We start from the raw sequence: 57,671 nt of genomic DNA, 5'->3' as shown, positions 1-57,671 counted from the left end.
TCGTTCAGCCGCACGAGCCCGCCGCGCTCACCGACCTCGCGGTCTGGCGGTACCGCTCCTACGCTTCCGACCTGCCCTGGGCACGAGACAAGCTCCGCGACCTCCTGGATGAGGAACCCGCCGGCGTTCCCAACCCCGAGTACGTCCTCTCCCTCTACTGGCTCACCTCGGGCCCCTGGTCCGGCGACGCCCACGACACCGCCCTGCGCCTGCTGTCCACGCCCTCCGTCCTGGTCGACCGCGGCGCCCCGGACGGCCCAGCTCCTCTGGGCGGTGCGGTCGAGGAGTCTCTCCTCGCCAACGGCTTCGACCACCCCGACATCGTGTCCTTCGGCGTAAGGGGTGTGTCCACCGCCTACGCGGGCTGGTCCGGCGTCGCCTACGCGTCCCACTCCCGCGAGCGCAGCCTCACGATCGACGAGTTGGTCACCTGCGAACTGACCGTCCAAGCCCTCTGGTGTTTCACCCGCCAGGTGCAGCAGATGATCGAGGACGGTCAGGACCCTTTCATGCCCGAGCAGTACGGCTGGCGCTTCCTGCGTGCCGCCTCCTCCCGGCTCACCGCCGCCCGAGCCCAGGAGACCGCTCAACACGTTCTGATGCGGGAGGCCATCATGAAGACCAGCGGGCTGGCCGAACGGCTGCGCACCGCGCAGGACGCTCTGCGAGAGGGCGTCGGGTGAGAACACAGGGCAGGAGAAGCAACGGATGGACATCGGCAGCGCCGCGCTGGTCGTGATCGACATGCAGAACGGCTTCGTGAACGATCGAAGCCGCCACGCCGTTCCTGCGGTCTCCGATCTCGTCGCCCAGTGGACCGGCGCCGGCCGACCCGTGATCTTCACCCGGTACTTCAACTATCCGGACAGCCCGTACGAGCGCTTCTTCCAGTGGCGCCGCCTCCAAGAACCACCGGAGACCGACATCGTCCCCGAACTCGCGGAGGCAGCAGCCCGCGCGCACGCGGTCGTCGACAAGACCGGCTACACCCTCTTCACCTCCCATGCAGCCGAACTGGTCCGCGGGGATGGCTTGACCGACCTCGTCTTCTGCGGGATCGCTACCGAGAGCTGCGTCCTGAAGTCCGCGGCCGACGCCTTCGAACATGGCTACGCACCCTGGATCGTCACCGATGCCTGCGCCAGCGACGCCGGCCCTGACGTGCACGACGCCGGACTCGTCGTCGCCCGCCGCCTGATCGGAACCGGCCAACTTGTCACCGCGGACCACGTGGCCGGCCAACTCGCCGCGTACGCAGGGGCCCCGGTGCTGGAATAGCCCCATGGGCGACACGCTGTACGACACCGAGCTGATCATCATCGGCGGTGGACCCGCCGGGTGCGCTGCCGCACGTATGGCCGCCAGCGTCGGCATGGTCTCGATTCTGGTCGAGCCGGACCGGCTGTGCCGGAACCTGTACCGGATCCCGGCCTTGAACAATGTCCTCGGCGGCTACACCGGCGGACCCGAGCTGGCCGACGCCATCGTTGCCGAGCTGAAGAGCACGGAGCTGTGCCGCCTCGAACTCGGTCGGTACGTCAGCGAGCTTCGCGCTGACGACGCCCAGGTGACCGTCACGTTGGACACGGGCGCTTCCCTCACCGCCCCGTACGCCATCGTCGCCACGGGCGTCGGCCCTCTCCAGCCCAGCGACGCGCCCTGGATCACCGCCCCCGTCGGCCTGACTCTGCCCGCGCTCTGGCGGGCCGACGCCGACGACGCCCAAGGCCGGACCCTCCTCGTCCTCGGCGGCGACCGCCCGATCGGCACTTTCCTGCGCGCCCACCCGACCACGGACACGCGCCTTCTCGTGGCGTACCCGGCGACGGACGCGTACAAGATCGACGAGATCCGCGACGACTCACGGGTCACGCTCCTCCCCGCCGATCACCTGACGCTGCACGGTGGGGAAGGTGCCCAGCTGTCGGCCGAGGCAGTGGGAAGGGACGGTGTCCGCCGGACGATCACGGCGGACGCGGCGTTCCTCAGCCTGGGAAACGCCCCCGCCGCCCCACCCGGAGACCTGATCCGTGGCACGGACGGATACTGCCCGCCCACCGACCAGCACCCCCGCGTCATCGTGGCCGGCGACCTCCGCTCGGCCCGCTTCCAACGGATCATGACTGCCCTGGGCTCCGGCAGCGAGGCAGCGCTGCAGGCGTACTACGCGGCCCGGGACCTGCCCATCAAGGGGTGAGGCCCCGGCGTTGTGCATCAGGGGATGGCTCTTGGAGGGGGGAACCCTTGTGACCAGCAGGGCAGAAGTGGCGATCGCTGCTGCCATCGTTGCTCGGGACGCGCGCGTTCTACTCGTACAACGACGCGTGACGGAAGGCGCCCTGTCATGGCAGTTCCCGGCGGGAAAGATCGAACCCGGTGAAACACCCGAAGACGCCGCCGTACGTGAGACCCAAGAAGAGACCGGACTACGGGTGGCCCCACAGAAGGCGCTGGGACGCAGAATGCACCCTCTGACGGGCAGGGAGATCCACTACATCGCATGTCGGCCCGTCGGGGGCAAGGCGGCCGTTGCGAGCGCTGGTGAAGTGGCCGACACGGTCTGGGCCACGCTCGGTGAGATTCCTCAGTACGTGCCGTACGGGCTGTTCGAGCCGGTGCAGCGCTACCTCGACGCTGCCCTGCCGAGCCAGCTTCCGTGGAACGCCACGAGTGTGGGGCTGGTGCGGCAGGGCTGGAACGTGCGGTTCAGCGTCGCCGTGGGGAGCCATTCAGCGGCATGACTTCGCTCCGGGGCGCTGGCTCGGGTGCGGCGACCGGGCGCTTCCCGTGAGTGGGCGGGACCTGGAGGTTCCGAGGGGCAGCAGGAAGATCGGCTGACCTCCGTAGCCGCCACACGAGTACTTCACTCATGTACGCCGCCGTGCCCAGTTCCCTTCGGGCCGCTGCCTCGGTGAGCAGAGCGGTGGGGTCGTGCCCGGCTGCCTGGACTTCGTCGAGAGTGGCGACGAGGGCGTGCCAGCCGGGTTCAGCGAGGATCCGGCCGGCCAGTTCGGGCAGGGCTTGCCGTACGAGGGCGGCATGGCGGTGTTGTCGGGAGGGAGCCATGCGCACGCCTCGCTGGTGAAGAGCCGCTATCGGGCGCTCGGCGGCGGTCCGGTAAGCCGTGCGGAGATGTTCAGCAGCCCGGTGCGCGGCTTCGGCCTGCTGGGCATGCTGCTTCCCGGCGTGCCAGTGAGCGGCGGCAGAGACCAGAAAGATGAGCATGTCGATGGCCATCGCGGTGGCGGCGCCGTCCTCGCCTCGGCCGAAGGCCGGGCCGCTCTGCACGAGGTCACGGGCGGCTCGGCGCAGGGCGTGGTCGTGGCCGCGTGAGGCACGTACGTGAGAGCGGGAAGCGCGCTCGAACGCGGCCGCTGCGGCTTGGAGCTCGTGGCGGGTGTGGGCCGCAGACGTTTGGGCGAGGGCGTCGAGCACTTCCCCGGTGGCGGCGATTTGCGCGGCGACGACGCCGTTCTCGCCGTGGTCGACGACGAACAGGGCCTGCCAGGCGGCGCTGGTGGCGCGACGACGGGCGGATGCAGGTCCGGTCACCGGCGGCAGGGCCGGCTGCTGGGCGGGGTGGTCAGGGTTCCCGTTCCAGCGTTCGCAGATACGGGGCAGGGAGAGATCCGGGGCGAGCTTGGAGCCGGAGTAGAAGACTGGCTTGCCCGTGGCGTTGCGGTCGCCGGGGAGGGCGACGGTGTAGCCGAGGGGGTCGCCCGACGGTGCGACACGGCGTCGCACGAGCAGGCCGGCCCCGGCGAGGCGGTCGAAGAACTCCTCCTCGCTTCCGGCGCCGGCCACCGAGCGCCGGACCGCCTCCCGCAGCTCCTCGCGCGGGGTGCGTTGTCGACCTCGGCGTTCGGCCTTATGGCGTTCGGCGCTGGTGGGTCGCTTGGCGGCGGTGCCATCGCCCGGCGTGACCCGGCGCAAGCTGTAGTCCGCCTCGATGAGGCGGGCCTCGGCCTGAGCGCGGCGGGCTTCGTTGTGCAGGCGGGGCCGGCGGCCGTCGTCGCGGACCAGGGTGGCGATGATGTGGATGTGGTCGTCGGCGTGCCGGACGGCCGCCCACCGGCAGGCGGCGTCGTCGCCCTCGGGGTCGATGCCGGTGGCGGCGACCATGCGGCGGGCGATGGTTGCCCAGGCGTCGTCGGGCAGAACCGGGTCTTCAGGGCTGGCGCGTACGGACAGGTGCCACACGTGCTTGTCAGGGCGTCGGCCGGCGGGCAGGGCGTTGACGGGCTGGTCGAGCAGCCGCTGCAGCTGCCCGTAGGTGGCCTGCGGATCGCGGCCCGGGTCGGGCATGAGCGGGTCGAAGGCCGCCACGAGGTGTGGGTCGATGTGCTCCTCGTGGGTGCCGGGGCCGTACAGGTATCGGATGAGGCCGACCGTCGCGCTGCCGCGCTTATGGATTCGAGGGATCATGCCGGGCAGCCACCGTCCCGGTGGGCGAGCAGGGTGTCGGCGGCGTCTTCCATCCGGCGAGCCGCGTTCAGGACGGCCTTAGCGGTGGCGTCGAGGTGGGGTGCGTCGACACCTGAGTTGAGTGCCTTGGCGACCTGATTGAACAGGCCATGAATCCGACCCAGGTGCCGGCGGGCGGCGAACACCTCATCAAGGACTTCCCGCTCGGTGGCGATCTCGGCCGCGGTGCGGGTCAGGTCGCGGGCCGCCTTGTCGACTGCGTAGGCGAGGAAGGCGGCATTGGTCATCTGGCACTGGGCGGCTGCGTCGGTGAAGCGCTGGTACTCGGCGTCGTTCATGCGGCAGCTGGGCTGGTGCAGACGCTTGCGGGGCTTCGGCTGACGGGCGCGCTGGCGTCGCCGCGAAAGGGGCTCGGCCTGCCGTCCCGCTCCTGGTTGCGGGCCGCCCTCGGTCGCAGCCTGCCGGTCCGGCGCCCCCTGGCGCAGGGCCGGTCCCGCCACCCCTGGGGCGGGAATTCCGGGAGCATTGCTCCCGGGACAACTTGCTCCGCCTTCTGCTGGGGTGGTCGGCTGCTGTTGGCATGTGGCAGGTTCGTGATGGGGGTCGCGCACGGGATCTCCGTCTCAGGTCACCGCTGGGGTGAGTCGTTGCGGTCTTGGGTCAGGAATCTGCGTGTGCGGCCCCGATCCGGGACTTGAACTCGCGGACAACACGGCCTACGACGTTGCTGGAGACGCTGTAGCCGGCGTCGCGCACGGCGTCCTCCACACGGTCGCGTCCGACGCTGCCGGTCTCCTCGTACACGCGGCGGGCGGACGCGAGGATGACTTCGTCGGAAGCGCTGGGCTTGCGCACGGACCGCTTTGGCTTCGGCGTCTGGTGCTTGGCCGATGGGGTGAGTGAGGTGCTGCCCGTAGGAGGCGGAGCGGCGTCTTGCGGGCGCGACACCTGGTGCGAGCGGGCGGCCGTTTTCGGACTGGAGTGGTCGGTGGCATTGGGGCCGGCGCCCGGGTCGGGCACCCCGTCGACCGGATCTGACGGGTGCGGGCGGGCGTGGTCTTCTGCCCGCCCGTCGCGGTCTGCCCGATCGTGGTTGGTCGCTTGCCCGTCGGCTTCTGCCCGGGAGGATCCGGGCTGCGCAGTGGGCAGGTCGAGGGGCTGCCCGACGGGCAGGCTCCAGCGCTCGGGCAGATCGACGGTGGCCAGCGACGCTGCTTGACGGCGGGTGGCGAGCTGCCGCAGCAGCTGCTCGTTCCGGAACGGGTCGGCATCGATGCCGGAGCGGGCGAGCGCCTTGGCAAGTCGACGTATGGTGCGGCGGCCTGCCCGTTCGGTCCGCTGTCCGGGAGTCATCTCGGCGAGGCGAGTAGCCAGGGCGACGGCCCGCTGCGTGGCCCGATCGCGGATGATCTCGGCCGCGCCCTGGTCCTGCTCGAAGACCCCCAGCCGGGCGAGCAGCCGCTCGCGGGCCTGCCGAGTGAGTACAGCGCCGAGCCCGCGGGAGGCGGCTTCGGGAGTGCGCTGGCGGAGTTCGATGCCCATGGCAAGGTGCCACAGCACGGCCGCCATCACCGGGCCGGTGAAGGCGCGTACGATGCCGCCGACCGGGCCGGACTCGGCGTAGGCGGGAATGGTCTGCATGGCGGTGATCACCCAGACCAGGACTCCGGGCAGGCCGGCCGTCTGCCTTGGACCATGCAGGTTCTGCCGGGCCATCAGTGCCATCGAGAACAGGGCGAGTTCTGCGGCGGAGAACATCGTGGTGCGCTCGGCGGTGTTGCGCATGTCGAGGTAGTGGGCGGCGAACCGCCAGCTGGTGTCCGCGCTGTAGGCCGTGCACACGAGCGCCGCCACGGTGGCGGTGACGACGGCAGCCGAGGGGCGCCGCTTCCGATCATGGGGGAGGCGTTTGCTGCGTCGGGCCCTCAGGCCCGCGAGCAGTGCACCGGCGGCAACCGCCAGGACGGCTGCGGGCAGGAGCGGGCTGTCGGCGTACGAGACTGAGGCTGCGGCGAGTGCTTCGGGTATGGCGGACGGCATGCGCGGATCTACTCCGAGGGAAGGATGGGGAGACGATCACGGCGTTCACGGAGGGGGCGTACACGCGGGGCCCCCTTCTAGAGGGGGCCCCGCGCGTGATCGCTTGGGGCGTGTACGGCGTGTACGGTCGCGTGATCGTTCTACCTGCGGTTTTGCGGTGACCGTGTGCCCTGTGAGCGGTTCACGAGGGTGCAGGGGCGTGGAGGCCGCGTGCACGGTCCCGTGAACGCTTCGAGGGGGTTGGCGAGGAGGTCAGCCGACGGCGGTGAGGTGGCGGGCGGAGGCGTAGTAGCGGGCCTGCTGGCCGCCTCCGGCCCCTCCGGCGATGCCGTCGGTCTTGGTGGCCAGGCCGCTGTCGACGAGGCGGCCGAGGTGGCGTCGGGCCTTCTCGATGTCGGCGCGGTCGGGGTCGCCTCCGCCGATGAGGACGGTGGCCAGGTCGCGTGCGGTCAGCCCGTTGGGGGCGTTGCGCAGCAGGACGGCGGGGTCCTTGGTGGGGTCGACGATGGTGGTGCCGCGCACATGGTCGTGCGTGACGTCCAGGGGGCCGACCTCACCGGTGGGGGTCTTGAGGTGGTGCAGGGTGACCGCGGGATCTCCTGCCCGTCCGCTCACGAACAGGACACTGCCCGCGCCGGCGGTGATCCAGGTGGAGCCGTAGACCTGGTCCAGGCTGGGGCGTTGCCCACGTGGAGCGTCCGCGGTTGCCTTGCGCTGGTGATGCAACTCCAGGATCTCCACGCCGCTGCGCAGGGCGCGCATGCGGGCGTTGTGGAAGGCGACCGCGAGACTGTCGTCGACCATCGTGCTGACCGCGTCCTTGAGGCTGTCGATCACGATCGTGTCGGCCTGGTGGGCGGCGGCGAGATCGGCGAGGAGGTCGGGCTCCTTGTCGAGGGTCGCGGGCAGCGGGCCCTGCCAGACCACGAGCCGCTCGCGCAGGATCTTCTCGTCGGTCGAGAAAACGCGGCGGGCCATGGCCTTGGCGATCTGCTTGGGGCGGTCCATCGCCAGGTAGAGCACGCGCCGGCTTGGGGCGACGGGCATCTCCAGGACGGTCTCCTGGAGACCGAGGCGGGCGAAGATCACTTGATGGGCCAGCGTGGTCTTGCCGACGCCCGGAGCGCCGACGATCATCAGGCTCTCGCCCGGTGCCCAGACGGTCTTCTCACGCGTACCCCACAAGGGCTCGGCGTCCGCCCCGCTCTCCTTGACGAATGACCACCCGTCGGTGGCGAAGCGGGACAACCGTCCCTGCCCCGAGGCGAGCGCACGCTCACGCTCTGCGCGCACTTCCGCTTCGACCTCGCTGCGGATCGCCTCGGGATCGGCGCCGGGTTCCCGGGCCCGCTGGAGGGTTCGTACCGCCGAGGTCACCAGGCGGCGAAGGTCGGCTTTCGAGCGGACGATCTCCGCGTGGTACTCGGCGCTGCTGGTGCCGTAGGGGGCGTTGGCGAGCTGAGACAGGTAGGTGTGGCCACCCACGCGCTGTAGGTCCCCTTGCTGCTGGAGCAGCTCGGTGAGGACGATCGGGTCGGTGGGTTTGTCCTCGCGGTGCTGAGTGAGGAGCGCGCGCCAGATGGTCTCGTGCGCGGGCCGGTAGAAGGCGTCGTCGCCGAGGATGGGCCTGACCGCGGCGATGACGCCGGGTTCGTGCATGCAGGCGCCGAGGACCGCGCACTCGGCGTCCAGGTTGAACGGATGCTCCGTCCGGGTGGAGCCTTCGTCGAAGCGGGATGGCGTCTGGGATGGCAGGGTCGTACTCTGGTTCACGGAGCTCCTCACCCGGCAGGCCATATGGGGCGGCAACCCCGGCCTCCGGTTTCGATCGTTCAGGGATGGATGGTTGTGCGGTGGAGCCTCTACTTCGGCCCCGGTGTTCGTAGCACCGGGGCCGCTTGCGTGTGCGGATCCGTCCGTCGCTGTACGGCGGAGTACGACCATAGCCGAGATTTTCGGCAACGCAATGCCTTGCATTTCAATCCGCAACGATGTTTAGTTGTGGACGCTGGATCGACTGGACTTGTCGACGTGTGAAGGGAGGCGCGAGTGAGCGGTGAGGAAGGCGCGGAGCGCGCCGGCCCAGGTCGACCGGTGCCGGAAGATCACGTCGCCGCACGCGTCAAGCTGGAACGCGAGGTCCGCGGTTGGAGCACGGTGAAGCTCGCCGAGGAGATGGCCGCCGTCGGTCATCCGATCAACCAGTCCGCGATCTGGCGCATCGAGAGCGGCAAGCCCCGTCGCAGGGTCAACCTCGACGAGGCGCTCGGCTTCTGCAAGGTTTTCGACCTCACCATGCAGGACCTGACCGGCCCGCCGGGGGAGCTGGCCACGCCCCGCATTCGGCAGCTGGCCCATGAGTACGTCCAGATGACGCGGGAGTACCACCAGCTTCGAGCGGCGATCGACCGGAACCAGATGCACCTGGGCGAGATCCAGAGGGAACTCGATGCCTACGGGGACAAGGGACCCGAGCGGAGAGGGCAGGTCGACGAGCTCCTCCGGCTCGAAGAGCGAGCGTTGATGAGAAGCATGCACCCGTCCCGGGCCCACCTGCGAAACCAGGGGCAGCGACCCGTCGGCGAATAGCCGGCCACTGTCTCTTCCACGGCGCTACGAACGCCGAGAACACCACACGTGGCGACCTCCGTCGCCGACGATCAACCATCCATCCCTGAACGACGCCACCGGCCAGGCCGGCGGGAGTTGCCGCTCCCGCGACGCCGCGAGGCCGGCGGGAGGAGTATCCCCATGCCGCAGCCCACGCTGCCCATTTCCCAGATAGCCCAGCTCCTGGACGTCCCCGAAGACGCCCTGCGCATCCTGATGGCCGAGCGGCGACCCGTCGGCGACACGACCTTGGTCGCCCTGACCGTCTCCGAGGCCGCCCGTCGAATCGGCATCGGCCGCACCAAGCTGTACGAGTACGTCTCGTCCGGTGAGATCGCCTCCGTCAAGATCGGGAGCTTGCGCCGCATTCCAGCGGAGGCGGTGAACGACTTCATGGCCCGCCGACTGTCGGCGACCGATTTCGGGGCCGCCGCGTGACTCGCACCTCCACACCGAAGTCTCGCCAGCCCAACGGCGCCTCCTCCATCTACCTCGGCAAGGACGGCCGCTGGCACGGCCGAGTCACCGTCGGCGTCAAGGACGACGGCACTCCGGACCGGCGCCACGTCAGCCGTAAGACCCGCGCCGAGGTCACCAAGGTCGTCCGCGAGCTGGAGCGCCAGCGCGACAAGGGCGCCGTCCGCAAGGCAGGCCAGTCGTGGACCGTGAAGACGTGGCTTGCCCACTGGGTGGAGAACATCGCCGCCTCGCACGTCTCGGAGAACACGATCGATGGCTACCGGGTGGCGGTCTACCACCACCTCATCCCCGGCCTCGGTGCCCACCGCCTGGAGAAGCTCGACCCCGAGTACCTGGAGCGCTTCTACAAGAAGATGCAGGACAACGGCAGCGCCGCCGGCACCGCCCACCAGGCTCACCGCACGATCCGCACGGCGCTGAACGAGGCCGTGCGCCGCAAGCACCTCACGGCGAACCCGGCCTCCATTGCCAAGGCCCCCAAGGTCGAAGAGGAGGAGGTCGAGCCGTACACGGTCGAGGAGGTCCAGCGCCTCCTCGCCGAGGCCGCCAAGCACCGCAACACCGCCCGCTGGGTCATCGCGCTCGCCCTCGGCCTGCGCCAGGGCGAGGTCCTCGGCATGCAGTGGGACGACGTCGACCTCGAACTCGGCGTCATCCGTGTACGCCGTGGCCGGCTGCGGCCCCGCTACAAGCACGGCTGCGGAGACCGCTGCGGACGCAAGCCCGGCTTCTGCCCTCAGAAGATCAACACGCGGCGCGAGACCAAGAACGCGAAGTCCCGCGCCGGCCAGCGGCCTATCGGCGTACCCGAAGAGCTGCTCCAGCTCATGCGCCGGCACAAAGAGGACCAGGCCCGCGAGCGAACCGTGGCCCGTGACCTCTGGTCGGAGAAGGGGTACGTCTTCACCTCGCCGACCGGCGAGCCTCTGAACCCGAACACGGATTACCACAAATGGAAGGAGCTCTTGAAAGCCGCCGGCGTTCGCGACGCCCGCCTTCACGACGCCCGCCACACCGCGGCGACAGTCCTGCTCATCCTCGGCGTCTCCGACGCCGTCGTCGACGCCATCATGGGCTGGGAACCCGGCAAGTCCGCCCGAATGCGTCGCCGCTACCAGCACCTGACGAGCCGCGTTCTCAAGGACACCGCCGCCAAGGTCGGCGGCCTCCTCTGGGGCACGGACCAGACTGAGGAGGGTGCCGCGCCGGAGGCAGGCCAGAGCCCCATCCCCGCCGACCGGATGGTCCACGTCGCCCGCCTCGGCGAGCGACGGGTTCCCTTCCTCCACCGCGAGCACGCCGACGAGGTCGTCGAGCGGTGGAGTGAGGACTGGCCCGACCACACAGCGGAGGTCGAGGAGTGGGACCGCTGGCGCTGGGAACACCAGGGCCCCGGCGGCGCGAGCGCCATCCGCAGTCGCGTACCGGAACGAACCGTGATCTTCTACGCCCGGGCTCTGTTCCTCCCTGGCGGAGAACGCGTGGCAGGCGGGGTCCTGGAGCAGTGGTCGGTGCCGGCCTGGGACTTCGAGACCGACCGCTACACCGACCGCACCTCGGCCTGGCGCACGGCCCGACGACCCGGCACGGGCCAGGAGGTCGAGGCCCAGGTACGGGGCACGGACAGGACGGCTGTGGAGGCCGCCTTCACCGAGGCATGTACGCAAGCTGTGGACCGAGCCCGGAACCCGGGGAAGTACGGCGACAGTGATGAGTGGTAATGGCCGCTGCCCTCGCAGTAAGTGCCGCGACGCGGAGATCGCTTGATCGGCGAGTCGGCCGTGCCTGGTCGGGACCTCGACCTCCTGGATGAGGTCCCGACCAGGCATGAGGAGGTTACGACTGGGAATCTCGTTCCATCACGGCAGTCGCAGTCTCGATGCCGTTGACGACCTCGTACTCGAGGTCGTTGATCCCGACTCTGTCCTTAACTGTGTCGAAGTGAATTCTGGCGGATGCAATCTTGTCCTGCTCCATGGGGCGGAGCAGCTCGAGTTCGTTGGTGCCCTTGGTTTCGAAGACGATGTAGCGGCTGCCATCAGTACGTTCAACGGTCAAGGCCCAGTCGGGGTTGTAGCTCCCCAGTGGGGTCGGGATCTTGAACGAGGACGGAAGCTTTACGAAGGTTTTGACCTCAGATCGTTGCAGGAGCGCGAGCGCGAAGTCCTTCTCCGTGTTCGAGTCGACGACTAGGTACTTGTATACGGACTTCTGCTCGAACGAGATCGCGTTGCCGTCTGCATCGCTGACGATGTTTCCTCCAGGACCGGTGTACCCGGCAAGGTCGGCCTCGCGCAGCAGGCTGAGCGCATACCGACGGTCTGCTTCGGGGCGGGAGGAATCCACCAGCTCGTAGCGCAGTCCCTTGACCTGGAAGTCAGCCTTGGTGACGTTGAGTTGGCGGCCTACCTGGTCGATGTATGCCTGTGGGTTGTCCCGGAACTGCCCGAGGGTGCCGGACTCGGTGAGCACGTGAGCGAGCGTGGCACGGGTCAGCTGAGTACGGTCTGCAAGGACCGACAGAATGTCGGGCAGGTCCTCGCTGTCGGCGTAGGTGACGTCCGCGCGGCGCGCCGCAGCGGCTTCCGCGGTCAGGCCGCCCTGGTCGATGCGTTCCACACGGTGTGTGACCCACTCTCCGCGACGCTTGGGTACTGGAAGCATGCCGCGCAGAGCCTTAACCATCGCTGCACGCAGGCTGGCTTCATCGACCTCGACACGGTACTCCGTGCGGTGCTGGATGCGCTCCCACAACTCCTGGAACTCAGGGCTCTCCAGGCGTTCCTGGACGAGGGGCACCGCGACGCGTTCGCCGGCCTTCTTGACGTCCATAGGTTTGGCCAGGCGCTTGATGAGTCCGAGCACTGCCTTGGCTGCGGCCTCGGATTCGACGGAATCGCTGACAAGCTTAGTGAGGTTCTTGTCGCCGGTCTGCACGGCCTGGCGCAGGTTGTCCTGCACCTTGCCCTTGACGTCGATGTACCCCTCGGAGAACAGGGCCTGGTACAGCGTTTGAGCAGCGGCCGGGCCCACAGGAACGACCGTCCCGTCCTCCGCCTTGAAGGACAGGCGCGCGAAGCTGTCTACGGTGATGAGGCCGAACTGGATGCCCAGATCGTCGGCCATCTCGCGCTGCAGCCGGTCGGCGAACTCCTCGTAGGACTCGTTCGCGATCACGGTGAGGCGGTTGATGTCAAAGCCGTGGACCCGGTTGCCTGACCCGTCCACGCACAGTCGCAGGCCACGGCCGATGGACTGACGCCTCCATCGTTCAGTGCCCATATTCCTCAGGACGCAGATCTGGAAGACGTTGGGGTTGTCCCAGCCTTCCTGCAGCGCGGAGTGGCTGAAGATGAACCGGAGAGGAGTGCCGGGGGTGGTCAGCCCGACCTTGTCCCGCATGATCTGCTCGTAGGCCCAGCCGGCCTGCTGGCGCCCCTTGTCGGTGGTCTCCTTGGTATCCACCAGTACCTCGGCACCTCCCTTGCGGCGGTCCACGGAGAAGTACCCCTGGTGGGCCTCCTTCGCGATCTTGTCAGCAGCGGAGTCGCCCAGCAGCGTGTTGAACTGCGGCTCGGAGGCGATGCGCGTGTACTCCTGCTCGAAGATCTGTGCGTACTCGCCGAGAAGTGCCTCGCCGTCGGGGCCGTACTCGCGGTACTTGGCCACGGAGTCGACAAAGAACAGGCTGAGCACCTTTATGTCGCGACCGTGGACCGCGAACTCCTGTTCCTTGAACAGGTGTTGCCGGATGGTCTGGGCGATCATCTGACGGGCTCGCTCGCCGATGCTGACCTCGTCGCCGATGCTGTCGCTGACTCTCAACGGCCGCGCGACAGTGTCGAAGGAGATACTCTCCTGCCCCGGGGCCGCATTGATCGCGACAACGGTGATGTCCTTGTACAGATCCCGGCCGGTGACATCCGCGAGGTTGTTGCGGGATGTGGTGTCTACGGTGACGGCCTTGCGCTTGATCTCGTTGCCCTGCTCGACGTCGGCCTCGACGCGTGCTGTGATCGCTCCACCTTTGCCCCGCGCTACTCCGAGCAGCTTGACGTACGGGGTCGTCCCGCTGGCAGAGGTGATCAGAGAATCGACCTCGATCTGCTTGACCAGTTGCTTCTCGTAGGCGGCGATGGCGTCCAGGCGGTAGACAAGGTTGGCCTTGTCTCCCTTGGGATGGGTAGCCGAGTAGCGCAGGGTGGCCAAAGCGTTGAGGTCCTCCAACGCGCTACGCCCTGCCCCCTTCTTCTTGCTGTTGCCGGCGTCACCGTACACGCTCTGCGGCTCGTCGACGATGATGATCGGGTTCGTGGCCCGGATCAGGGCAGCGGGTACCTCGAAGTCGAGGTCTTCGGCTGGCTGGTAGATCTTGTTGGTCTTCTTGTTGATCGCCGCAACCGTGACGATCATGATCTCGATGCTCGGCGAGGTCGCGAATGAGCGCACGCGGGACGGGTGGCCGCCGTCGAACTGGAAACAGCTCACCGGCGGGTTGCCGTACAGGGCACCAAAGTGCTCGCGCAGCATCTGGATGGACGTTTCGACGCCCTCCTTGATGGCCACTGACGGCACCACCACCATGAACTTGGTGAACCCGTAAAGCTGGTTGAGCTCGTAGATGGTTCGGAGGTAGACATACGTCTTGCCGGTGCCGGTCTCCATCTCGATGGTGAAGTTCATCGAGTCCAGCGACGGCTCCGGAGCCAGACCGGTGCGGTTCTGCACCTCGTGCAGGTTGGTCAGGATCGACTCCGGATCCAAGCGCAGCATGTTGCCGTAGCCAAGGTCGGAGAACCCTTCGAAGCCAACATGGGCGGCAGGGTGGGCGTGCACGGTGAACTGGGAGGCCATAACCTCCTGGCCTCTGAACAGGCCCGTAACCGCGTCGATGGCTTGACGCTGGTAGTCGAGGTCCGACTCGAAGGAGAACTTCATTCAGATACTCCGCACCGTGGTGAAGCCGGCCTGCTCGACGGCAGCGGCGAAGTTGAGCTTGGCGGCGGAGTCAACGAAGCCCGTGTCACGGACGACGACCGTGGTGTCGGCGTCTCCGGGGTCTTCGTCTCGCCACGCCACCAGGACCTTGGCGACCTCGTTCGCACGCTCGACCGTGATGTCGGTGCCGAAGTAAGCGAACAGCGTGCCGGACAGGTTGTACAGCGTGCTGCCGGCGACCTCGCGCGTCTCCAGCGGCGTAGTCAGATCCACGCCCAGGCGCAGCATCATCTCGACCAGCAGGTCGTCCGTGGTGCGCCCGGAGACGAGATTGTCCACGGCTCCGAGGAGGTCGAGCTGGTCGGGCGTACCATCCCAGGCCCTCACGTTGCTGGATGCCAGGCGGTACGACCGGAAGCCGGTGTCGATGATCGAGGCATCGGGGGCCTGCTTGTCGGTGACCTGCTTGCCCGCACGGCGCAGCCGCTCCCGTGTGATGTCTGCGATCGTGGCGTAGCCATCCTTGTCGACGGCCTCGTCGAGCTGGACCAGGATGTAGCGGCGGTTACCGCCATCTGCAGCGTTGAGGTCCATGACGGCGTGGCCGGTGGTGCCCGATCCCGCAAAGAAGTCGAGGACCAGTGCATCGGGGTTCGATTGCGTGACAAGGTCGATCCACCGAGCGATGACGGTCTCGTCCTTGGGGAAAGTGAAGACCCCCTTGCCCAGAAGGGCATCCAGCCGCTTTGACGCCGCACGTCGGTCTGTATAGAAGACGGGCAGCACTGACTGTGTACTGGTCTCGTCTAGGTAGCGCTTTAGCGTGGGGCGGGTCTTCTCGTCCCTCCCGAACTTGATGCGTCCCTCGGCGAGAAGTTGCGTCATGCGCGTGCGCTCGTACGCCCAGCCGTTGGGGTGCATATTGGCAGGCTGGCCGGTCACTGGGTGGAGAACTTCGTAGCAGAGGTTGGGGCGCGGGTTGGGGCTGCGCAAATCGCTGCTGAAGTACACGCTGCCGGGACGGCCACTGTTCCCGTCGACATGGTTGTAGTGCTCGGAGGCTCGCCGTGGATCGTCTGGGGCGAGGCTGCTCCACCATTCCTTCATTAGCTTCGTAGCGGCGAGTTCATCTTCGCCAGAGTCGGCCCAAGCTTTCCTCCCAGCGGCCAGGATCGAATCGATGCCTGGCTTTGGCTCGCGCCATCGCACGTCGGCTAGGGCACCGATATCCTTGACGTAGATCAGCATGTAGTCGGTGGACGGGGAGAGGAAATGAGCGTCGTTCTTACGTCCGCCCTGCCAGGTCACACTAGCGATGAAGTTCTCCGCCCCGAAGACCCGGTCCATAAGGAGCTTGAGACGTGCGTGTTCCGCGTCGTCGATGGCAACGATGACGACGCCCGTCTCTTTGAGTAGATGGTGGGCCACGAGGAGGCGCGGGTACATCATCGAGAGCCATGCGGTGTGCCTGGAGGCACCGGCCTTACGGTCCTGGGCACGGTCGGAGCCCTCGCCGCTCTGGAGCACGCCGTCGTCATCACGGTGACCGGCCGCCATCTCGTGCTCGGCCCGGGACGTAGTCCGCTTGTCGGCGTAGACGAATTCGTCACTTCCGGTGTTGTAAGGCGGGTCGATGTAAATCACGTCGACCTTGTTGGTGTACCCGCGGCGCAGTAGGCGCAAGACCTCGAGGTTGTCCCCCTCGACCACGATGTTGCGGGTGGTGTCCCAGTCGACGGACTCTTCGTGCTGGGGAAGAAGCGTTCCTGTCGCCGGAAGGGTAGAGAGACGCCGAGCCGCAGCCATACCGGGCCAGCGCAGACCGAACGCCTCGGCGGAACTCGGGGTGGCATCGTCACCCAGCAGGTCACGCAAAGCGTCGATGTCGACGGTGCCATCGACAACGACGTCGGGAAAGAGACGGGCCAGCAGGTCGAGGTTTGACTTGGCTTCGCCGGGGCCGGTCACGTCGTCGAGCGGTTCAAATTCCAGGGTCACAGGTGATGTCTTTTCTTCTATGGGGAGGGGAGTTGGGCGCCGTTGGTCAGGTGATGCCGTGGTCCTGGGCGGCACTGTAAAGGGTGCCTCTGACGCGTTCGATCTGGGCGCGCAACGTCCGTGCCCGCGTATTGAGCTCGATACGCTGTTGCTGGTTCTTCGCCCGTTTGGCGTCCCGTACGACGGTGATCAGTTCCGCCTCCAGGCCGGTCAGCCCTCGACGCAGTGAGATGGCTTCTGTTGCTTTTAGGGCTGTACTGGCGGGTCGTCCGTCTGCTGCAGCGGTGCGTACGAGGTCGCGGTACAGCGCCCACATGTCTGTGCGGTCGAGCCGATCCAGCTGCAGGGCACCGGGTTCGATCTGCCCGGCTGGCACCAGGACGTGTGCGTCGATCACAGAAGTCGACCGAGTAGGGTCCGTACGGCTGACATGGGTGAGTGCCAATGAGAGTGCCGTGGCGCCGTCTGGCATGAGCGCTAACAGCACCACAGGCTTGGCCATGCTGCGGTGTACGAGCTCAGTCACGCGGGTGCGGTCGGCGGCAGTCGTTGGGTCGGTCAGGACGACCTCCAAGACTGGGATATCGACAACGGTGCGCTCGATGCCCCGGTGCTCGGGTACCTGGATGGTCTCAGGGCGCAGGATCCCGATGAGCTGTGCCGAGGCCACGGACTTGGTGACTAGGCGTGCATCAGCAGGAGACTGATCTTCGAACTGTTCGGCGAGCATCTTCTTTGTGATTCGGTGCTGCTGGCGTGCTGCCTCCGGCAAGCCGAGCAGGCCGGCACCGTCGAGGCTGTGAGGCGTGTCGGTCACGGGATGACCGCCAGCCAGGCGACCACATCCACGGCTTCCAGCCCGGGCGCGCTGGCGTCGGTTCCGAGCTGAGAAGGGCCTGCGGAGAACAGGGAGGCCACCATGCTCTCCGCAGTCTTGCCGGACGCCTCGCGGACCACGACGTCCAGCAGACCGCGGTAGTGCTTCATGGATCTGCCCGACCTGGTTGCCGTGCCGAACTCTGCCAAGACGATGCTGTCAGGTTCAGTGCTGCCGAGGCAGTGGTGGCGCAGGACGTCGAGAGCCAGCTTGGGTTCCTCGATGGGGTGGGCGAGCTCGCCGTCGTCGGTCACGTAGGCGAGCACGTACGGGGCCAGCGGGTACGCCTTGGAGAAGGCGAATGCGTTGTCGCGCACGCGCAGAAGGAAGACCGCTCCAGGAGCGAGCCCATCGTCTGCCAGTGTCTTGTCGAAACGGGTGACGCTGAACAGGGCCAAAGGCCAGCCGGTGATCTCCCGGACCTCTTCATGCGGGCGGGCAGCGGCGTCCATACGGAAGTCGGAGAGGGTCAGATCGGTGATGCTCAGCCCGCCGGCGAGGTCTTCCATAGTGGGGGCGGCGTTCTGCATCTGCTGAAGCTGCTTGCGCCGGTAATCCAGGTCGTTCATGTCGCCGGAGGTGACGTCCAGGACGTTCTCCTCGCCTGTTGCGGAGACATCCAAGAGGGTCATGCGGCTGGACACGCGTGTCTCGAGGTTGATGTAGGCATCCAGGGCCATATTGGGCCAGAAGTTGACGAGCTGGACACTGGTGTTAGTGGTGCCCAGGCGGTCCACACGCCCGAAGCGTTGGACGATGCGTACGGGGTTCCAGTGGATGTCGTAGTTGATCACCGTGTCACAGTCCTGAAGGTTCTGGCCTTCGGAGATGGTGTCGGTGGCAATCACGATGTCGATCTGTGGGGAACCCTGGTCGCCGCCTTTGGAGCGTGGGGAGAACGCGGTGAGCACGTCGATCATGTGGGTGCGCTGCATCGGGAGCGTGGTTCGGGTGGTCTGCCCCGTGATCAGCGCGACGTGCACACCCAGCTCGTTGTTGGCCCAGCCGGCCACATGCTTGTAGAGATATTCGGCGGTGTCGCTGAACGCGGTGAATACCAAGGCCTTGCGGTTATCTCCGTTGGTGGGGTTCTCGGCCTTTTCGCGAAGGAACTGCTTGAGTTGGGCGAGTTTGGCGTCGCGGGTGGCGTCGACCGCGTACACCTCAGCCAGCAGCGTCGCCACGGTGTCCCGGTCCTGTTGGAGTTCCTGCCGCCATCTAATCCGGTCGATGTCGGCGAGGAACACCTTGACGCTGCCGCCGACGGTGTCCTCGAACTGGGGGTCATCCAGGTCGATGCTGTCCAGGTCCGCGAAGTTGTCGATGGAGGTCCCCTCGCCTCCAGACGCCTCGTAAGCGTCGACGCTGGCGATAGCACGGTCGATGGTGCCGAGGATTTTGCCGAGAGTCTCGCCTAGAGAGTTGACTGAGGACTCCAGGCGCTTGAGAAGCCCTATCCGCAGCAGATGGACGACGTTGTTCTCGCGGTCGGTCTGCCTCCACACGCGATGGCCGCCCGTACGTACCTTCTGGTCGTAGAGAGCTGCGTACTTGTTCTCGTGCTTCGCGCTGACGTAGGAAGTAGGCTTGTAGGCGGCCAGGTTCAGGCGCAAGATCGATTGGTTGATCTGCTCCAGGGGGATCATGGCGTTGGCCGCGTCTATGGGCGGGGTGAGGTTGATCGGGGTCAGACGCTCGGGGAACTCCCCCACGTCCTTGGTGCCGTAATACTTCTGGATGTGCTTGCGCGAGCGGGCGATCGTCACCAGGTCCAGCAGGCGGATGTAGTCCATGCCGAGGGTGCCGGCCAGGGACTTCGTGCTCCGGGCAGCTGAAGGTGTGCGCTGCCATTCGTTGAATTGCTTCTGTGCCTTTGCCAGGGTGGCCTCAATGCTCTTGATCCCGTCTGTGGCCAGGGCCTGGTCGTCCCCTTCGGTCGCGAACAAGACCTGGTTCTTGAGGTCGGCCAGGCGGGTATTTACTGGCGTGGCGCTGAGCATGAGGACCTTGGTCTTGACGCCGTTCTTGAAGACCTCGTCCATGAGGCGTTGGTACCGCGTTATCCGCCCCTTGACCTGTGGGTTGTTGCGAAAGTTATGGGACTCGTCGATCACGACGAGGTCGTAGTTGCCCCAGTTGATGTTGGCCAGGTCGATGTCCCCGGATTGTCCGCCTGTGCGGCTGAGGTCGGTGTGATTGAGGACGTCGTAGTGGAAGCGATCGGCGGCCAGCGGGTTGCGGTTGTCGTTGCTGCGGTAGATGGTCCAGTTTTCCCGCAGTCGCTTGGGTGCTAGAACGAGGACGCGGTCGTTGCGGAGCTCGTAGTACTTGATGACCGCGAGAGCCTCGAAGGTCTTTCCCAGGCCCACGCTGTCGGCGATGACGCAGCCGTTGTGGCGCTCAAGCTTCTCGATCGCGCCGAGCACTCCGTCACGCTGGAATTTGTAGAGCTTGTTCCACACGACGGAGTCGTAGAAGCCGGTCCTGCCACGCTCGGCGGTCTCCTCGCCGGACTCTTCGATGAAATCTCGGAACAGGGAGGTCAGGACACGCAGGTAGACGGACTCGGGCGCTCTGTCCGTGAAGAGGGCCCTGGCAGCATCAAGGAACTCCTGCTGGACGTTGCAGGTCGTTGCATCGTCGTGCCACATCCGTTCGAAGTTGACGACCGTCTGCGCCACCTTGTCCGCGTCCGTGGACTCCTGGGGGAAGTAGAGGCTCTGGGGCGGCACCAGGCCGAGGCTCTCAGCCTCGAAACCTGCGCCGTCGACGACGTAGGGGAATGGGCCAGAGACGCTTGTCCAGGTGCCGCGAGCGCGCCGCTTGAGTGCCCTGGTTTGGAGGTGCTCCTCGGCCCAGGTCGCGAACGCACGGGCGATGCGATGCTGATCCAGACGTGCACGCTTCAGGTTTTCCTGCTCGAGCCCGTTGAGGGGGAAATCCGTCAGGCTGGCGCCGTGCAGGAGTAGACGCAGGTCGACGTCGGTCAGCTCGTCCTGGAGCGCCTCGTAAACGAAGAGAGAGAACGACTCCGACAGCGAGTCCACGCGCGTGGCGCCGGTCAGGTGCTTGCGCAACCGGTCGATCGCATTGCCTGCGTCGCTGGGCACCATGAAGCTGAACCTCCGCGTGGACGTGGATCCGCTGCCGTGAGTGGGTCTTGAGCCGTCCTGATGCTATGACGCTGTTGTGCCTGGCTGGGCCCTCTTTGTGAGCTTCCGCAGCTGGCCACGCTGCATAACTGAGACCAGAACTGAGACCATCAACGTCGAAGGGCCCCACTGCAGGCAGTGGGGCCCTTCGACATCGTGCCCGGTGAGGCACTGGCGGAGGATACGAGATTCGAACTCGTGAGGGGTTGCCCCCAACACGCTTTCCAAGCGTGCGCCCTAGGCCACTAGGCGAATCCTCCGCCGCAAACAATACAAGACGTTGGGGAGTGCTCGCGAACCCGTTCCTCGGGGAGGGGCCGGGGAGGTGTCGGAGGGGGGTCGAGGGGGCGGGGGAGGTGGACGTGTGGGGGTGGGAATCGGTTAAGGTGGGCGTCAGCCCCTCACGTGGCGCTATCTGACTGAACTCCCCCAGGGCCGGAAGGCAGCAAGGGTAGGTCGGCTCTGGCGGGTGCGTGGGGGGCCCTTGTGTTTCCGGGGTGGTGCGGGGCGCGGGCGGGGCCGGTTGTCGGTCCGCCCCGATAACCTCGTAGGTGTGTCGTCCCTTGCGCTGTACCGCCGCTACCGCCCCGAGTCGTTCGCCGAGGTCATCGGTCAGGAGCATGTCACTGACCCGCTCCAGCAGGCCCTGCGGAACAACCGGGTCAATCACGCGTACCTGTTCAGCGGCCCGCGGGGCTGCGGCAAGACGACGAGTGCGCGCATCCTGGCCCGCTGTCTGAACTGCGAGCAGGGGCCCACGCCCACACCCTGCGGCGAGTGCCAGTCCTGCCAGGACCTGGCGCGCAACGGGCCGGGGTCCATCGATGTGATCGAGATCGACGCCGCTTCGCACGGTGGCGTGGACGACGCCCGTGATCTGCGGGAGAAGGCGTTCTTCGGGCCGGCGTCGAGTCGTTACAAGATCTACATCATCGACGAGGCGCACATGGTGACGTCGGCGGGGTTCAACGCCCTGCTGAAGGTGGTGGAGGAGCCGCCGGAGCACCTGAAGTTCATCTTCGCGACCACGGAGCCCGAGAAGGTCATCGGGACCATCCGGTCGCGCACCCATCACTACCCGTTCCGGCTCGTGCCGCCGGGGACGCTGCGCGACTACCTCGCCGAGGTGTGCGACAGGGAGAAGAGCCACGTCGACGACGGCGTCCTGCCGCTCGTCGTGCGAGCCGGCGCCGGTTCGGTGCGCGACTCGATGTCCGTCATGGACCAGCTGCTCGCCGGTGCGGGCGACGAGGGTGTGACGTACGCCATGGCGACGGCGCTGCTCGGTTACACGGACGGCTCGCTGCTCGACTCGATCGTGGACGCCTTCGCGGCGGGGGACGGGGCGGCGGCCTTCGAGGTCGTGGACCGGGTCATCGAGGGCGGCAACGACCCGCGCCGTTTCGTCGCCGACCTGCTGGAGCGGCTGCGCGACCTGGTGATCCTGGCCGCCGTGCCGGACGCCGGCGAGAAGGGGCTGATCGACGCACCCGCCGATGTCGTGGAGCGGATGCAGGCCCAGGCGTCCGTGTTCGGGGCCGCCGAGCTGAGCCGCGCGGCCGACCTCGTCAACGAGGGGCTTACGGAGATGCGCGGCGCGACCTCGCCACGCCTCCAGGTCGAGCTGATCTGCGCCCGGGTCCTGCTGCCGGCCGCCTTCGACGACGAGCGCTCCCTCCAGGCCCGGCTGGACCGGCTGGAGCGTGGCGCCTCCTTCGCCACCACGGGCCCCGGGCCCGCCATGGGGTACGTCCCCGGCCCCGAGGCCCTCGCCCACGCCCCGGTCCCCCCCGCCCCGCAGCCGGACGCCGGGGCCGGGCCCGCCGCCGCGCGCGCCGCGGTCCGGGGGGACGCGCCTGCGCCGCAGGTTCCCGCCCCGGCCCCGGTCGCTCCGCAGACACCGCCCCCCGCCCCCGTGCAGGCACCGCCGCCCGCGGAGGCTCCCGCCGCCGGGCAGCGGCCCGGGGCCTGGCCCGCCGCCGCGTCCGCCCCCGACCAGGGGCGCAGGCCCGGCGGCTGGCCCACGGCCGCCGCGCCCGGCGGGGCGCCGGCCCCGAGCCCGGCCCCGCGGAGCGTGCCCGCTTCCGTCCCCGTGCCCGCCGCCCCCGAGCCCGCTCCGGGCATGGCGCAGGGCGCCGGCCAGGTGCGCACCATGTGGCCCGACATCCTGGAGGCGGTGAAGAACCGCCGACGTTTCACGTGGATCCTTCTCAGCCAGAACGCCCAGGTCACCGGGTTCGACGGCGCCACCCTGCAGATCGGCTTCCTCAACGCCGGTGCGCGGGACAACTTCGCGAGCAGCGGCAGCGAGGAGGTGCTGAGGCAGGCGCTGGCCGAGCAGTTCAACGCCCAGTGGAAGATCGAGGCGATCGTCGACCCCTCGGGCGGCGCCGGACAGCCCCCGCAGCCGCCGGCGGGCGGCGGCCAGCGCCCGTACACTCCGCCGCCCGTCCCGCAGCGCCCGGCGGCCCCCGAGCCGCAGGCTTACGAGCCGCGGCCCGCCCCGGCCCCCTCCCCGCAGCGGCCGAGCGGCGCCGGGTCCCCGGCCGGAGCCCCGCACGCGGTCCCCGAGCCGCCCAGGCCGGTCGCCCCGGAGGACGACATCCCGGAGGCCGACGACCCGGACCTCGTCGACTCCGCACTCTCCGGCCACGAGCTGATCGTCCGCGAGCTGGGCGCCACGGTGGTCGAGGAGTTCACGAACGAGTAGCCCCGCCGGGGCCGGACGCGGGCCGGTACACCGGTCGCCGCCCTGTCCACGTACCGGCGCCCGTCAAGGGCGCCGCGCCCCGGCGGCTAGGCTGCACCCCGTGAAGGTCCTCGTCATCGGCGGCGGCGCCCGCGAACACGCCCTGTGCCGCTCTCTGTCCCTCGACCCCGACGTCACCGATCTGTACTGCGCTCCCGGCAACGCCGGCATCGCAGAGGTGGCCGAACTGCACCCGGTCGACGCCCTCGACGGCGATGCCGTCGCGCGTCTCGCCACCGAGCTGGGCGCCGGGCTGGTGGTCGTCGGCCCGGAGGCGCCGCTCGTCGCCGGGGTCGCCGACGCGGTGCGTGCCGCCGGCATCCCGTGCTTCGGCCCGTCCGGCGCGGCCGCCCAGCTGGAGGGCTCGAAGGCGTTCGCCAAGGACGTCATGGCCGGCGCGGGCGTACCGACCGCCCGCAGCTACGTGTGCACCACGCCCGCCGAGATCGACACCGCTCTCGACGCGTTCGGTGCGCCGTACGTGGTCAAGGACGACGGTCTGGCCGCCGGCAAGGGCGTCGTCGTCACCGATGACGTCGAGGCGGCCCGCGCGCACGCGCTGGCCTGCGACCGGGTGGTCATCGAGGAGTTCCTCGACGGCCCCGAGGTGAGCCTCTTCGCGATCACCGACGGCACCACCGTGCTGCCGCTCCAGCCCGCCCAGGACTTCAAGCGCGCCCTCGACGGCGATGAGGGGCCGAACACCGGCGGCATGGGCGCGTACTCCCCGCTGCCGTGGGCCGACCCCAAGCTGGTCGACGAGGTCATGCAGTCGGTCCTCCAGCCGACCGTCGACGAACTGCGCCGGCGCGGTACCCCGTTCTCGGGTCTGCTGTACGCGGGCCTCGCGATCACCTCGCGCGGCGTACGGGTCATCGAGTTCAACGCCCGGTTCGGCGACCCGGAGACCCAGGTGGTCCTGGCGCGCCTGCGGACGCCGCTGGCCGGTGTGCTGCTCGGGGCCGCGAACGGCACCCTGGACCAGCTGCCGCCGCTGAAGTGGCGCGACGACGCGGCCGTCACGGTGGTCATCGCCTCGCACAACTACCCGGGCGCCCCGCGCACGGGTGACCCGATCGAGGGGCTCGACGAGGTCGCCGCGCAGGACGCCCCGCACGCGTACGTGCTGCACGCCGGCACCCGGCGCGAGGGCGACACGGTCGTCAGCGCGGGCGGCCGCGTGCTCTCCGTGACGGCGACGGCCGAGGACCTCGCGGGCGCCCGTGAGCGCGCCTACGCGGCGGCTGCCAGGATCCGGCTCGACGGCTCCCAGCTCCGTACGGACATCGCGAAGAAGGCCGCAGAGGAAGCGGCGACCGCGCGGGGCTGAGCCCGGCGTGTGCGGGGGACCGGCCCGTACCCCGCCGACCCCCTGCCCCTCAACACCTTTGCCCAAAGCCATTCCATCGAGTGACGGCTGAGCCATCCGGATGACGCCCGCCGCACCCCCAACTAGGGTGCGGCGCAAGCGTTCCGGCACTTGGCTCACCGGCATTGCGATGTCAGTGGCGGGTGCCACAGTGGGGGAGTGAGCAACACCGCCGTGGGGGCAGAGGGGGTGAGGTCCAGCCGTGTCCGGTACCGGTACGGGTGATGAGCCGGGTGCGTGGGCAGCGCGGGCCCGGGCGCTCGCGTTGCTGCGCATCCGCGGCAGGGCGACGGCAGTCGCGCTGCTGCCCGCCGCGCTGGCCGTGGTGCTGTTCGCCGCCGGCGCGCAGGGCTTCGCCGACGGCGGCGGCTGGGACGCGGCGCGCTGGGCCGTGACCGCCTGCGCGGTCGTGGTCCTGCTGATCGCGGCGGCCGTCGCGGCCGCGGTCGCCCGGGCGAAGCCGGCGGTCAGCCCGACCGTCCCGCTCAGCGAGGCGGCGGCGCCCGACCTCTACCGCCTGGTCCGCGAGCTGGCGGACCGGCTCGGGGTGCCCGCGCCCTCGGCCATAGCGCTCACGCCCGACTGCGACAGCTGGCTCGAGGACCGTACCCACCCGGCGGCCGGCGGCCCCGCCCGCCGGGCCGGGGTGGCCCCCGTACTGGTCATCGGTTCCCCGTTCCTGTGGTGGATGCGGGTCGCCGAGCTGCGCGCGGTGCTCGCCCCGGTCGTCGCGGGCACCAGCGCCTCCGCCCAGCCCGACATAGCCGCCGCCCGGCGCTTCGTCCGGGGACTCGACGGGGCGGTCGCCGACGCTTCCGTCCCCGCCCGGGGGCCGGTGCGCAGGGCCCTGCGGCTGCCGCGCGCCTTCGTCGGCCGGATCGCCCGGATACTGCTGCGCAGCTGTCGCGGCCATGCCGCCGAGATGGAACGGGGGGTCGCCGCCGCCGCGTCGACCCGCGCCCAGGCGGTGGACTACGGGCTGCGGATCGTCGCGCAGGAGCAGGTCGGTCTCGCCTACGCCGGCTGGGACCGGCTGCTCACCCGGGTCGCGCTGCCCGCCTGGCGGATGGGCCGCTGGCCCTCGCAGCTGGACGCCGGCGTCGTCTCCGCCCTCACCGAGCTCTCCCGCCGCGACCGGCTGGCCGAGGGGTACGCCTCCCGGCTCGGGGAGCGGCCCGCCTGCGACCTCCTGGAGGAGCCGGGCGCGGCCGACGAGGCGGCGTCCCTGCTGGCGGCGCGGCTCTTCCACGGCGGCCCCGCCGAGACGGGCCCCGACTGGGCCCCGGTGGACTGGCAGCAGTATCCGGACGAGGTGGTCGACCGGAAGTGGCGCTCGGAGGCGGCCCGGCTGCACCGCGTCCTGGACGCCATGGGAGTCCCGCCCGCCACGGCTCTCGGCGGGGTGCCCACCCTGGCCCGGGTCGTCGAGCACCTGGCGGCGGGGGAGGGCGGCGAGGAGCTGGCGGCCGGTATCAGCGCCGCCGTGGCCCGCGAGGAGGCCGAGGCGCAGGAGCGGGGCCAGGGAGCGGGCGCCGCCGGACAGGGCGGTGCGGGCGCCCCGGGCGGCCCCGGCGCGGCGGGCTCCGCCGAAGCCGTTCCCGTCTCCGGCGACGACCTTCTCGCCCTGTGGGGCCCCGACCCGCTCCCGCTCTTCCCGCTCCAGCCGCCCCGTACGGGCACGGAACTGCTCGCCGACCACGTCGCGGCGATGGTCTGCTGCGCTGCCGTGGACACGGCGGGGGCCGCGCCCGGCCTCGACTGGCTCGACGGGCCCACACTCCTGGTCGACGGGGAGCGCCGGGCGGACCTCGGCAGCCCGGTCCTCAGCCTGATCGAGGACGGCGACGCGGGGCCGCTGCGGTCCTGGCTCGCCTCGGTCGGCGTACGCACCGACAAGCCCGTCCGTCTCGTCTGAAACAGGCCCCCCGCCGACAGAGACGGGCGGCGGACGGGATGGCCGAGAACAACCGCATAACCGGAGCGTCAGGTTCCGTTCACGTCAATTCACGACGAACGGTGACGGAGTGCGTGCGTTATGTGATGTGCTGGGGAACGGCGCTGACTGTCGGCGCACCACTGTTGATCCGGGGGCCTGAGGGAGGGGGAGCGTGATGGGGGCGGAACAGATCCGTCGGTGGGAATCGGGTGCCCTGGCGCATGCCGTGACCGACCCTTTCGGCCAGGGGCCGCTGCCCTGGCTGCGCGGCAGCGAGAACTACTTCGACGACACCGGCCAGGTCGTGCCCTGGTACGCGGACCCCACCCTGTCCCGCGGCTCCACGGACGGTGGCACCCGCACCGCGGACGACGTGCGCCGGCAGATCAAGGGCTTCACCTCCACCGGCGCCGCGGCCCCCGGTGAGGCGATCGACTTCCACATCACGGTGGACCCGCCCCAGCAGTTCTCCGTGGACGTCTACCGGATCGGCCACTACGGGGGCGACGGCGCCTCGAAGATCACCACGAGCCCCCGGCTTTCGGGCATCGTCCAGCCGGCCCCCCTCACCGCCGACCGCACGGTCTCCTGCCACCACTGGTGGCTGTCCTGGCGGCTGCAGATCCCCAGCTACTGGTCGATCGGGGCGTACGTCGCCGTGCTCACCACGGTGGACGGCCACCGCTCCCACATCCCGTTCACGATCCGCGACGACCACCCGGCCGACCTGCTGCTCGTCCTCCCGGACGTCACCTGGCAGGCGTACAACCTCTATCCGGAGGACGGCCGGACCGGCGCCAGTCTCTACCACGCCTGGGACGAGGAGGGCCGACTGCTGGGGGAGGAGGACGCGGCGGTCACCGTCTCCTTCGACCGCCCCTACGCGGGGGCGGGCCTCCCGCTGCACGTCGGGCACGCGTACGACTTCATCCGCTGGGCCGAGCGCTACGGCTACGACCTCGCCTACGCCGACACCCGCGACCTGCACGCCGGCCGGGTCGACCCCACCCGCTACCGGGGCCTGGTCTTCCCGGGCCACGACGAGTACTGGTCGGTGCCGATGCGGCGTGCCGCCGAGCGCGCCCGCGAGCACGGAACCTCCCTGGTCTACCTCTCCGCCAACACCATGTACTGGCAGGTCAGCCTGGGACCTTCGGCGTCCGGGGTGCCGGACCGGCTGCTCACCTGCCGCAAACGCCAAGGACCCGGCAAGCCCGCGCTCTGGCGCGAGATCGACCGCCCCGAGCAGCAGTTGCTGGGCATCCAGTACGCGGGCCGGGTCCCCGAACCCCACCCCCTGGTCGTGCGGAACGCGGAGCACTGGCTGTGGGACGCGACGGGCGCCGGCGAGGGCGACGAGATCGACGGCCTGGTGGCGGGCGAGGCCGACCGCTACTTCCCGCGCACCACGCTGCCCGAACACGACAACCGCATCCTGCTCGCCCACTCCCCGTACCAGGACGGCGAAGGCGTGATGCGACACCAGGAGACCTCCCTGTACCGGGCCCCGTCCGGCGCGCTCGTCTTCGCCTCGGGTACCTTCGCCTGGTCCCCGGCCCTGGACCGCCCCGGACATGTGGACCCCCGCATCCAGAAGGCCACCGCCAACCTCCTCGACCGGATCTGCAAGCGCGCCTGAGCCACGGACGTCCCCCGTTGCTCCCGGGCCACCCGGTCGGCACCCCTACGCGACCGGCCGTTCCCGGATACGGGACAATCGGAACGGTTCCTGGAACAACCTACGCGGAGGCAGCGTGTCCGGATTTGTAGAAAAGCCCGAGCCTGTGCAGGTGCCGGGACTTACCCACCTGCACACGGGCAAGGTGCGCGACCTGTACCGGAACGAGGCCGGTGACCTCGTCATGGTCGCCAGCGACCGGATCTCCGCGTACGACTGGGTGCTGCCGACCGAGATCCCGGACAAGGGCCGCGTCCTGACCCGCCTCTCGATGTGGTGGTTCGACCAGCTCGCCGACCTCGTGCCGAACCACGTCCTGTCGACCGAGGTGCCTGCCGGGGCCCCCGCCGACTGGGAGGGCCGCACGATGGTCTGCACGTCGCTGCGGATGGTCCCGGTCGAGTGCGTCGCCCGCGGCTACCTGACGGGCTCCGGCCTCGTCGAGTACAACGCCTCGCGCACCGTCTGCGGCATCGGCCTCCCCGACGGTCTCGTCGACGGCTCCGAGCTCCCGGGGGCGATCTTCACCCCCGCCACCAAGGCCGCCGTCGGTGACCACGACGAGAACGTGAGCTACGAGGAGGTGGCCCGCCAGGTCGGTACGGAGACCGCCGCCGCGCTGCGCCGGACCACCCTGGACGTGTACGGGCGGGCCCGCGACATCGCCCGCGAGCGCGGGATCATCCTCGCGGACACGAAGTTCGAGTTCGGCTTCGCGCCCACCGCCGACGGCGGCGAGGAACTGATCATCGCCGACGAGGTCCTGACCCCGGACTCCTCCCGCTTCTGGCCGGCCGACACCTGGGAGCCGGGTCGCGCCCAGCCGTCGTACGACAAGCAGTTCGTGCGCGACTGGCTGACCTCCCCGGCCTCCGGCTGGGACCGCAAGAGCGAGCAGCCGCCCCCGGCGCTGCCCCAGGAGATCGTGGACGCGACCCGCGCCAAGTACATCGAGGCGTTCGAACTCCTCACCGGCACGCCCTGGCAGTAGAAGGCGTCCCGTCGGTCAGGGCCGGGAAGGCCCTGACCGACGGGACCCCTCTCGCACACGAAGAAGCCCCCGACCGAAAGGCCGGGGGCTTCTTCTTCATCGGAGCGGACGACCAGGTTCGAACTGGCGACCTCAACCTTGGCAAGGTTGCGCTCTACCAACTGAGCTACGTCCGCAAGCGCCGAAGCGCGATACCTACTATACCCATCCCCGCTCGCGTGCGAGACGCACTGCCGCATGACGGTTCTCCGCCCCGAGCTTCGAGGCCGCCGCCGAGAGGTAGTTCCGCACGGTCCCCTGCGACAGCGACGCCCGTTCGGCGATCTCCGAGACCGGTGCCCCGTCGGCCGCCAGCTCCAGCACCTCGGTCTCGCGCACGGTCAGCGGCGAGTCCCCGGCGGCGATCGCGTCCGCCGCCAACTCCGGGTCCACATAACGGTTTCCGGCCTGCACGGTGCGGATGATGCCGGCCAGCTGGCGGGCACTGACAGTCTTCGGCACAAAGGCCCGCACGCCCGCCGCCAGGGCCCGCTTGAGATGGCCGGGCCGGCCGTGGCTGGTCACGATCATGGTCCGGCAGCCCGGGAGTTCGGCCCGCAGCGATGTGGCGACACTCACACCGTCCGCCCCCGGCATCTCCAGGTCCAGTACCGCGACATCGGGGAGGTGCGCCCGGGCCATGGCGAGCGCCTCCGGGCCCGTGGCCGCCTCCGCGACCACCACCAGGTCCTCCTCCAGTGCGAGGAGGGCGGCGAGCGCGCCCCGGATCAGATGCTCGTCATCGGCGAGCAGCACCCGTACCGCGGTCATCGTCGTCCCTCCACCAGGCCGGGGCCCGGCCCCACCATTACACCGGGGGCCACCACGGTCCCCGGACGCAGTCCTTCGGCGCTGGGCACATCGTCCGGACCGAGGCGCCCGGGCGCACCGGGAACGCCGAGGCGCCCGGGCGCACCCTCGGCACCCTGGGCGTCGGGCGAGGTGCCGAAGGCGTCGGGCGAGGTGCCCAGGGCGTCGGGCGAGGTGCCCAGGGCGGGCCTGTCCGTCCGGCGGCGCGGCGACTCGGCCTTCCGGGGCCTCCCCCCGCCCTCCTCCTCCGCCCAGTCCCGGTCACCCAACGGGATCGTCGCGGTCAGCCGGAACAGGCCGCCCTTCACGGGGCCCGCCTCCAGCGTGCCGTCGAGCGCGCCGAGCCGTTCGCGGAGGCCGGCCAGCCCGGAGCCCGGCCCGTCGGACGTGGCCGCCGCAGCCGTCGCGCCGTCGTTCTCCATCTGGAGCACCACGGTGTCCGCGGTGGCTTCCACCCGGATCGCGCAGTGCCGCGGATCGCCGTGCCGCAGCACATTGGTCGCGGCTTCGCGGACGACCCAGCCGAGCGCCGACTGGACGGGCGCGGGTACGTGCTCACCGCTGTCTCCGGTCACCGTGCACTCGATGCCGGCCGCGCCCAGCACCCCCTGCGCCCCGGCCAGTTCCGTGCTCAGGTCGGCCTCTCGGTAACCGCGCACCACATCGCGCACCTCCTGCTGCGAGGCGCGCGCTATCCGCTGCACCTCGACCATCTGGTCCACGGCCTCCGGCCTGCCGCGCTGCGCGAGCTCCACCGCCAGTTCGCTCTTGAGCGCGATCACCGCGAGGTTGCGGCCCAGCACGTCATGCATGTCCCGCCCGAAGCGCAGCCGTTCCTCGGCCACGGCGAGCCTGGCCTGTATGTCGCGGGCCTGCTCCGCCTGCCACATCACGCTCGTACTCCAAGCGCTGGGCCGGACCGAGACCAGGACCAGCACACATCCGAAGAGGCTGCAGGGCACCACGCCGGCCAAGGTGCCGCCCCGGACACCGGCCGCGGCGAGGGCACCCGTGATCAAGACGGTGAGGAAGAGCGACTCGACGAGGAAGCGGCGGACCGGCACCAGCAGCACCCGTGTGATCACGAGGGCCATCGGCGCGTTCAGCGTCATGAGCAGCAGCCCCGCCCCACGGACGCCGTCCACCCCGGCCAGAGCCGCCAGCAGCCCGACGGCCAGGAGCAGAAGCACCATGGGGGCCAGCAGGCGCCGCCCGGGGAAGTCGGAGACGCCCAGGTAGTGCTCGTATGCGGCCGGCAGGTTGCGGTTGCTCAGCAGGCACTGGGCCAGGCTCACCAGGAGCAGCGCCCCACCGAGCGCCAGTGGAAGCGGCTCGTGACGGATGTCCGAGTGGAAGGGCGCCCCCTGCCAGGCCAGGGCGAAGAGCCAGGGGATGCAGGAAATGGTGAACCGTGAGTACAGGTCGATCCGCTCCATCTTGCTGCGCTCCTGCCAGCTGCGGTGCCAGCCCCGTACGCGCATCACGGCCCCTCCCCCTCTTCAGCGTCGCGGATCCCAGCGGAACCACCGCTGCACAGCAAACACGGCGACCGCCGTCCAGACCAGCCCGGTCAGCGCGGCACCGAGCAGGTCGGTGCTCTCGGAAGCGCCGAGCCAGCCGGCCCGTATCAGGGTCATCACCCCGGTCAGGGGGAGGAATTCGCAGACCGCCGCGAGGCGGTCGGGGAATATCTCCAGCGGGACGAAGAGCCCCGAGCCCATCATCGAGACGAGGAACAGCGGCAGGGTCGTCAGCTGGGCCGTCTGCACGGTGCGGGTGACCACGGAGGTGACCGCGGCCAGGACCGTCAGCAGTACCACGCCCAACAGCAGCCCCGCCACCAGCAGTTCCGGGCGCTCGGGTGCGTCGAGGCCGAAGAAGGCCGTACCGGCGACGACGATCACCGCGCTCTGTGCCAGGGCGAGGGCGCCGGCCGGAAGGGCGGTCCCGGCGAGGATCTCCCCGTCGGTGACCTCGCCGGTGCGCAGCCGCTTCAGAACCAGTTCCTCGCGCCGGGCGACGTAGGCGGCGACCATGTTCATGTAGACGGCCTGGACGAGCACCGTCCCGATGCCACCGATGAGCGCCGCACCGGCGACGGTGAGGCCGGTGCTCTTGAGGTCGATCTTCTCGAAGGTCGACCTCATGGCCATGATCATGGCCGCCGGCATGAGCAGCGCGACGAAGATCGCCGTCCGGTTCCGGACGAGCAGCGTCAGCTCGGCCCGGCCGAGAGCCGTCAGCCGGGTCAGGGCGGTCGTGCGCGGGGTGCTGGGCGCGGGAGGGGTCGTGGCGGTCATGAGACAGGCACCTCTTGGGTTTCGGCGGCGGACTTCGCGATGTCGAGGAACGCCTCTTCGAGCGAGGCCGAGCGGGCGTCGAGCCCGTGCAGCGCGACCTTTGACTCCGCTGCCCAGCGGAGCAGTTCGGCCAGGGACTCCTGGAGCCGGTGCGTACGGATCTCGATCCGGGGGCCATCGGCGGCGGCGCGGAGCCCCAGGGGCAGCCGCGCGGCGGGAATCCCCTCGGGCAGCTCGAAGCGGATGCGGGCGGGGCGGGCGGCGGTCACCTCGGCCGTGGTGCCCGCGGTCACGATCCGGCCGCGGTGCATGATGGCCAGCCGGTCGGCGAGCGCCTCGGCCTCCTCCAAATAGTGCGTGGTGAGCAGGACGGTGATGCCGTCCTCCTGGAGCCGGCGCACCAGCGTCCAGGTGTCGCGCCGTCCCTCGGCGTCGAGGCCTGTGGTCGGCTCGTCGAGGAAGAGCACCTCGGGCCGTCCGAGCAGAGCCAGCGCCAGGTCCAGCCGCCGCCGCTCACCGCCCGAGAGCTGCTTGACCCGGACGCGGGCGCGGTGGCCGAGCCCCACGAGCTCCAGGGCTTCGCCGGTCGGCCGGGCGCCGCTGGTGCAACCCGCCCACATCCGTACCGTCTCGGTGACGGACAGTTCGGACGGGAAGCCGCCCTCCTGGAGCATCACGCCTATGCGGGGGCGGACCTGTGCGCGCTCGCCGTAAGGGTCGTGGCCCAGCACCCGGACCGTGCCGCCGTCGGGGCGGGCCAGGCCCTCCAGGAGCTCGACGGTGGAGGTCTTGCCGGCGCCGTTCGTACCGAGCAGGGCGAACAGCTCGCCGCGCGCCACGGTGAAGGAGACGCCGGACACGGCCTCGAAGCCACCGGCGTAGCTGCGCCGGACGTCCTCCGCCTGGATCACGTACTCACGGGACTTGTCGTCGCTGGTCATGTCTCCAGGTTTCCGGCCACGGCGGGCCGGGGGCAGTGCGGGCTGTCACCACCACCCATGACAAACGTCATGGGTGGTGGCCCGCGAACCGGGAAGACACACGAAGCGACGCGCGCAGCACAGGAAGCATCCGGAAGCGCACACAGCACAGGAAGCATCCGGAAGCGCACACAGCACAGGAAGTATCCGGAAGTCCGGAGACACGACGAAGGCCCCGATCGATTTCGATCGGGGCCTTCGTTATCCGGAGCGGACGACCAGGTTCGAACTGGCGACCTCAACCTTGGCAAGGTTGCGCTCTACCAACTGAGCTACGTCCGCATTGCAGCCACTCGGCTTTCACCGGTGGAGCGAGCACTACTCTACCTGATCCACCGGAATGGTCCTGTAGGGGTCGTGCAGAGCGGGTGACAGGAATTGCACACTGCGCCTTCCCCCTGGAAGGGGGATGTTCTACTACTGAACTACACCCGCACGCTGCGTGGGGTTCGGCCTTTCCGGCCTTGCCCCTCGGCGTGCTCCAGACTCTAGCCGACCTGCGGGGGTGTAGCGCAAGTCGGCTCCCCCACAGGCCCTCCGCGGGAGCTTCCGCGGCGTCAACTCGCTTCCTGGAAGGCCTCGTAGACCCTCTTGGGGATGCGGCCCCTGGCCGGCACGTCCATCCGGTGCGAGCGCGCCCAGGCGCGCACCGCCGCGGGGTCGGGCGCGAGCGAGGTGTGCCGGTACGGAACGGGAGCCTTGCCGTGCTTGCCGGTATTTGTCTGCTTACGGCCGGCCGCCATGTACGGGGCCAGGGCGTTGCGCAGTTTCTTTGCGTTGGACGGATTGAGGTCGATCTCGTACGACTTCCCGTCCAGGGCGAAGGTGACCGTTTCCGCCGCCGTTCCCCCGTCGATGTCGTCGGAGAGCGTTACCACTACGCGCTGCGCCACGGATATCGGTCCTTTCCTGCGGCATCGACGCGTCTGACATGCGTCGATGTCGGCCTTCCGGCTGTGAGCGCGGATGCGGGCCGACTGCTGTCGGCATCCGGGGGCAATGCTGCATTCCCCGGTAATCATTTGTACAGCGACTGGGACCGCATTGTGAAGCCCGTCCAATTACCTGCGCGTGTCCAGCGGCTATGGGGGCGGCTCGTGAGCATTTGTTTCGCGGCTTTTCCGCCGCCCGGTGATCGTCCGAAATCTGGGCGTGATCTATCCCGTTTGATATCTACCCGCGTAGAATCTCCGGCCAGGTACGCTGAGTGGACCCGCGGGGGTCCGGGGTACCCCCTCCGGAGAAACAGCCGCACCACACCACCACACCGGGAGTGCCAGTGGCACGCGTCGTAGTCGACGTCATGCTCAAGCCCGAGATCCTCGACCCGCAGGGACAGGCGGTGCAGCGCGCACTGCCCCGTCTCGGCTTCGAGGGAATCGCGGACGTACGTCAGGGAAAGCGTTTCGAGCTGCAGGTCGAGGGGCCGGTCGATGACGCCGCCCTCGCCCGTATTCACGAGCTGGCGGAGACGTTCCTCGCCAACACCGTGATCGAGGACTTCACCGTCAAGGTGGAGAAGGCCGAGGAGTCGAAGTGACTGCTCGTATCGGAGTCGTCACCTTTCCGGGCACGCTCGACGACCAGGACGCCCTTCGGGCCGTACGGGTCGCGGGCGCCGAGCCCGTATCGCTGTGGCACCGCGACAAGGACCTGCACCAGGTCGACGCGGTCATCCTGGCGGGCGGGTTCTCCTACGGCGACTATCTGCGCGCCGGAGCCATCTCCCGGTTCTCGCCGGTCATGGAGACGGTGATCGACCAGGCGAAGGCGGGCATGCCGGTCCTCGGCATCTGCAACGGCTTCCAGATCCTGACCGAGGCGCACCTGCTCCCCGGCGCGATGCTGCGCAACAACCACCTGCACTTCATCTGCCGTGACCAGACGCTGCGCGTCGAGAACGCGGAGACCGCCTGGACCTCGGACTACTCCGCGGGCCAGGAGATCTCCGTACCGCTCAAGAACATGGACGGCCGCTACACCGCCGACGAGCACACGCTCGACGAGCTGGAGGCCGAGGGCCGCGTGGCCTTCCGGTACGTGGGCCACAACCCCAACGGCTCGCTGCGGGACATCGCCGGCATCACCAACGCCGCGGGCAACGTCGTCGGCCTGATGCCGCACCCGGAGCACGCCGTGGAGCCGCTGATCGGCACCGGTCGCACCGACGGTCTCGGTTTCTTCACCTCGATCATCAAGAAGCTGGTCAACGCATGAGCCTGGACACGGTCAAGCACGCGGCCGAAACCCCGGACACCGCGCAGCCCTGGAAGGAACTCGGCCTCAAGGAGGACGAGTACGCCCGCATCCGCGAGATCCTGGGCCGCCGTCCCACCGGCGCCGAGCTCGCCATGTACTCCGTGATGTGGTCCGAGCACTGCTCGTACAAGAGCAGCAAGGTCCACCTCAAGCAGTTCAGCGAGAAGACCCCCGCCAACGACGCCATGCTCGTCGGCATCGGTGAGAACGCCGGTGTGGTCGACGTCGGCCAGGGGTACGCGGTCACCTTCAAGGTCGAGTCGCACAACCACCCCTCGTACATCGAGCCCTACCAGGGCGCGGCCACGGGCGTCGGCGGCATCGTCCGCGACATCCTCGCCATGGGTGCCCGCCCGGTCGCCGTCGTCGACCCGCTGCGCTTCGGCGCGGCCGACCACCCCGACACCAAGCGCGTCCTGCCGGGTGTCGTCGCGGGCATCGGCGGGTACGGCAACTGCCTCGGCCTGCCGAACATCGGCGGCGAGGTCGTCTTCGACGCCTGCTACCAGGGCAACCCGCTCGTCAACGCCGGCTGCATCGGCGTGATGAAGCACGAGGACATCCACCTCGCGAAGGCGTCCGGCCCCGGCAACAAGGTCATCCTCTACGGTGCCCGCACCGGCGGCGACGGCATCGGCGGCGTCTCCGTGCTGGCCTCGGAGACCTTCGAGTCGACCGGTCCGGCCAAGCGCCCCGCCGTCCAGGTCGGTGACCCGTTCCAGGAGAAGCTCCTCATCGAGTGCACCCTGGAGATCTTCAAGGAGAAGCTCGTCGCGGGCATCCAGGACCTCGGCGGTGCCGGGCTCTCCTGCGCCACGTCCGAGCTGGCCTCCGCGGGCTCCGGCGGCATGCGCGTCGAGCTGGACACCGTGCCGCTGCGCGACTCCTCCCTCTCGCCCGAGGAAATCCTCATGAGCGAGTCGCAGGAGCGCATGTGCGCCATCGTCGAGCCGCAGCACGTCGACCGCTTCCTGGAGATCTGCGAGAAGTGGGACGTCATCGCCACCGTCATCGGTGAGGTGACCGAGGGTTCGCAGCTGGAGATCTTCTGGCACGGCGAGCAGATCGTGGACGTCCCGCCGCGGTCCGTCGCCCACGAGGGCCCGACCTACCACCGCCCGTTCGCCCGCCCGTCCTGGCAGGACGCGCTGCAGGCGGACGACGCCGGCAAGCTGGCCCGCCCGGCGAACGGCGCCGAGCTGCGCGAGCAGGTCCTCAAGCTGGTCTCGTCGCCGAACCAGGCGTCGAAGTCCTGGATCACGGACCAGTACGACCGGTTCGTGCAGGGCAACACCGTCCTCGCGATGCCCGAGGACGCCGGCATGGTCCGCATCGACGAGGAGTCCAACCTCGGCGTGGCCCTGGCGACCGATGGCAACGGCCGGTACGCGAAGCTCGACCCGTACACGGGCGCGCAGCTCGCGCTCGCGGAGTCGTACCGCAACGTCGCCGCCACCGGCGCCAAGCCGCTCGCGATCTCGGACTGTCTGAACTTCGGTTCGCCCGAGGACCCGGACGTCATGTGGCAGTTCGCCGAGGCCACCCGCGGTCTCGCGGACGGCTGCCTGGAGCTGGGCACCCCGGTCACCGGCGGCAACGTCTCGCTGTACAACCAGACCGGTGAGACGGCGATCCACCCGACGCCGGTCGTGGCCGTGCTCGGTGTGATCGACGACGTCACGCGGCGCACGCCGGTCGCCTTCGCGGAAGAGGGCCAGCTCCTCTACCTGCTGGGCGACACGCGTGAGGAGTTCGGCGGTTCGGCCTGGTCCGAGGTCGTCCACAACCACCTCGGCGGCATGCCCCCCAAGGTGGACCTCGGCCGCGAGAAGCTGCTCGCCGAGATTCTGATCTCGGCCTCCCGCGACGGCATGATCGACGCGGCGCACGACCTGTCGGACGGCGGTCTGATCCAGGCGGTCACCGAGTCCTGCCTGCGCGGCGGGAAGGGTGCCCGGCTGGTCGTGCCGGACGGTCTCGACGCGTTCACGCTGCTGTTCTCCGAGTCCGCGGGCCGCGCGGTCGTCTCGGTCCCGCGCAGCGAGGAGCTGCGGTTCAACGACATGTGCGGGGCGCGCGGTCTGCCCGTGACCCGCATCGGTGTCGTGGACGGCGACGAGATCGAGCTCCAGGGCGAGTTCAGCATCCCGCTGAGCGAGCTGCGTACGGCGCACGAGGCGACGATCCCGGCGCTGCTCGCGTAGCTCCGGGCAGCTCACGCCGAAACCCCCGACCGGTTCCGCCCGGTCGGGGGTTTCGCGTTGTGTGTAAGGGGAGGCGTCAGGCCCTTGTACGGGCACCCGGGAGCCGGGTCGCCAGGATCGGGGCGAGGCCGGTGAGGATCGTCCCGATCGCCCTGGGGGCCGGGAAGAGGCCGGCCGGGCTCGCGTCGACCCCGCGGGCGACCGGGAGGCAGATCATCAGGTGGGTGATCGACCGTGTCTCCGATTTTTATGTATTCAGTCAAATTCTTATCTCAAATTAATTTTAATCCTGGTACATTGATGGCATGACCGAGGGGATGGGCCTGCGCGAGCGCAAGAAGATCGAGACCCGGCGGCGGCTGCTGGCGGCGGCCACGAGGCTCTTCTCCGAGCGCGGGTTCGACCAGGTCTCCGTCGCGGAGATCGCCGACGCGGCCGATGTGTCGAAGATGACCGTCTTCAACTACTTCGACAGCAAGGAAGACCTGGTCTTCGCGCCGTTGGAGGAGCACGTCGGCGACGCCGCCCAGGTCGTGCGGGACCGTGAGCCCGGCGAATCGGCGGTCGCGGCGCTGCGCCGGCAGTTCATCGAGGCCGTCGAGCGCCACGACCCGTCGGTGGGCATGGACGACTCCCCGGTGGTGCTCGGCATCGTGCGGCTCATCCTGGAGACGCCGGCCCTCCTCACCCGCGCCCACGCCTTCTTCGTCCGGACCCAGGAGCAGCTCACCGAGGCCCTGATCGAGGAGGGCGAGGAGCCGGCCCTCGCGCGCATCGTCGCCTCCCAGATGCTCGGCACCCGGAACGCGCTGCTCACCGAGAACCGCCGGCGCCTGCTGGCCGGTGAACCGGCCGCCGCGGTCGCCGCGGACGCGGTCGTCCTGGCCCACCGGGGCTTCGACCTGCTGGAGAAGGGCATCGGCGACTACGCGACCCGGCCCTGACCCGGAGGCCGGGGAAAGCGGGCGCCCTGTCAGCCGGTGCCCGAGCCATGAGCACCGGAACCTGAGTATCAGCATCGATGTCAGTGCCGCGTCGTAGGCTCCCGGCATGCCGCCCTCGCAGAAGCGCGCCCGGCGCTACGACCCGGTCAGGACCCGCACCGCGGTCCTCGCCCAGTTCGCGCATGTCCGGGACGCCGTACGCATGCTGACCCCGCAACAGCTCGCAGCGCCGAGCGGGCTGGGGGACTGGACGGTGCGCGAGCTCGCCGCCCACATCACCATGGCCCTCTCGCACGTCAGCCGGACGCTGGAGCTTCCCGCCCCGGCCCTGGCCAAACCCGAGGTCTCCCTCCTGGAGTGGCCGTTCACCACAGCGGCCCGCGCCCCCCGGATCGCGGACGACACCGCCGAGCGGGCCGCCGGCCACCCCGACCTGGACGCGCTGTACGCGGAGGTCGCCGCCCGCTTCGAGGAACTGGTCCCCGGGGAGCCCGAGGGCCGGCTGCTGGCCACCCGGGTCGGGGCGATGCGCCTCGGCGACTTCCTGGTCACCCGCACCGTGGAGCTGATCGTCCACACGTACGACCTCAACGCGGCGACCGGGCTCTCCGTCCCGTACGACCGGCAGGCGCTCGCCGCGTGCAGCCGGCTGCTCGCCGACGCGCTGGCCGAGAAGGCGCCCGGCGGTTCGGTCGAGGTCCGGGTGCCGCCGTTCGCCGTGGTGCAGTGCGTCCAGGGCCCGCGCCACACCCGGGGTACGCCGCCCAACGTCGTCGAGACCGACCCGCTCACCTGGATACGGCTGGCGACCGGGCGTACGGAGTGGGCGCGGGAGGTCGAAGCGGCGAAGGTCGCCGCGAGCGGCGAGCGGGCGGACCTGTCCGAGCTGCTGCCCCTGATGGGGTGACCCGGCGAACGGCCGTGCGGTCGCCCGGCCCGGAGGCCCCGCCGACGGGGTGACCCGGTGACCGGCCGTCTCTCCCGGCCGCCCACCGATGGCCCCGCGGGGGAACCGGATCCCCCGCGCCGACCGTCTCACCCCCATGCACATCCCCATCCAGGCACCCACGCAGCGCAATCGACTGGGCCTCGGCCTGCTGGCAGCCCTGCTCGCTCTCGTCGCCTGCGGTACGGAGCCGGCCGAGAGGAACGGGGCCGGCCCCTCCCGGTCCGCGTCCGCCGGCGGCACCGGCACCGCGCGGCCCGCCGCGTCCCTGACCGGCGTGCGCTGGAGCGTCGGCTCGGTGACGGCCGACGGGCGGCGCACGGACGCACCGGCCGGCGCGCACGTGGAGATCGACGCGAACGGGCGGGCGAGCGGCAGCTACGGCTGCAATCGGTTCACCGCGCGCGCCCGGCTCGACGGGCACACCCTCACCGTGGAGCCGGAGACGACCACCCAGATGGGCTGCCGGCCGGACGTCCAGCGCTTCGAGTCCCTGCTGGCCGGGGCCTTCAGCGGCAAGCTCACCGCGACCGTGGAGAAGAGGACCCTCACCCTGACCACGGCGGACGGCGACGCCATCGCGCTCACCGCCCGGCGCCCGGTCCCGCTCGCCGGCACCGACTGGCGGGTCACCACCCTGTCCTCCGGCTCCGCCGCCTCCTCCGTGCCCGGCGGTACGGAGGACAAGGCGCGGATCACCTTCGGCCGGGACGGTACGGTCCACGGCACCCTCGGCTGCAACACCTTCCGGGGCAAGGCGGAGGTGTCCGGCTCCACCATCGCCTTCGGCGCGCTCGCCGTCACCCGCAAGGTGTGCCCGGACCCGGAGACGCGGCTGGAGCGCGCCGTACGGGCGGTGCTCGACGGGACCACGACGACCTTCGGCATCGACCTGGGCACCCTGACCCTCACCACGAAGAGCGGTGAGCAGGGACTCGGTGCCCGGGCCGCGGGCCGGAACGGCTGACCGGACAGCCGGGGAGACCGCCCGGCAGGCCCCCGAGATGCCGCATACCGGACGGCGTCAGTGTGAGGCTCGCCACGAAACGACCGTTCGGGCTCCTCGCTCCCGGCCACCGTGTAGTGGTTCACGCAGTGCCACGAACCGGCCCGGAGACCCGGTGCGCAGGGTGGCCGGAACCTGCCGGTAACCCGCCGGTGATCCGGGCGTCGCCTGCCCTGTGGCGGTTGCCGCGCGTAGATTCGGGAAGGATCGCGGTCGCTGTGCGTGACCGCTTCGGGGGGCCCGGGAGCGTGCTCGGAGGGCGCTGAACCACTGGTCCGGCGGGGTATCCCCAATTCGGACCAGTGGTCGATCTCCCCTACACTCGATGGCGTGCCTCGTGGTGATGGACGACTCAACCACGACCTGCTCCCCGGAGAGAAGGGCCCCCAGGACGCTTGCGGCGTCTTCGGTGTCTGGGCTCCGGGCGAAGAGGTCGCCAAGCTCACCTATTTCGGACTGTATGCCCTGCAGCACCGTGGACAGGAGTCCGCGGGCATCGCAGTGAGCAACGGGTCCCAGATCCTGGTCTTCAAGGACATGGGACTGGTCTCGCAGGTCTTCGACGAAACTTCCCTGGGATCGCTCCAGGGCCATATCGCGGTCGGTCATGCCCGCTACTCCACCACCGGTGCCTCGGTGTGGGAGAACGCGCAGCCGACGTTCCGTGCGACCGCGCACGGCTCGATCGCCCTCGGTCACAACGGGAATCTGGTCAACACGGCCCAGCTCGCGGAGATGGTCGCCGACCTCCCGCGCAAGGACGGCCGTGCCACCCAGGTCGCCGCGACCAACGACACCGATCTGGTGACCGCGCTGCTCGCCGGCCAGACCGACGGGGACGGCAAGCCGCTCACCATCGAGGAGGCCGCCGCCAAGGTGCTTCCCGAGGTGCGGGGCGCCTTCTCTCTGGTCTTCATGGACGAGCACACGCTCTACGCCGCCCGTGACCCGCAGGGCATCCGCCCGCTGGTCCTCGGCCGCCTGGAGCGCGGCTGGGTCGTCGCGTCGGAGTCCGCCGCCCTCGACATCTGCGGCGCCAGCTTCGTCCGCGAGATCGAGCCGGGCGAAATGGTCGCCATCGACGAGAACGGGCTGCGTACCTCTCGATTCGCGGAAGCGAAGCCCAAGGGCTGTGTCTTCGAGTACGTCTACCTGGCCCGTCCCGACACCGACATCGCGGGCCGCAACGTCTATCTCTCCCGTGTGGAGATGGGCCGCAGGCTGGCCGCCGAGGCGCCCGTCGAGGCGGATCTGGTCATAGCGACCCCGGAGTCCGGCACTCCGGCCGCCATCGGTTACGCGGAGGCCAGCGGAATCCCGTTCGGCGCCGGCCTGGTGAAGAACGCCTATGTCGGCCGGACCTTCATCCAGCCGTCCCAGACGATCCGCCAGCTGGGCATCCGCCTCAAGCTGAACCCGCTCAAGGAAGTCATCAAGGGCAAGCGCCTGGTGGTCGTCGACGACTCGATCGTCCGCGGCAACACCCAGCGCGCACTGGTCCGGATGCTCCGCGAGGCAGGCGCCGCCGAGATCCACATCCGGATCTCGTCCCCGCCGGTGAAGTGGCCCTGCTTCTTCGGCATCGACTTCGCGACCCGCGCCGAGCTGATCGCCAACGGCATGTCCGTCGAGGAGATCGGCACCTCCATGGGCGCGGACTCGCTCGCGTACATCTCGCTCGACTCGATGATCGAGGCGACGACGATCGACAAGCCGAACCTGTGCCGCGCCTGCTTCGACGGCGAGTACCCGATGGAGCTCCCGGACCCGGAGCTGCTCGGCAAGCAGCTGCTGGAGACCGAGCTGGCGGCAGGCCCCGCGGCGACCGCGGCGGCCGACGCGCTGCGGCGTCCGTGACCCGGACCGCCCCGCAGCCTTTCCCCCAGCCCCGTACTTCCACACGAAAGATCCCAGGCAATGTCTGAGACAACAGGTGCTTCCTACGCGGCAGCGGGCGTCGACATCGAGGCCGGCGACCGCGCCGTCGAGCTGATGAAGGAGTGGGTGAAGAAGACGCAGCGCCCCGAGGTCGCAGGCCTCGGCGGCCTCGGCGGATTCGCCGGTCTCTTCGACGCCTCGGCGCTCAAGCGCTACGAGCGTCCGCTCCTGGCCTCCGCCACGGACGGCGTGGGCACCAAGGTCGACCTCGCCCGCCAGATGGGTGTGTACGACACCATCGGTCACGACCTCGTCGGCATGGTCGTCGACGACCTCGTCGTCTGCGGCGCCGAGCCGCTGTTCATGACCGACTACATCTGCGTCGGCAAGGTGCACCCCGAGCGTGTCGCGGCCATCGTCAAGGGCATCGCCGAAGGCTGTGTGCTGGCCGGCTGCGCCCTGGTCGGCGGCGAGACCGCCGAGCACCCGGGCCTGCTGGGCGCGGACGACTTCGACGTGGCCGGTGCGGGTACGGGCGTGGTCGAGGCCGACCGCCTGCTGGGCCCCGACCGCATCCGCGAGGGCGACGCCGTGATCGCCATGGCATCCTCCGGCCTTCACTCGAACGGGTACTCGCTCGTCCGCCACGTGGTCTTCGACCGGGCCGGCTGGACGCTGGACCGCCAGGTCGAGGAGTTCGGCCGGACCCTGGGCGAGGAACTGCTCGAGCCGACCCGGATCTACTCGCTGGACTGCCTCGCCCTCACCCGTACGACCGAGGTGCACGGCTTCAGCCACGTCACCGGCGGCGGCCTGGCCAACAACCTGGCCCGGGTCATCCCCGACCACCTGCACGCGACGGTGGACCGCTCCACGTGGACGCCGGGCGCCGTGTTCGACCTCGTCGGCAAGGCCGGCCAGGTCGAGCAGCTGGAGCTGGAGAAGACGCTCAACATGGGCGTCGGCATGATCGCGGTCGTCCCCGCCGACTCGGTCGACGCGGCGCTCACCACCCTGGCCGACCGGGGTGTCGACTCCTGGGTCGCCGGCGAGATCACCGCTCGCGGCGACCACGCGACGGGCGCCGAGCTGGTGGGCACGTACGCACGCTGAGCGGTTGCCGGCGGTCGCCGCCGCATCGCCGGAACACGCACGGGACACCGGTCGGGTTGATGGGCCCGGCCGGTCACCGGCGACCTCGTCCCTCCCGTGCCGGAACAGCACAAAACCCGGTCCGGAGCAGCTCCGGACCGGGATGATGTGTCAGCGCGAGGTCAAGCGCCGCGGCGCTTGGACGACGGACCGGACTGGTCGTTCTCGTCCTCGTCCTCGTCGTTGTTGTACAGATCCGCGTACTGTGCGTACGGGTCATCTTCCTCGTCGTCGTCCTCGAACGGCTCCGCGTTCGGTGGCTGACTCGAAGTCGATGCGCCCAGCTCATTGGCCAGACGTGACAGGTCTGTCCCGCCGGTGCTGTATTTCAGCTGGCGGGCGACCTTGGTCTGCTTGGCCTTTGCCCGGCCGCGCCCCATGGCTCGACCCCCTCGGTGACGGGGCTCGACGGCCCCAGAGTCTTGACACGCGTTCATGTTTCAGGACGGACTCTCGGCAGAGAGACCGCGCCTGTAGGGCTTTAACGGTACCTGCTTCCGCGGCCATACGGTACGCCGCCCGCATCACGCGCCCCGGAAGAGGACCCGCGAGACGCCCTGTCCTCGCTGGTCAACTGCGATTTTAACCTCTTATCGGCAGGCGACCCGCCGACCTGAGTGAGTCTTGTCTCGCCGGTCGGCGGGTCGCGGCCGTACGGAGGCCGGACGGGTCAGCGGCGGCGGGCCTCCGCCATCCGCTGCTCGGCGATCCGGTCGGCCGCGGCAGCCGGCGGAATACCGTCTTCCTTCGCACGTGCGAATATGGTCAGCGTGGTGTCGAAGATCTTCGCCGCCTTCGCCCTGCACCGGTCGAAGTCGAAGCCGTGCAGCTCGTCGGCGACCTGGATGACCCCGCCCGCGTTCACCACGTAGTCCGGCGCGTACAGGATCGCGCGGTCCGCGAGGTCCTTCTCGATGCCAGGATGCGCGAGCTGGTTGTTGGCCGCGCCGCACACCACCTTCGCGGTGAGCGCGGGCACGCTGTCGTCGTTGAGGGCGCCGCCCAGCGCGCACGGGGCGTAGATGTCCAGGCCCTCGGTGCGGATGAGCGCCTCGGTGTCCGCCGCCACGGCGACGTCGGGGTGCTTCTCGGTGATCCGGCGCACGGACTCCTCGCGCACGTCGGTGATCACGACCTCGGCGCCGTCCGCGAGCAGGTGCTCGACGAGGTGGTGGCCGACCTTGCCGACACCGGCGACCCCCACTTTCCGGCCACGCAGTGTCGGGTCGCCCCACAGGTGCTGGGCCGAGGCCCGCATGCCCTGGAAGACGCCGAAGGCGGTGAGCACGGAGGAGTCGCCGGCGCCACCGTTCTCGGGGGAGCGGCCAGTGGTCCAGCGGCACTCGCGGGCCACGACGTCCATGTCGGCGACGTAGGTGCCGACATCGCAGGCCGTCACGTAACGGCCGCCGAGCGAGGCCACGAACCGGCCGTAGGCCAGCAGCAGTTCCTCGCTCTTGATCCGCTCCGGGTCGCCGATGATGACGGCCTTGCCGCCACCGTGGTCGAGCCCGGCCAGGGCGTTCTTGTACGACATGCCGCGCGCGAGGTTCAGCGCGTCGGCGACGGCCTCGGCCTCGGAGGCGTAGGGGTAGAAGCGGGTGCCGCCGAGAGCGGGGCCCAGGGCGGTGGAGTGGAGGGCGATGACGGCCTTGAGGCCGCTGGCCCGGTCCTGGCAGAGGACGACTTGCTCGTGTCCGCCCTGGTCCGAGTGGAACAGGGTGTGCAGGACATCGACAGGCGCGCCGGTCACATCGGTCACTGTGGTGACTCCCAAGTACGAAGCGGCGGAAAGACCCTCCTGAAGGTGGGGAGGGCCCACCGGCCCGACCGCGTGGGACGGGTCCGGTGGGCAGAAGCGTAAGTCCTACCCCCACGTAGATCTGTTCCAGTGCCAAGGATGACCCCCCACCGGGCGACAGGCGTGACACGATCACCGCATGTCGGTGGTGTCTTCGGTGCTGGTTCCCTACGCGTCCTACCTCCGGGTGTACGAGCCACTGGCGGCCTTCCCGGAGGACGAGCGCGTCCACTGGACCCGTTACGCGGCCCGCGACCGGATTCCCACGGCGCAGGACGAACTGAGGCGCTCGCTGGCCGACTTGGCGGCGACTCCGCCCGCCGGTGTGCCCGTGCACGAGAGCGCCGACGCGTTCGTGGCCGAGGTGGACGGCGTGGTGTGCGTGTGCCCGTGGCGGACCCGGCTGCGCGGCTGGCTGGCCCTGGACGGGCTGGCGGAGCTGTTCCCCGGGCCGGTGCTCGACGCGGTGCTGCCGCCGGTGGTGCGCGGCCAGGCGCTGGCCGACCACGAGCGGTGGGCCGAGCGCAATCCGGACGCCCGGCCGTGGATCAGGACGGCGGTGTGGCAGGTTCCGGTGCGCTGGTTCGTGCTGTTCGCGGACGAGGAGCGGGAGCATGTGGTCGCCGGGCCGGACGGGGAGCCGCCGGTGCTCCGGTACCGGACGCCGATGGTCCAGGCGCGGCGCCGGCTGGCCAGATCGCTCAGGACGCTGCGGGAGACGATGGACGAGGGGCCGCTGACCGCGGGCCTGGTGGACATCGGGCGGTGGCTGGAGGAGTTCCACCCGCGCGCGCTCGTGGAGCTGGACTACGGCGGGCTGGTGCACGCGCTGCCGGAGCGGCACCTCGGCGACGACCGGAGCGCCGCCGACGTGGCGGAGGGCATCGCGGCGCTGCGGGCGGGGGACGCGGAGAGGGCGGCCGAGGCCTACACGCGTCTCGCGGAGCGCTGGAGGGCCGTGAGGGACCGTCAGTTCGCCAACTGACCGACGAGTCACCCTCGCCGAACGGTTCGTGAAGCCGTTTCGGATGTGACACGTGAGGGTGAAGGGACTGAAGCGTCCCAGGAGGCGGCGGGACCTACGTCCCGAACCGGGCCTTTGGCTCAACCGTGATGGATAGCACTTACGGGGCCCTTGCGCCCTTCCCTACCCCTCGTGCCAAAATAGGACAAGGAGTCCGGTGAGGACTCCATCCGTCCATGTATGGGCGGATTGCTCGGCATTGCACGCTATGAGGGGTCTGGTGACTCCTGATCGCTCTGTGACTGATCGTCACGGTGGTGTGACTGTCCGCTATGGCATGGTCCATCGGCTTTCCGTCGCTGATGAACACCTGGGAGGGCAATTCCATCGGTTTGGCCGACGTGGCTGGACGGATGGTGTAGTTGTAGTGCCGAGGACAAGCCGTTCGTCCTATAACCGACTCGGCCTGCGTCCGCCATTTCGGGCAACGTGGGTCAAGGTGCAGAATTTAGAGGAAAGAACCGAGATGGTTCGGTTCTCCCGAGGAGGCCGCTCATGACCGCTCGCACCCCTGATGCCGAGCCGCTGCTGACCCCGGCTGAGGTTGCCACGATGTTCCGCGTGGACCCGAAGACGGTTACCCGTTGGGCGAAGGCTGGCAAGCTCACGTCCATCCGCACGCTCGGTGGGCATCGCCGGTACCGCGAGGCAGAGGTCCGCGCACTGCTTGCGGGTATTCCGCAGCAGCGCAGCGAGGCCTGACATACCCCCTGTCACCCCGCCACGCCTGGGCTTTTGGGTCCCCCAACCCACTTGCCCACCCATAGCTCCATATGACGGGCGCCCGCCCCAACGGGCGCCGCACCTGTGCCGTACGGGTCATGTCATCCGATCGCGCTGGACTCCGCCGGGTCCAGCGCGATTTTTTTGTGCCCGCGCCGATCCTGCCCGCGCCCGCCCTCGCTCGGCCTCCGGAGGCGTTTGCGCAGCCCGGCGCGGAGGCCGGGGTGCTTTCCGGGGGGTGTCGGCGGGCGGGTCGGGGGTATCCGGACGACATCATTCCGGGAGGTGCAATTGCACATATTAAATTCGCTAGTTGTAGGAAGGGTGTAAGCTCCCCCCTTCTTAAAACTGATTCAGTGACACCCGTCACACTGCACGAGTGTTGCCAACTACGAGCCTGCCACTGCAAGGAAGCCGACGGCCCCGCCGAAGGTCATCTCGTGGGAGGACTTACGTCCCCGGCCGGCGTCGCCCCTGCGGCGGCTCGCCTGCGCCCCGGGGAGGCTCCGGGCGGGCCCGGACGGCCGTCTGCCGCCGCGGCGCTCCCAGGGGCCGCCAGGGGCTCCATGGCGAGCCGCAGCAGTCGGGCGCACACCGCGCAGTGCCGGGTCAGGTGGCGGTAGCCGGACGCGGCGGCCAGATGCGCGCGCAGCAGCGCGCGGACATCGTGCCGGGGCGCCCTCGCGCGGCCCTGCGCCAGCTCGCGGTACCCCTCGCCCGTGGATGCCCCCATCGCGCCACCTCCCGGTGGATGCGCGCCGCCCCGCTCCGGGAAATCCGGGGGCGGACCCTGGTTTCTGAGTACTCGTCGGCGGACACCGGAGTCAAGACGCGCGAAAGCCCGGATCCAGTGGATCCGGGCTTTCGTCACTGCGGTCCTGACGGGATTTGAACCCGCGGCCTCCACCTTGACAGGGTGGCGAGCACTCCTAACTGCTCCACAGGACCAGGTTTCGCTGCCTTCCTTGCGTCCGGCTGCGAAAACAGACTGTACAGGAGTTCAGGCGGTGCGGTCGAACTCACTCCTGGTGGCGGCGCCGTTACGGCCACCGCCTAGGGCGCGGCGGCGTCGATCGCCTTCACGATTCGCTTGTCCGACACGGGGAACGCGGTGCCCAGGGCGTGCGCGAAGTAGCTCACCCGCAGCTCCTCGATCATCCAGCGGATGTCCAGCACCTCCTGCGGGACGGGTCGGCCCTTCGGCAGCTGCTCCAGCAGCCAGGCGTACTCGTCCTGCATCTCGTGGACCTTCTCCATGCGCGTGGTGTCGCGCTGGGCGTTGGCCGGCATCTGCTGGAGCCTGCGGTCCTCGGCGACCAGGTAGCGCATCAGGTCGGGCAGCCTGCGCAGCCCGGTCGCGGTGACGAAGCCGGGAGGCATCAGGCGCGCCAGGTGGTCGCGTACGTCTGTGACGTTGTTGATCAGGACCAGGCTGTTGGTGGCCTTCAGCCGGCGCTCGCACGCCTGCCAGGCCGCCAGGATCTGCTGCACCTGGCCGATCGTGCGGACGGTCAGGTCCACCAGGTCCGCGCGCACCTTGTCGTACAGCGCCCGGAACGACGCCTCGTCCCAGGCGGGACCGCCGTGTGCCGCGATCAGCCGGTCGGCGGCCGCCGTCGCGCAGTCCTCGAACAGGGCCTGGACGGAGCCGTGCGGATTGCGGGACAGAGCCAGCTTCTGCTGGTTCGTCAGCTTGTCCGACGCGAACTTCGCCGGGTTCACCGGGATGTTCAGCAGGATCAGCTTCCGCGTCCCGCGCCACATCGCCTGCTGCTGCTCGGCCTCGGTGTCGAAGAGGCGTACGGCGACGGTCTCGCCCTGGTCCACCAGCGCCGGGTACGCCTTGACCGGCTGGCCGGCCCTGCGGGTCTCGAAGACCTTGTTCAGCGTGCCGATCGTCCAGTCCTTCAGGCCCGAACGCTCGAGGGACTCCCCGGAGGGCCCCGCGGTGGCCGCGGCGGCCTTGGAGAGGGCCTGACGGGCCTTCGGGCGCAGCTGGAGCTTCAGGGCCTCCAGGTCCTTGTCCTCGGCGACCCTGCGGCGGCGCTCGTCGACGATCCGGAAGGTGATCTTGAGGTGTTCCGGGACCCGGCTCAGGTCGAAGTCGTCCGCGGTGACCGGGACCCCGACCATCCGCTGCAGCTCACGGGCCAGCGTCGCCGGCAGCGGTTCCTGGAGGGGCACGGCCCGGTCCAGGAACTTGGCGGCGTAGTTCGGCGCGGGCACGTAGTGCCGGCGGATCGGCTTGGGAAGCGAGCGGATCAGTTCGGTGACGACCTCCTCGCGCAGGCCCGGGATCTGCCAGTCGAACCCCTCGGACGTGACCTGGTTCAGCACCTGGAGCGGAATGTGGACGGTCACCCCGTCGGCGTCCGCGCCCGGCTCGAACTGGTAGGTCACCCGGAACTTGAGCCTGCCCTGCCGCCAGGAGTCCGGGTAGTCGTCCTTGGTGACGGCCCCGGCCTTCTCGTTGATGAGCATCGAGCGCTCGAAGTCGAGCGCGTCCGGCTCGTCCCGCCGCTTGTGCTTCCACCACGAGTCGAAGTGCGCGCCGGAGACGATGTGCTCCGGGATGCGCCGGTCGTAGAAGTCGAACAGCGTCTCGTCGTCCACGAGGATGTCGCGACGCCGGGCGCGGTGCTCCAACTCCTCGACCTCGCCCAGCAGTTTGCGGTTGTCGTGGAAGAACTGGTGGTGCGTGCGCCAGTCGCCCTCGACCAGGGCGTTGCGGATGAAGAGGTCCCGGGAGGCCTCCTGGCCGATGCGGCCGAAATTGATCTTGCGCTGGGCGACGATCGGTACCCCGTACAGGGTGACCCGCTCGTACGCCATCACCGCGGCCTGGTCCTTCTCCCAGTGCGGCTCGCTGTAGGTGCGCTTCAGCAGGTGCTGGGCCAGTGGCTCGATCCACTCCGGCTCGACCCGGGCGTTGACCCGGGCCCACAGCCGGGACGTCTCCACCAGCTCCGCCGACATCACGAACCGCGGCTGCTTCTTGAACAGCGCCGAACCGGGGAAGATCGCGAACTTGGCGCTGCGGGCGCCCAGGTACTCGTTCTTCTCGGTGTCCTTCAGCCCGATGTGCGACAGCAGCCCGGCCAGCAGCGAGGTGTGCACCGCCTGCTCGGGCGCGTCCTCGTCATTGAGCGCGATGCCCATCTGCTTGGCGACCGTGCGCAGCTGGGCGTAGATGTCCTGCCACTCGCGGATGCGGAGGAAGTTCAGGTACTCCTGCTTGCACATCCGGCGGAAGCTGGAGGAGCCGCGCTCCTTCTGCTGCTCGCGGATGTAGCGCCACAGGTTCAGGAACGCCAGGAAGTCGGAGGTCTCGTCCTTGAACCGGGCGTGCTGCTGGTCGGCCTGCGTCTGCTTGTCGGAGGGCCGCTCGCGCGGGTCCTGGATGGAGAGCGCGGCGGCGATGACCATGACCTCGCGGACACAGCCGTTGCGGTCGGCCTCGACGACCATACGGGCGAGGCGCGGGTCCACCGGCAGCTGCGAGAGTTTGCGGCCGAGCGGGGTGAGCCGCTTCTTCGGATCCTTCTCCGCCGGGTCGAGCGCGCCCAGCTCCTGGAGGAGCTGCACGCCGTCGCGGATGTTGCGGTGGTCCGGCGGGTCGATGAAGGGGAACTTCTCGATGTCGCCGAGGCCGGCGGCGGTCATCTGGAGGATGACGGAGGCCAGGTTGGTGCGCAGGATCTCCGCGTCGGTGAACTCCGGGCGGGTCAGGAAGTCGTCCTCGGAGTACAGCCGGATGCAGATGCCGTCCGAGGTGCGGCCGCAGCGGCCCTTGCGCTGGTTGGCGCTGGCCTGTGAGATCCGCTCGATCGGCAGCCGCTGCACCTTGGTGCGGTGGCTGTAGCGGGAGATGCGGGCGGTGCCCGGGTCGATCACGTACTTGATGCCGGGGACGGTCAGCGAGGTCTCGGCGACGTTGGTCGCCAGAACGATCCTGCGGCCGGTGTGGCGCTGGAACACCCGGTGCTGTTCGGCGTGCGACAGGCGCGCGTAGAGGGGGAGCACCTCGGTGTTCCGCAGGTTCCGTTTGCCGAGCGCGTCGGCGGTGTCGCGGATCTCGCGCTCGCCGGAGAGGAAGACCAGGACGTCGCCGGGGCCCTCGCCCTGGAGCTCGTCGACGGCGTCGCAGATCGCGGTGATCTGGTCGCGGTCGGCGTCGTCGCCGTCCTCCTCGAGGAGCGGGCGGTAGCGCACCTCCACGGGGTACGTACGCCCGCTGACCTCGATGATCGGTGCGTCGCCGAAGTGGCGCGAGAAGCGTTCCGGGTCGATGGTCGCGGAGGTGACGACGACCTTGAGGTCGGGGCGCCTGGGCAGCAGCCGGGCCAGGTAGCCGAGCAGGAAGTCGATGTTCAGCGACCGCTCGTGGGCCTCGTCGATGATGATCGTGTCGTATGCCAGCAGCTCGCGGTCCGTCTGGATCTCCGCGAGCAGGATGCCGTCCGTCATCAGCTTGACGAAGGTCGCGTCCGGGTTGACCTGGTCGGTGAAGCGGACCTTCCAGCCGACCGCCTCGCCCAGCGGGGTCCGCAGCTCGTCGGCGATCCGCTCGGCCACCGTGCGCGCGGCGATCCGGCGCGGCTGGGTGTGCCCGATCATGCCCCGGACGCCCCGGCCCAGCTCCATACAGATCTTGGGGATCTGCGTGGTCTTGCCGGAGCCGGTCTCACCGGCGACGATCACGACCTGGTGGTCGCGTATCGCCTCCAGGATCGCGTCCTTCTTCTGGCTGACCGGAAGCTGTTCGGGGTAGGTGATGGCGGGCACCCGGCCGGCCCGCTGCGTGAGCCGTCCGGCGGCCTTGTCCGCCTGGGCGGCGATCTCGTCCAGCACGGCCTGCTGGGCCTCGGGCTTGCGGATGCGGCGGGCGCCTTCGAGGCGGCGGCCGAGCCGGTTCGCGTCGCGGAGCGAGAGCTGCGCGAGCCGGGACTGGAGATCGGCGAAGGAAGTAGACATACGGATCCCAGGATCTCACCCGGGCCGGAGGAAGGGCGAACCCATTTCGGGCGGTCCCTCGCGGAGCCCGGTACGGCGAAGACCCCGTCCGGTGGACGGGGCCTTCGGGTGGTGGCTGGGGCCGGGATCGAACCGGCGACCTATCGCTTTTCAGGCGATCGCTCGTACCAACTGAGCTACCCAGCCACGCAGCTCACAAGGGCTGCAGCGGTCCTGACGGGATTTGAACCCGCGGCCTCCACCTTGACAGGGTGGCGAGCACTCCTAACTGCTCCACAGGACCAAGCGTTGTGCGACTAAGTGTCGCACAGGTTTTGCGTGCCCCCAACGGGATTCGAACCCGTGCTACCGCCTTGAAAGGGCGGCGTCCTGGGCCACTAGACGATGAGGGCAGAACTGCTCTTACAGCTTGCTTCTGCGTCTGTTGCCCGAAGGGAACGTGAGAAGCGTGACTTCGCTTCCCCCTGAAGGTTCCGCTTCTTCTTCCACCCCGGAGGGTTTCGGAACGGTCAAGCCCTGACCGGCGCCCTTGGGCACGTCGGAGACTGTACTACGGCGTTTCCATGTCAGCCAAACCGAATAGGGGAGGGCGTCGCGTCGGGGCGGCCGTCCTCCGGCAGATGGCGGCTGACCTCGGCCGTCGTCAGCCCGAGACCGCCCAGGGTGATCTCGTCCCAGGCCTGCAGCCGGCGGGTGGAGCGGTCCAGATAGAGCACCGAGGCGAGCACCTGCTCCGGCTTCTCGTTCTGCACGGCCCGCAGTCCGCCGCCGCCCGTGGAGCCCTCGACCATCAGCCGGGTGCCGTCCTTCAGGACCTCGTCGTGCCGGTGGTGCACATGGCCGGCCAGGGCCAGCGGGACCTCGCCGTCCGTCTCCTCGGCCGCCTCCGGCTCATGGGCCACGGCGATGTCGACGGGGGTGCCGGACCGCCGCTGCTCGCGCAGGGCGGCGGCGAGCGTGCGGCCGGCCACGCTCTCGACGCCCTCGGCCTGTTCGGGGCCCGTCCGGTCCGGGGTGAACTGCGGGTCCCCGGTCCCGGCGATCCGCAGCCCGCCGACGGTCACCGCCCGGCCCTGGTCCAGGACGTGCGCGTTCTTGAAGCGCTTCTTGTCCGACAGGTACTTCTGCGTCACCGCCGAGTCGTGGTTCCCGCGCACCCAGACGTAGGGGGCGCCGAGGTCGGCGATCGGGTCCAGGAAGCTGTTCTCGACGGCGGTGCCGTGGTCCATCGTGTCGCCGGAGTCGATGATCACGTCGATGTCGTACTGCTCGACGAGCGAGCCGATGATGTGCCAGGCGGCCGGGTTCAGGTGGATGTCGGAGACGTGCAGGACGCGCAGGGTCGCCGGGTCCGGGCTGTAGACGGGGAGCGTCGAGGTGGCGTCGTACAGCTTGGTGACGTTGGTGACCAGCCGGGCCAGTTCCTGCTGGTAGACGTCGAAGTCCGTGACGATCGAGCGGGCGTCGCCGACGACGGACGGGGCGCTGGAGAGCAGCCCGGAGAACTTGGGTTCCAGCACCGACTTCGGGTTCCAGGTGGCGTACACGCCGACGCCGGACGCGGCCAGCAGGGTGAGGGCCAGGCCCCCGGCGGCCAGGGCCCGGCGCGGCCTGCGGTAGACCGCGAGGCCCAGCGCGGTGGCCCCGGTCACGACCGCCACGCAGGAGCGCAGGGCCAGCTCGCGGGTGCCGGCGGCGACGTCCGTGGTGACCTCGTCCTCCAGTCCGGCCAGCCGCTCGGGGTGCTGGACCAGGGCCTGGGAGCGGACCGGGTCGAGCCGGTCCACGTCGACGTCGAGGCGGACCGGGGCGTGGTGCGATTCCAGCTCCAGGGCGCCGAGCGGTGAGACGTCGATCCTGGTGCCGCCGCTGAGCGAGGGCCGCAGGGTCATCGTCGTGTCCATCGGCCCCACCGCCGTACGGACGCTGCCGACCGCCAGCAGCCCGAGCCAGGCCCCGAACAGCAGGACGCCGACCAGGCCGAGCGCCCGCGCGAACGGCCGGGGCGCGGCGAAGGGCCCGCCGGGGGCGGGGCGGGGCAGCGGGCGGCGGCGGAAGGGGAGACGGGCGCGGGCCATTCGGTGCCTGTGCCCCGGTGCCGGGCCGGGTATGCCCCCGGTGGGGGCCGGGCAGGGGCGTGGCCGTACGGGGTACGCGTCCGGTGGCCGTACGGGACAATGGCGGGGTGCTGGAGATGACGCGGGAAGCGTTCGAGGAACTGGTCGCCGAGGCACTGGACCGGATTCCGCCGGAGCTGACCCGGCTGATGGACAACGTCGCGGTCTTCGTCGAGGACGAACCGGAATCCGATGATCCGGAACTGCTCGGGCTGTACGAGGGCACGCCGCTGACCGAGCGCGGTGAGTGGTACGCGGGCGTGCTGCCGGACCGGATCACCATCTACCGGGGGCCGACGCTGCGGATGTGCGAGACGCGCGAGGACGTGGTGGCGGAGACCGAGATCACCGTCGTCCACGAGATCGCCCACCACTTCGGCATCGACGACGAGAGGCTGCACGCGCTCGGATACGGCTGACCCGGCGGTCGGCGGCGGGTGAACGAGGTGTGCGGGCCGGCCCGGCGGGCGTGTCCCGGGCGGGGTGCCGGGAGTTGGGCACAGCGCACCCGGCTCGTTCATGTCAGGCCCCGTCCCTCCTCGCGCCCCCGGAGGTGCCCCCGTGCACCAGTTCTCCGCCCCCGTCCGCTGGGCAGCCGTCACCGCTGTGACGCTCGCCGCGTCCACCGGCTGCATGAGTGTCGGCTCCGACGGCGCGGAACCGGCGCCCTCGCGGTCCGCCGAGCCGAAGGGCGCCGCGGTCGAGCCGAACGGCTCCACGGTGACGGGTGCCGGCCCCTCCCGGGTCGGCGGCGCCGGGGCGCAGCCGCAGCGCCGGAGCGCCGGTCCGAGGCCCTCCGCGTCGCCGTCGGCGAGCAGTCCGGCCGCCGGCGAGCCCGGGGCCGGCCGGGGCGAGGGCGGGGGTGAGGGCCGGGCCGTCCGGCCCTCCGTGCCGGCGGCCTCGTCCGAGCCCGGTGTGCCCGAGCAGCCAAAACCCCCGGCTCCGGCCGAGCCGGACCCCGTACCGGACCCGGAGGACACGCCCCCGTCGCCGGACCCGCCGGACCCGCCGGACTCGCCGGAGCCTTCGGCGCCCGCTCCGTCGACGCCGTCGGCGTCTCCGGCCGCTCGGTTCCGTATCGATGCCATGGGGTGGCCGGAGGGGGCGGAGACGTTGCGGAAACCGGAGGCGTCACCGCAGGCGGGACCGGTCTGACGGGGTGGCCGAGGAGAGGCGGTTTGCGCAATGTGGGGGAGAGTGCGTATGGTAGTAGATCGCTTGATCCCATTGCCCGGCGCCGACACAGAAGAGCGCCGTGTGGCGCGTACTCTCCCTTGCCGTGGCTGGACCGCATTGAGGCGGTCGACATTGCGAAATCACGGAGTTATGGGCGCGTGCCGAGACTCCGGAAGGTTTCGCATTTCGCATGTCAATTTCCAGTTCTGACCACACCGTCATGCCCGAGAACGTCGAGAACGACGAGCTCACCGCGGTCGTCGAGGCCGTCGTGGCCGAGTCCGCCGAGTCCGCCGAGGCGGAGACCGAGCCGACCATCACCTTCGCCGAGCTGGGCCTGCCCGAGGGCATCGTCCGCAAGCTCGCGCAGAACGGTGTGACCACGCCCTTCCCGATCCAGGCGGCGACCATCCCGGACGCCCTGGCCGGCAAGGACATCCTCGGCCGCGGCCGTACCGGCTCCGGCAAGACCCTCTCCTTCGGTCTGCCGACCCTGTCCGCGCTGGCGGACGGCTACACCGAGAAGAAGAAACCCCGCGCGATCATCCTCACCCCGACCCGTGAGCTCGCGATGCAGGTCGCGGACGCGCTGCAGCCGTACGGCGACGTGCTCGGCCTGAAGATGAAGGTCGTCTGCGGCGGTACGTCGATGGGCAACCAGATCTACGCCCTGGAGCGCGGCGTCGACGTCCTCGTCGCCACCCCGGGCCGACTGCGCGACATCATCAACCGCGGCGCCTGCTCGCTGGAGAACGTCCAGGTCGCCGTCCTCGACGAGGCCGACCAGATGTCCGACCTGGGCTTCCTGCCCGAGGTCACCGAGCTGCTGGACCAGATCCCCGAGGGCGGCCAGCGCATGCTCTTCTCCGCCACCATGGAGAACGAGATCGGCACCCTGGTCAAGCGCTACCTGACCAACCCGGTCACCCACGAGGTCGACTCCGCCCAGGGCAACGTCTCGACCATGTCCCACCACGTCCTCGTCGTGAAGCCGAAGGACAAGGCGCCGGTCACCTCCGCCATCGCCGCCCGCAAGGGCCGCACCATCATCTTCGTCCGCACCCAGCTGGGCGCCGACCGCATCGCCGAGCAGCTCGTCGACGCGGGCGTCAAGGCGGACGCGCTGCACGGCGGCATGACCCAGGGCGCGCGCACCCGTGTCCTGGAGGACTTCAAGAAGGGCTACGTCAACGCGCTCGTCGCGACCGACGTCGCCGCGCGCGGTATCCACGTCGACGGCATCGACCTGGTCCTGAACGTGGACCCGGCCGGTGACCACAAGGACTACCTGCACCGCTCGGGCCGTACCGCCCGTGCCGGCAAGTCCGGTGTCGTCGTCTCGCTGGCCCTGCCGCACCAGCGCCGCCAGATCTTCCGCCTGATGGAGGACGCGGGCGTCGACGCCTCGCGCCACATCGTCCAGGGCGCGGGCGTCTTCGAGCCGGAGGTCGCCGAGATCACCGGCGCCCGCTCGCTCACCGAGGTCCAGGCCGACTCCGCGAACAACGCCGCGAAGCAGGCCGAGCGCGAGGCCGCCGAGCTGACCAAGCAGCTGGAGCGCGCCCAGCGCCGCGCCGTCGAGCTCCGCGAGGAGGCCGACCGCCTGGTGGCCCGTGCCGCCCGTGAGCGCGGCGAGGACCCCGAGGCCGCCGTGGCCGAGGTCACCGCCGAGGCCGAGGCCGCCCTCGCGGCAGCCGCCTCCGTGCCGGAGCAGCCGGCCGTGCGCGAGGAGCGCCGCGACGAGCGGGGCAACTACGAGCGCCGTGACAACCGTGGTGGCTACCGGGGCAACGACCGTCGTGACGACCGCTTCGGCGAGCGCTCCGGCCGTCCCGCGGGCCAGAGCGGCTACCGGGGCAGCAACGACCGCCCCTCGTTCCGTAGCAGCAGCGACCGTCGTGACGACCGTCCGTCCGGTGGCTTCCGCTCCGGTGGGGACCGTCGTGACGACCGTGGTGGCCGTTCCTTCGAGCGCCGCGACGACCGCCCGTCCTTCAACCGCGACCGTCGTGACGACCGTCCGTCCGGTGGCTTCCGCTCCGGTGGGGACCGTCGTGACGACCGTGGTGGCCGTTCCTTCGAGCGCCGCGACGAC

At 69.8% G+C, this 57,671-nt stretch carries 42 protein-coding genes, 8 tRNA genes, 1 other RNA gene and 1 pseudogene (1 of these 52 cut by a window edge); 26 read left to right on the top strand and 26 right to left on the bottom strand.

What is annotated here, in order from left to right; translation table 11 throughout:
• The 4 genes and pseudogenes from ABZ564_RS04120 to ABZ564_RS04105 all read left to right on the top strand — a co-directional run.
• Positions 1-683, top strand: the 3' portion of a protein-coding gene (locus ABZ564_RS04120; RefSeq protein ID WP_360849065.1) for a helix-turn-helix domain-containing protein. The gene continues 451 nt to the left of window position 1, outside the view; the window shows 683 of its 1,134 coding nt (coding positions 452-1,134); its start codon lies beyond the left edge, outside the window; it ends in the stop codon at positions 681-683.
• A gap of 25 nt (positions 684-708) precedes the next feature.
• The gene (locus ABZ564_RS04115; RefSeq protein WP_360849063.1) at positions 709-1,278 is read left to right on the top strand and encodes an isochorismatase family cysteine hydrolase; all 570 of its coding nucleotides are present in this window, start codon (positions 709-711) and stop codon (positions 1,276-1,278) included.
• A gap of 4 nt (positions 1,279-1,282) precedes the next feature.
• Complete coding sequence (locus ABZ564_RS04110; protein ID WP_360849060.1) at positions 1,283-2,197, top strand: FAD-dependent oxidoreductase; 915 nt, start codon at positions 1,283-1,285, stop codon at positions 2,195-2,197.
• 49 nt (positions 2,198-2,246) lie between these two features.
• Positions 2,247-2,648: pseudogene (locus ABZ564_RS04105) on the top strand (NUDIX hydrolase); the annotation flags it as partial.
• Positions 2,649-2,706: 58 nt separating this feature from the next.
• Here the strand turns inward: ABZ564_RS04105 and ABZ564_RS04100 are convergent.
• The 4 genes from ABZ564_RS04100 to ABZ564_RS04085 form a co-directional block, all read right to left on the bottom strand.
• A complete protein-coding gene (locus tag ABZ564_RS04100) occupies positions 2,707-4,425 on the bottom strand; it encodes a mobilization protein (protein WP_360849057.1) in 1,719 nt (572 codons plus the stop codon).
• On the bottom strand, positions 4,422-4,763 hold the full coding sequence (locus ABZ564_RS04095) for a plasmid mobilization relaxosome protein MobC (protein WP_360849054.1): 342 nt from the start codon (positions 4,761-4,763) through the stop codon (positions 4,422-4,424). The genes ABZ564_RS04100 and ABZ564_RS04095 overlap by 4 nt, the downstream gene beginning before the upstream one ends.
• Positions 4,764-5,085: 322 nt before the next feature.
• Positions 5,086-6,465, bottom strand: coding sequence for a hypothetical protein (locus ABZ564_RS04090; RefSeq protein ID WP_360849050.1), 1,380 nt, complete (start codon positions 6,463-6,465; stop codon positions 5,086-5,088).
• A 252-nt stretch (positions 6,466-6,717) separates the two neighbouring features.
• Complete coding sequence (locus ABZ564_RS04085) at positions 6,718-8,238, bottom strand: DnaB-like helicase N-terminal domain-containing protein (protein WP_360849047.1); 1,521 nt, start codon at positions 8,236-8,238, stop codon at positions 6,718-6,720.
• 321 nt (positions 8,239-8,559) lie between these two features.
• On the opposite strand from ABZ564_RS04085, the gene ABZ564_RS04080 reads away from it, so the two are divergent.
• From ABZ564_RS04080 to ABZ564_RS04070, 3 genes are all read left to right on the top strand, one after another.
• On the top strand, positions 8,560-9,054 hold the full coding sequence (locus ABZ564_RS04080; protein WP_136206614.1) for a helix-turn-helix transcriptional regulator: 495 nt from the start codon (positions 8,560-8,562) through the stop codon (positions 9,052-9,054).
• A 162-nt stretch (positions 9,055-9,216) separates the two neighbouring features.
• The gene (locus tag ABZ564_RS04075; RefSeq protein WP_136206613.1) at positions 9,217-9,513 is read left to right on the top strand and encodes a helix-turn-helix domain-containing protein; all 297 of its coding nucleotides are present in this window, start codon (positions 9,217-9,219) and stop codon (positions 9,511-9,513) included.
• Positions 9,510-11,276 (top strand): tyrosine-type recombinase/integrase, encoded by a 1,767-nt coding sequence (locus ABZ564_RS04070; RefSeq protein WP_360849043.1) that lies wholly within the window; start codon positions 9,510-9,512, stop codon positions 11,274-11,276. The genes ABZ564_RS04075 and ABZ564_RS04070 overlap by 4 nt, the downstream gene beginning before the upstream one ends.
• Before the next feature lie 115 nt (positions 11,277-11,391).
• On the opposite strand, the gene ABZ564_RS04065 is transcribed toward ABZ564_RS04070, so the two are convergent.
• From ABZ564_RS04065 to ABZ564_RS04045, 5 genes are all read right to left on the bottom strand, one after another.
• Entirely contained in the window at positions 11,392-14,493 is a 3,102-nt protein-coding gene (locus ABZ564_RS04065; RefSeq protein ID WP_360849040.1) for a DEAD/DEAH box helicase family protein, read from the bottom strand.
• Entirely contained in the window at positions 14,494-16,491 is a 1,998-nt protein-coding gene (locus ABZ564_RS04060) for a site-specific DNA-methyltransferase (RefSeq protein WP_360849037.1), read from the bottom strand.
• Between the two features lie 46 nt (positions 16,492-16,537).
• Positions 16,538-17,308 carry a DUF4391 domain-containing protein gene (locus ABZ564_RS04055; RefSeq protein WP_360849034.1) on the bottom strand — a complete coding sequence of 257 codons (771 nt, stop codon included), beginning with the start codon at positions 17,306-17,308 and terminating at the stop codon, positions 16,538-16,540.
• The gene (locus ABZ564_RS04050) at positions 17,305-20,481 is read right to left on the bottom strand and encodes a helicase-related protein (protein ID WP_360849032.1); all 3,177 of its coding nucleotides are present in this window, start codon (positions 20,479-20,481) and stop codon (positions 17,305-17,307) included. The genes ABZ564_RS04055 and ABZ564_RS04050 overlap by 4 nt, the downstream gene beginning before the upstream one ends.
• A 211-nt stretch (positions 20,482-20,692) precedes the next feature.
• Positions 20,693-20,780 (bottom strand) — tRNA-Ser (locus ABZ564_RS04045).
• A gap of 132 nt (positions 20,781-20,912) precedes the next feature.
• On the opposite strand from ABZ564_RS04045, the gene ffs reads away from it, so the two are divergent.
• The 6 genes from ffs to ABZ564_RS04015 all read left to right on the top strand — a co-directional run bounded on the left by ffs (position 20,913) and on the right by ABZ564_RS04015 (position 29,243).
• Positions 20,913-21,009: signal recognition particle sRNA small type (gene ffs, locus ABZ564_RS04040), an RNA gene on the top strand.
• A gap of 64 nt (positions 21,010-21,073) precedes the next feature.
• Entirely contained in the window at positions 21,074-23,230 is a 2,157-nt protein-coding gene (locus ABZ564_RS04035) for a DNA polymerase III subunit gamma and tau (protein ID WP_360849029.1), read from the top strand.
• Positions 23,231-23,330: 100 nt separating this feature from the next.
• The gene (gene purD / locus ABZ564_RS04030; RefSeq protein ID WP_360849026.1) at positions 23,331-24,599 is read left to right on the top strand and encodes a phosphoribosylamine--glycine ligase; all 1,269 of its coding nucleotides are present in this window, start codon (positions 23,331-23,333) and stop codon (positions 24,597-24,599) included.
• Between the two features lie 241 nt (positions 24,600-24,840).
• Positions 24,841-26,553 carry a hypothetical protein gene (locus ABZ564_RS04025; RefSeq protein WP_360849023.1) on the top strand — a complete coding sequence of 571 codons (1,713 nt, stop codon included), beginning with the start codon at positions 24,841-24,843 and terminating at the stop codon, positions 26,551-26,553.
• A 196-nt stretch (positions 26,554-26,749) separates the two neighbouring features.
• Positions 26,750-28,213, top strand: coding sequence for a N,N-dimethylformamidase beta subunit family domain-containing protein (locus tag ABZ564_RS04020; protein WP_360849020.1), 1,464 nt, complete (start codon positions 26,750-26,752; stop codon positions 28,211-28,213).
• Between the two features lie 115 nt (positions 28,214-28,328).
• Positions 28,329-29,243, top strand: a complete 915-nt coding sequence (locus ABZ564_RS04015; protein WP_360849017.1) for a phosphoribosylaminoimidazolesuccinocarboxamide synthase — start codon at positions 28,329-28,331, stop codon at positions 29,241-29,243.
• Positions 29,244-29,346: 103 nt separating this feature from the next.
• Here the strand turns inward: ABZ564_RS04015 and ABZ564_RS04010 are convergent.
• The 8 genes from ABZ564_RS04010 to ABZ564_RS03975 form a co-directional block, all read right to left on the bottom strand.
• Positions 29,347-29,419, bottom strand: a tRNA-Gly gene (locus ABZ564_RS04010).
• 22 nt (positions 29,420-29,441) lie between these two features.
• Positions 29,442-30,053, bottom strand: coding sequence for a response regulator transcription factor (locus ABZ564_RS04005; RefSeq protein ID WP_360849014.1), 612 nt, complete (start codon positions 30,051-30,053; stop codon positions 29,442-29,444).
• Entirely contained in the window at positions 30,050-31,573 is a 1,524-nt protein-coding gene (locus ABZ564_RS04000) for a histidine kinase (RefSeq protein WP_360849365.1), read from the bottom strand. Before ABZ564_RS04000 ends, ABZ564_RS04005 begins: the two co-directional genes overlap by 4 nt.
• Before the next feature lie 18 nt (positions 31,574-31,591).
• Entirely contained in the window at positions 31,592-32,392 is an 801-nt protein-coding gene (locus ABZ564_RS03995; RefSeq protein WP_360849011.1) for an ABC transporter permease, read from the bottom strand.
• Positions 32,389-33,333, bottom strand: a complete 945-nt coding sequence (locus tag ABZ564_RS03990; protein WP_360849008.1) for an ABC transporter ATP-binding protein — start codon at positions 33,331-33,333, stop codon at positions 32,389-32,391. Before ABZ564_RS03990 ends, ABZ564_RS03995 begins: the two co-directional genes overlap by 4 nt.
• A 248-nt stretch (positions 33,334-33,581) precedes the next feature.
• Positions 33,582-33,654 (bottom strand) — tRNA-Gly (locus ABZ564_RS03985).
• A gap of 81 nt (positions 33,655-33,735) precedes the next feature.
• Positions 33,736-33,807 (bottom strand) — tRNA-Gly (locus ABZ564_RS03980).
• Between the two features lie 122 nt (positions 33,808-33,929).
• Positions 33,930-34,265 carry an Lsr2 family protein gene (locus tag ABZ564_RS03975; protein WP_360849005.1) on the bottom strand — a complete coding sequence of 112 codons (336 nt, stop codon included), beginning with the start codon at positions 34,263-34,265 and terminating at the stop codon, positions 33,930-33,932.
• Between the two features lie 386 nt (positions 34,266-34,651).
• Between ABZ564_RS03975 and purS the strand changes: the two genes are divergently transcribed.
• The 8 genes from purS (at position 34,652) to purM (ending at position 43,722) form a co-directional block, all read left to right on the top strand.
• A complete protein-coding gene (gene purS / locus ABZ564_RS03970; protein WP_360849002.1) occupies positions 34,652-34,912 on the top strand; it encodes a phosphoribosylformylglycinamidine synthase subunit PurS in 261 nt (86 codons plus the stop codon).
• Positions 34,909-35,589, top strand: coding sequence for a phosphoribosylformylglycinamidine synthase subunit PurQ (gene purQ, locus ABZ564_RS03965; protein ID WP_360848999.1), 681 nt, complete (start codon positions 34,909-34,911; stop codon positions 35,587-35,589). Before purS ends, purQ begins: the two co-directional genes overlap by 4 nt.
• Positions 35,586-37,835 (top strand): phosphoribosylformylglycinamidine synthase subunit PurL, encoded by a 2,250-nt coding sequence (gene purL / locus ABZ564_RS03960; protein WP_360848996.1) that lies wholly within the window; start codon positions 35,586-35,588, stop codon positions 37,833-37,835. The genes purQ and purL overlap by 4 nt, the downstream gene beginning before the upstream one ends.
• Before the next feature lie 305 nt (positions 37,836-38,140).
• A complete protein-coding gene (locus tag ABZ564_RS03955) occupies positions 38,141-38,779 on the top strand; it encodes a helix-turn-helix domain-containing protein (protein ID WP_360848993.1) in 639 nt (212 codons plus the stop codon).
• A 106-nt stretch (positions 38,780-38,885) separates the two neighbouring features.
• Positions 38,886-39,686, top strand: coding sequence for a sterol carrier family protein (locus ABZ564_RS03950; protein ID WP_360848990.1), 801 nt, complete (start codon positions 38,886-38,888; stop codon positions 39,684-39,686).
• Between the two features lie 136 nt (positions 39,687-39,822).
• Positions 39,823-40,692, top strand: a complete 870-nt coding sequence (locus tag ABZ564_RS03945; protein WP_360848987.1) for an META domain-containing protein — start codon at positions 39,823-39,825, stop codon at positions 40,690-40,692.
• 369 nt (positions 40,693-41,061) lie between these two features.
• Positions 41,062-42,588: an amidophosphoribosyltransferase gene (gene purF, locus ABZ564_RS03940; protein WP_360848984.1), complete on the top strand. Its 1,527-nt coding sequence runs from the start codon at positions 41,062-41,064 to the stop codon at positions 42,586-42,588.
• Between the two features lie 60 nt (positions 42,589-42,648).
• Entirely contained in the window at positions 42,649-43,722 is a 1,074-nt protein-coding gene (gene purM / locus ABZ564_RS03935; protein ID WP_360848981.1) for a phosphoribosylformylglycinamidine cyclo-ligase, read from the top strand.
• Between the two features lie 161 nt (positions 43,723-43,883).
• Here purM and ABZ564_RS03930 read toward each other — a convergent pair whose 3' ends face one another.
• Together ABZ564_RS03930 and ABZ564_RS03925 are read right to left on the bottom strand one after the other, a co-directional pair.
• Positions 43,884-44,141, bottom strand: coding sequence for a DUF3073 domain-containing protein (locus ABZ564_RS03930; RefSeq protein ID WP_164638621.1), 258 nt, complete (start codon positions 44,139-44,141; stop codon positions 43,884-43,886).
• Between the two features lie 290 nt (positions 44,142-44,431).
• Entirely contained in the window at positions 44,432-45,523 is a 1,092-nt protein-coding gene (locus ABZ564_RS03925; RefSeq protein ID WP_360848978.1) for a Glu/Leu/Phe/Val dehydrogenase dimerization domain-containing protein, read from the bottom strand.
• A gap of 178 nt (positions 45,524-45,701) precedes the next feature.
• On the opposite strand from ABZ564_RS03925, the gene ABZ564_RS03920 reads away from it, so the two are divergent.
• Positions 45,702-46,547 carry a hypothetical protein gene (locus ABZ564_RS03920; RefSeq protein ID WP_360848975.1) on the top strand — a complete coding sequence of 282 codons (846 nt, stop codon included), beginning with the start codon at positions 45,702-45,704 and terminating at the stop codon, positions 46,545-46,547.
• 534 nt (positions 46,548-47,081) lie between these two features.
• Positions 47,082-47,288 (top strand): developmental transcriptional regulator BldC, encoded by a 207-nt coding sequence (bldC, locus tag ABZ564_RS03915; protein WP_003949541.1) that lies wholly within the window; start codon positions 47,082-47,084, stop codon positions 47,286-47,288.
• Positions 47,289-47,742: 454 nt separating this feature from the next.
• On the opposite strand, the gene ABZ564_RS03910 is transcribed toward bldC, so the two are convergent.
• The 7 genes from ABZ564_RS03910 to ABZ564_RS03880 form a co-directional block, all read right to left on the bottom strand.
• Positions 47,743-48,042 (bottom strand): DUF6274 family protein, encoded by a 300-nt coding sequence (locus tag ABZ564_RS03910; RefSeq protein WP_360848972.1) that lies wholly within the window; start codon positions 48,040-48,042, stop codon positions 47,743-47,745.
• Positions 48,043-48,182: 140 nt separating this feature from the next.
• Positions 48,183-48,257 (bottom strand) — tRNA-Asp (locus ABZ564_RS03905).
• A 105-nt stretch (positions 48,258-48,362) separates the two neighbouring features.
• Entirely contained in the window at positions 48,363-52,283 is a 3,921-nt protein-coding gene (gene hrpA / locus ABZ564_RS03900) for an ATP-dependent RNA helicase HrpA (protein ID WP_360848969.1), read from the bottom strand.
• Between the two features lie 109 nt (positions 52,284-52,392).
• Positions 52,393-52,469 (bottom strand) — tRNA-Phe (locus tag ABZ564_RS03895).
• 22 nt (positions 52,470-52,491) lie between these two features.
• Positions 52,492-52,566 (bottom strand) — tRNA-Asp (locus tag ABZ564_RS03890).
• A gap of 36 nt (positions 52,567-52,602) precedes the next feature.
• Positions 52,603-52,675 (bottom strand) — tRNA-Glu (locus tag ABZ564_RS03885).
• Between the two features lie 174 nt (positions 52,676-52,849).
• Positions 52,850-54,361 (bottom strand): metallophosphoesterase, encoded by a 1,512-nt coding sequence (locus tag ABZ564_RS03880; RefSeq protein WP_360848966.1) that lies wholly within the window; start codon positions 54,359-54,361, stop codon positions 52,850-52,852.
• Positions 54,362-54,468: 107 nt separating this feature from the next.
• Here ABZ564_RS03880 and ABZ564_RS03875 point away from each other — a divergent pair, with 107 nt between their 5' ends.
• The 3 genes from ABZ564_RS03875 to ABZ564_RS03865 all read left to right on the top strand — a co-directional run.
• Positions 54,469-54,819, top strand: a complete 351-nt coding sequence (locus ABZ564_RS03875; protein WP_018101725.1) for a metallopeptidase family protein — start codon at positions 54,469-54,471, stop codon at positions 54,817-54,819.
• Positions 54,820-54,961: 142 nt separating this feature from the next.
• A complete protein-coding gene (locus tag ABZ564_RS03870) occupies positions 54,962-55,555 on the top strand; it encodes a hypothetical protein (protein ID WP_360848963.1) in 594 nt (197 codons plus the stop codon).
• 241 nt (positions 55,556-55,796) lie between these two features.
• Positions 55,797-57,671, top strand: a 1,875-nt coding sequence (locus ABZ564_RS03865; protein WP_360848960.1) for a DEAD/DEAH box helicase, incomplete at its 3' end; no start/stop codon positions are given.

This window comes from Streptomyces sp. NPDC019224, from assembly GCF_040632605.1.
Classification (GTDB): Bacteria; Actinomycetota; Actinomycetes; order Streptomycetales; family Streptomycetaceae; genus Streptomyces.
The sequence above is the reverse complement of the archived record's forward strand: the minus strand, read 5'-3'. Positions and strand labels throughout refer to the sequence as shown.

Coding starts and splice junctions, on each gene's coding strand:
- ABZ564_RS03880 (WP_360848966.1), bottom strand. CDS start 54,361: ATGGCCCGCGCCCGTCTCCCCTTCCGCCGCCGCCCGCTGCCCCGCCCC.
- ABZ564_RS04075 (WP_136206613.1), top strand. CDS start 9,217: ATGCCGCAGCCCACGCTGCCCATTTCCCAGATAGCCCAGCTCCTGGAC.
- hrpA (WP_360848969.1), bottom strand. CDS start 52,283: ATGTCTACTTCCTTCGCCGATCTCCAGTCCCGGCTCGCGCAGCTCTCG.
- ABZ564_RS03910 (WP_360848972.1), bottom strand. CDS start 48,042: ATGGGGGCATCCACGGGCGAGGGGTACCGCGAGCTGGCGCAGGGCCGC.
- ABZ564_RS04110 (WP_360849060.1), top strand. CDS start 1,283: ATGGGCGACACGCTGTACGACACCGAGCTGATCATCATCGGCGGTGGA.
- ABZ564_RS04065 (WP_360849040.1), bottom strand. CDS start 14,493: ATGAAGTTCTCCTTCGAGTCGGACCTCGACTACCAGCGTCAAGCCATC.
- ABZ564_RS03990 (WP_360849008.1), bottom strand. CDS start 33,333: ATGACCAGCGACGACAAGTCCCGTGAGTACGTGATCCAGGCGGAGGAC.
- ABZ564_RS03920 (WP_360848975.1), top strand. CDS start 45,702: ATGTCGGTGGTGTCTTCGGTGCTGGTTCCCTACGCGTCCTACCTCCGG.
- purL (WP_360848996.1), top strand. CDS start 35,586: ATGAGCCTGGACACGGTCAAGCACGCGGCCGAAACCCCGGACACCGCG.
- ABZ564_RS04020 (WP_360849020.1), top strand. CDS start 26,750: ATGGGGGCGGAACAGATCCGTCGGTGGGAATCGGGTGCCCTGGCGCAT.
- purM (WP_360848981.1), top strand. CDS start 42,649: ATGTCTGAGACAACAGGTGCTTCCTACGCGGCAGCGGGCGTCGACATC.
- ABZ564_RS04005 (WP_360849014.1), bottom strand. CDS start 30,053: ATGACCGCGGTACGGGTGCTGCTCGCCGATGACGAGCATCTGATCCGG.
- ABZ564_RS04090 (WP_360849050.1), bottom strand. CDS start 6,465: ATGCCGTCCGCCATACCCGAAGCACTCGCCGCAGCCTCAGTCTCGTAC.
- ABZ564_RS04050 (WP_360849032.1), bottom strand. CDS start 20,481: ATGGTGCCCAGCGACGCAGGCAATGCGATCGACCGGTTGCGCAAGCAC.
- ABZ564_RS03955 (WP_360848993.1), top strand. CDS start 38,141: ATGACCGAGGGGATGGGCCTGCGCGAGCGCAAGAAGATCGAGACCCGG.
- ABZ564_RS03930 (WP_164638621.1), bottom strand. CDS start 44,141: ATGGGGCGCGGCCGGGCAAAGGCCAAGCAGACCAAGGTCGCCCGCCAG.
- ABZ564_RS03945 (WP_360848987.1), top strand. CDS start 39,823: ATGCACATCCCCATCCAGGCACCCACGCAGCGCAATCGACTGGGCCTC.
- ABZ564_RS04115 (WP_360849063.1), top strand. CDS start 709: ATGGACATCGGCAGCGCCGCGCTGGTCGTGATCGACATGCAGAACGGC.
- bldC (WP_003949541.1), top strand. CDS start 47,082: ATGACCGCTCGCACCCCTGATGCCGAGCCGCTGCTGACCCCGGCTGAG.
- ABZ564_RS04000 (WP_360849365.1), bottom strand. CDS start 31,573: ATGCGCGTACGGGGCTGGCACCGCAGCTGGCAGGAGCGCAGCAAGATG.
- ABZ564_RS04100 (WP_360849057.1), bottom strand. CDS start 4,425: ATGATCCCTCGAATCCATAAGCGCGGCAGCGCGACGGTCGGCCTCATC.
- ABZ564_RS04095 (WP_360849054.1), bottom strand. CDS start 4,763: ATGAACGACGCCGAGTACCAGCGCTTCACCGACGCAGCCGCCCAGTGC.
- ABZ564_RS03950 (WP_360848990.1), top strand. CDS start 38,886: ATGCCGCCCTCGCAGAAGCGCGCCCGGCGCTACGACCCGGTCAGGACC.
- ABZ564_RS03995 (WP_360849011.1), bottom strand. CDS start 32,392: ATGACCGCCACGACCCCTCCCGCGCCCAGCACCCCGCGCACGACCGCC.